Annotated in this window: 48 protein-coding genes and 1 pseudogene (1 of these 49 only partly in view); 33 read left to right on the forward strand and 16 right to left on the reverse strand. The window is 65.0% G+C overall.

Annotated features, from left to right (window positions below):
* Positions 1 to 11 precede the first annotated feature (11 nt).
* Positions 12 to 728 carry a YdcF family protein gene (locus AC3WLY_RS11350; protein ID WP_175961566.1) on the reverse strand — a complete coding sequence of 239 codons (717 nt, stop codon included), beginning with the start codon at positions 726 to 728 and terminating at the stop codon, positions 12 to 14.
* Positions 729 to 885: 157 nt separating this feature from the next.
* Between AC3WLY_RS11350 and AC3WLY_RS11355 the strand changes: the two genes are divergently transcribed.
* Entirely contained in the window at positions 886 to 1,203 is a 318-nt protein-coding gene (locus AC3WLY_RS11355; protein WP_006495354.1) for a hypothetical protein, read from the forward strand.
* Between the two features lie 195 nt (positions 1,204 to 1,398).
* Here AC3WLY_RS11355 and AC3WLY_RS11360 read toward each other — a convergent pair whose 3' ends face one another.
* On the reverse strand, positions 1,399 to 1,650 hold the full coding sequence (locus AC3WLY_RS11360) for a hypothetical protein (protein ID WP_244137326.1): 252 nt from the start codon (positions 1,648 to 1,650) through the stop codon (positions 1,399 to 1,401).
* A 201-nt stretch (positions 1,651 to 1,851) separates the two neighbouring features.
* Positions 1,852 to 2,247: pseudogene (locus tag AC3WLY_RS11365) on the reverse strand (transposase); the annotation flags it as partial.
* Positions 2,248 to 2,678: 431 nt separating this feature from the next.
* On the opposite strand from AC3WLY_RS11365, the gene AC3WLY_RS11370 reads away from it, so the two are divergent.
* From AC3WLY_RS11370 to truB, 9 genes are all read left to right on the forward strand, one after another.
* Complete coding sequence (locus AC3WLY_RS11370; protein ID WP_034184023.1) at positions 2,679 to 3,581, forward strand: LysR family transcriptional regulator; 903 nt, start codon at positions 2,679 to 2,681, stop codon at positions 3,579 to 3,581.
* Positions 3,582 to 3,656: 75 nt separating this feature from the next.
* A complete protein-coding gene (locus tag AC3WLY_RS11375) occupies positions 3,657 to 4,859 on the forward strand; it encodes a pyridoxal phosphate-dependent aminotransferase (RefSeq protein WP_492310290.1) in 1,203 nt (400 codons plus the stop codon).
* 272 nt (positions 4,860 to 5,131) lie between these two features.
* A complete protein-coding gene (gene scpB, locus AC3WLY_RS11380; protein WP_175961563.1) occupies positions 5,132 to 6,175 on the forward strand; it encodes an SMC-Scp complex subunit ScpB in 1,044 nt (347 codons plus the stop codon).
* A gap of 60 nt (positions 6,176 to 6,235) precedes the next feature.
* Complete coding sequence (rluB, locus tag AC3WLY_RS11385) at positions 6,236 to 7,987, forward strand: 23S rRNA pseudouridine(2605) synthase RluB (RefSeq protein WP_492310291.1); 1,752 nt, start codon at positions 6,236 to 6,238, stop codon at positions 7,985 to 7,987.
* A 435-nt stretch (positions 7,988 to 8,422) separates the two neighbouring features.
* Entirely contained in the window at positions 8,423 to 8,881 is a 459-nt protein-coding gene (gene rimP, locus AC3WLY_RS11390; RefSeq protein WP_011351796.1) for a ribosome maturation factor RimP, read from the forward strand.
* On the forward strand, positions 8,881 to 10,356 hold the full coding sequence (gene nusA / locus AC3WLY_RS11395; RefSeq protein ID WP_034184027.1) for a transcription termination factor NusA: 1,476 nt from the start codon (positions 8,881 to 8,883) through the stop codon (positions 10,354 to 10,356). Before rimP ends, nusA begins: the two co-directional genes overlap by 1 nt.
* Before the next feature lie 91 nt (positions 10,357 to 10,447).
* A complete protein-coding gene (gene infB / locus AC3WLY_RS11400) occupies positions 10,448 to 13,384 on the forward strand; it encodes a translation initiation factor IF-2 (RefSeq protein ID WP_310134459.1) in 2,937 nt (978 codons plus the stop codon).
* Positions 13,385 to 13,499: 115 nt separating this feature from the next.
* Positions 13,500 to 13,898: a 30S ribosome-binding factor RbfA gene (gene rbfA / locus AC3WLY_RS11405; protein ID WP_034184029.1), complete on the forward strand. Its 399-nt coding sequence runs from the start codon at positions 13,500 to 13,502 to the stop codon at positions 13,896 to 13,898.
* Between the two features lie 13 nt (positions 13,899 to 13,911).
* Entirely contained in the window at positions 13,912 to 14,844 is a 933-nt protein-coding gene (truB, locus tag AC3WLY_RS11410) for a tRNA pseudouridine(55) synthase TruB (RefSeq protein ID WP_105393026.1), read from the forward strand.
* Between the two features lie 97 nt (positions 14,845 to 14,941).
* Here truB and AC3WLY_RS11415 read toward each other — a convergent pair whose 3' ends face one another.
* The 4 genes from AC3WLY_RS11415 to AC3WLY_RS11430 form a co-directional block, all read right to left on the reverse strand.
* Positions 14,942 to 16,501 (reverse strand): DHA2 family efflux MFS transporter permease subunit, encoded by a 1,560-nt coding sequence (locus tag AC3WLY_RS11415; RefSeq protein WP_175961560.1) that lies wholly within the window; start codon positions 16,499 to 16,501, stop codon positions 14,942 to 14,944.
* Positions 16,502 to 16,529: 28 nt separating this feature from the next.
* Positions 16,530 to 17,750 (reverse strand): HlyD family secretion protein, encoded by a 1,221-nt coding sequence (locus tag AC3WLY_RS11420; RefSeq protein WP_175961559.1) that lies wholly within the window; start codon positions 17,748 to 17,750, stop codon positions 16,530 to 16,532.
* 52 nt (positions 17,751 to 17,802) lie between these two features.
* Positions 17,803 to 19,299, reverse strand: coding sequence for an efflux transporter outer membrane subunit (locus tag AC3WLY_RS11425; RefSeq protein ID WP_492310292.1), 1,497 nt, complete (start codon positions 19,297 to 19,299; stop codon positions 17,803 to 17,805).
* A gap of 87 nt (positions 19,300 to 19,386) precedes the next feature.
* The gene (locus tag AC3WLY_RS11430; protein ID WP_492310293.1) at positions 19,387 to 19,878 is read right to left on the reverse strand and encodes a MarR family winged helix-turn-helix transcriptional regulator; all 492 of its coding nucleotides are present in this window, start codon (positions 19,876 to 19,878) and stop codon (positions 19,387 to 19,389) included.
* A 327-nt stretch (positions 19,879 to 20,205) separates the two neighbouring features.
* On the opposite strand from AC3WLY_RS11430, the gene typA reads away from it, so the two are divergent.
* The 6 genes from typA (at position 20,206) to AC3WLY_RS11460 (ending at position 29,885) form a co-directional block, all read left to right on the forward strand.
* Complete coding sequence (typA, locus tag AC3WLY_RS11435) at positions 20,206 to 22,032, forward strand: translational GTPase TypA (RefSeq protein ID WP_034184035.1); 1,827 nt, start codon at positions 20,206 to 20,208, stop codon at positions 22,030 to 22,032.
* A 319-nt stretch (positions 22,033 to 22,351) separates the two neighbouring features.
* Positions 22,352 to 25,216, forward strand: a complete 2,865-nt coding sequence (locus AC3WLY_RS11440; RefSeq protein WP_072441703.1) for a 2-oxoglutarate dehydrogenase E1 component — start codon at positions 22,352 to 22,354, stop codon at positions 25,214 to 25,216.
* A 135-nt stretch (positions 25,217 to 25,351) separates the two neighbouring features.
* A complete protein-coding gene (gene odhB, locus AC3WLY_RS11445; protein ID WP_175961557.1) occupies positions 25,352 to 26,623 on the forward strand; it encodes a 2-oxoglutarate dehydrogenase complex dihydrolipoyllysine-residue succinyltransferase in 1,272 nt (423 codons plus the stop codon).
* Between the two features lie 81 nt (positions 26,624 to 26,704).
* Entirely contained in the window at positions 26,705 to 28,135 is a 1,431-nt protein-coding gene (gene lpdA, locus AC3WLY_RS11450; RefSeq protein WP_492310294.1) for a dihydrolipoyl dehydrogenase, read from the forward strand.
* A gap of 97 nt (positions 28,136 to 28,232) precedes the next feature.
* The gene (gene zapE / locus AC3WLY_RS11455; protein WP_034184039.1) at positions 28,233 to 29,330 is read left to right on the forward strand and encodes a cell division protein ZapE; all 1,098 of its coding nucleotides are present in this window, start codon (positions 28,233 to 28,235) and stop codon (positions 29,328 to 29,330) included.
* 144 nt (positions 29,331 to 29,474) lie between these two features.
* Positions 29,475 to 29,885, forward strand: coding sequence for a transposase (locus tag AC3WLY_RS11460; protein WP_175961555.1), 411 nt, complete (start codon positions 29,475 to 29,477; stop codon positions 29,883 to 29,885).
* 103 nt (positions 29,886 to 29,988) lie between these two features.
* Here the strand turns inward: AC3WLY_RS11460 and AC3WLY_RS11465 are convergent, their stop codons facing one another.
* The 4 genes from AC3WLY_RS11465 to AC3WLY_RS11480 form a co-directional block, all read right to left on the reverse strand.
* Positions 29,989 to 30,450 (reverse strand): DUF2147 domain-containing protein, encoded by a 462-nt coding sequence (locus AC3WLY_RS11465; protein ID WP_175961554.1) that lies wholly within the window; start codon positions 30,448 to 30,450, stop codon positions 29,989 to 29,991.
* A 166-nt stretch (positions 30,451 to 30,616) separates the two neighbouring features.
* Entirely contained in the window at positions 30,617 to 32,302 is a 1,686-nt protein-coding gene (locus AC3WLY_RS11470; RefSeq protein WP_175961553.1) for a ShlB/FhaC/HecB family hemolysin secretion/activation protein, read from the reverse strand.
* A 144-nt stretch (positions 32,303 to 32,446) separates the two neighbouring features.
* Complete coding sequence (locus tag AC3WLY_RS11475) at positions 32,447 to 33,799, reverse strand: collagen-like triple helix repeat-containing protein (RefSeq protein ID WP_175961552.1); 1,353 nt, start codon at positions 33,797 to 33,799, stop codon at positions 32,447 to 32,449.
* A gap of 40 nt (positions 33,800 to 33,839) precedes the next feature.
* The gene (locus AC3WLY_RS11480; RefSeq protein WP_310134430.1) at positions 33,840 to 35,435 is read right to left on the reverse strand and encodes a collagen-like triple helix repeat-containing protein; all 1,596 of its coding nucleotides are present in this window, start codon (positions 35,433 to 35,435) and stop codon (positions 33,840 to 33,842) included.
* A 676-nt stretch (positions 35,436 to 36,111) separates the two neighbouring features.
* Between AC3WLY_RS11480 and AC3WLY_RS11485 the strand changes: the two genes are divergently transcribed.
* The 14 genes from AC3WLY_RS11485 to AC3WLY_RS11550 all read left to right on the forward strand — a co-directional run bounded on the left by AC3WLY_RS11485 (position 36,112) and on the right by AC3WLY_RS11550 (position 50,009).
* The gene (locus tag AC3WLY_RS11485; protein WP_175944667.1) at positions 36,112 to 36,321 is read left to right on the forward strand and encodes a Flp family type IVb pilin; all 210 of its coding nucleotides are present in this window, start codon (positions 36,112 to 36,114) and stop codon (positions 36,319 to 36,321) included.
* A 114-nt stretch (positions 36,322 to 36,435) separates the two neighbouring features.
* Positions 36,436 to 36,936 (forward strand): A24 family peptidase, encoded by a 501-nt coding sequence (locus AC3WLY_RS11490; protein WP_175961550.1) that lies wholly within the window; start codon positions 36,436 to 36,438, stop codon positions 36,934 to 36,936.
* A complete protein-coding gene (locus AC3WLY_RS11495; protein ID WP_175961549.1) occupies positions 36,933 to 37,379 on the forward strand; it encodes a TadE family protein in 447 nt (148 codons plus the stop codon). The genes AC3WLY_RS11490 and AC3WLY_RS11495 overlap by 4 nt, the downstream gene beginning before the upstream one ends.
* Before the next feature lie 87 nt (positions 37,380 to 37,466).
* Complete coding sequence (gene cpaB / locus AC3WLY_RS11500) at positions 37,467 to 38,393, forward strand: Flp pilus assembly protein CpaB (RefSeq protein ID WP_492310295.1); 927 nt, start codon at positions 37,467 to 37,469, stop codon at positions 38,391 to 38,393.
* Between the two features lie 65 nt (positions 38,394 to 38,458).
* On the forward strand, positions 38,459 to 39,790 hold the full coding sequence (locus AC3WLY_RS11505; protein ID WP_175961547.1) for a type II and III secretion system protein family protein: 1,332 nt from the start codon (positions 38,459 to 38,461) through the stop codon (positions 39,788 to 39,790).
* 60 nt (positions 39,791 to 39,850) lie between these two features.
* A complete protein-coding gene (locus tag AC3WLY_RS11510; RefSeq protein WP_175961546.1) occupies positions 39,851 to 41,125 on the forward strand; it encodes a fimbrial protein in 1,275 nt (424 codons plus the stop codon).
* Between the two features lie 3 nt (positions 41,126 to 41,128).
* Entirely contained in the window at positions 41,129 to 42,499 is a 1,371-nt protein-coding gene (locus tag AC3WLY_RS11515; RefSeq protein WP_072441668.1) for a TadA family conjugal transfer-associated ATPase, read from the forward strand.
* Positions 42,492 to 43,490, forward strand: coding sequence for a type II secretion system F family protein (locus AC3WLY_RS11520; protein WP_175961545.1), 999 nt, complete (start codon positions 42,492 to 42,494; stop codon positions 43,488 to 43,490). Before AC3WLY_RS11515 ends, AC3WLY_RS11520 begins: the two co-directional genes overlap by 8 nt.
* 4 nt (positions 43,491 to 43,494) lie before the next feature.
* The gene (locus AC3WLY_RS11525) at positions 43,495 to 44,487 is read left to right on the forward strand and encodes a type II secretion system F family protein (protein ID WP_175961544.1); all 993 of its coding nucleotides are present in this window, start codon (positions 43,495 to 43,497) and stop codon (positions 44,485 to 44,487) included.
* A 17-nt stretch (positions 44,488 to 44,504) separates the two neighbouring features.
* Complete coding sequence (locus tag AC3WLY_RS11530; RefSeq protein ID WP_175961543.1) at positions 44,505 to 45,347, forward strand: tetratricopeptide repeat protein; 843 nt, start codon at positions 44,505 to 44,507, stop codon at positions 45,345 to 45,347.
* A 20-nt stretch (positions 45,348 to 45,367) separates the two neighbouring features.
* Entirely contained in the window at positions 45,368 to 45,697 is a 330-nt protein-coding gene (locus tag AC3WLY_RS11535; RefSeq protein WP_175961542.1) for a DUF3613 domain-containing protein, read from the forward strand.
* Positions 45,698 to 45,708: 11 nt separating this feature from the next.
* Positions 45,709 to 47,745, forward strand: coding sequence for a pilus assembly protein TadG-related protein (locus AC3WLY_RS11540; RefSeq protein ID WP_279610708.1), 2,037 nt, complete (start codon positions 45,709 to 45,711; stop codon positions 47,743 to 47,745).
* Positions 47,746 to 47,853: 108 nt separating this feature from the next.
* Entirely contained in the window at positions 47,854 to 49,245 is a 1,392-nt protein-coding gene (locus tag AC3WLY_RS11545) for a sigma 54-interacting transcriptional regulator (protein WP_175961540.1), read from the forward strand.
* A 56-nt stretch (positions 49,246 to 49,301) separates the two neighbouring features.
* Positions 49,302 to 50,009 (forward strand): DUF2968 domain-containing protein, encoded by a 708-nt coding sequence (locus tag AC3WLY_RS11550; RefSeq protein ID WP_175961539.1) that lies wholly within the window; start codon positions 49,302 to 49,304, stop codon positions 50,007 to 50,009.
* Positions 50,010 to 50,088: 79 nt separating this feature from the next.
* Here AC3WLY_RS11550 and hfq read toward each other — a convergent pair whose 3' ends face one another.
* Positions 50,089 to 50,670, reverse strand: a complete 582-nt coding sequence (gene hfq / locus AC3WLY_RS11555) for an RNA chaperone Hfq (RefSeq protein ID WP_425130580.1) — start codon at positions 50,668 to 50,670, stop codon at positions 50,089 to 50,091.
* A 294-nt stretch (positions 50,671 to 50,964) separates the two neighbouring features.
* On the opposite strand from hfq, the gene AC3WLY_RS11560 reads away from it, so the two are divergent.
* Positions 50,965 to 51,249: a PXPV repeat protein gene (locus AC3WLY_RS11560; protein WP_072441647.1), complete on the forward strand. Its 285-nt coding sequence runs from the start codon at positions 50,965 to 50,967 to the stop codon at positions 51,247 to 51,249.
* A 27-nt stretch (positions 51,250 to 51,276) separates the two neighbouring features.
* Here AC3WLY_RS11560 and AC3WLY_RS11565 read toward each other — a convergent pair whose 3' ends face one another.
* The 4 genes from AC3WLY_RS11565 to AC3WLY_RS11580 all read right to left on the reverse strand — a co-directional run bounded on the left by AC3WLY_RS11565 (position 51,277) and on the right by AC3WLY_RS11580 (position 56,388).
* Positions 51,277 to 52,194: a DUF1571 domain-containing protein gene (locus AC3WLY_RS11565; RefSeq protein WP_072441644.1), complete on the reverse strand. Its 918-nt coding sequence runs from the start codon at positions 52,192 to 52,194 to the stop codon at positions 51,277 to 51,279.
* Positions 52,195 to 52,223: 29 nt separating this feature from the next.
* The gene (locus AC3WLY_RS11570) at positions 52,224 to 53,978 is read right to left on the reverse strand and encodes an AMP-binding protein (protein ID WP_492310296.1); all 1,755 of its coding nucleotides are present in this window, start codon (positions 53,976 to 53,978) and stop codon (positions 52,224 to 52,226) included.
* A gap of 156 nt (positions 53,979 to 54,134) precedes the next feature.
* Positions 54,135 to 54,953 carry a TetR/AcrR family transcriptional regulator gene (locus tag AC3WLY_RS11575; RefSeq protein ID WP_175961535.1) on the reverse strand — a complete coding sequence of 273 codons (819 nt, stop codon included), beginning with the start codon at positions 54,951 to 54,953 and terminating at the stop codon, positions 54,135 to 54,137.
* Positions 54,954 to 55,167: 214 nt separating this feature from the next.
* Entirely contained in the window at positions 55,168 to 56,388 is a 1,221-nt protein-coding gene (locus tag AC3WLY_RS11580; protein ID WP_034184267.1) for an MFS transporter, read from the reverse strand.
* A gap of 281 nt (positions 56,389 to 56,669) precedes the next feature.
* On the opposite strand from AC3WLY_RS11580, the gene AC3WLY_RS11585 reads away from it, so the two are divergent.
* Both AC3WLY_RS11585 and AC3WLY_RS11590 read left to right on the forward strand, forming a co-directional pair.
* Positions 56,670 to 57,212 (forward strand): GNAT family N-acetyltransferase, encoded by a 543-nt coding sequence (locus AC3WLY_RS11585; protein WP_492310297.1) that lies wholly within the window; start codon positions 56,670 to 56,672, stop codon positions 57,210 to 57,212.
* 130 nt (positions 57,213 to 57,342) lie between these two features.
* On the forward strand, positions 57,343 to 57,671 hold the 5' portion of the coding sequence (locus AC3WLY_RS11590; RefSeq protein WP_310134324.1) for a ParB-like protein. It continues 298 nt past the right edge of the window; the window shows 329 of its 627 coding nt (coding positions 1-329); its start codon is at positions 57,343 to 57,345; the stop codon falls past the right edge of the window.

Below are 57,671 nucleotides of genomic sequence, written 5' to 3' on the forward strand. Positions count from 1 at the left end.
CCGCGCAGTTGTCAGAACCACCCGAGCCATCGGTAGACGTGGAATTGCGCGATGCCGACCAGCTCGTGCAGCGCCTGCTCGGCGTTGGCCACATTGCGCCAGCGTGGCAGCCAGCCCGTTTGCGCGCGCCGGCGATTCGCATAAACGGGCTGCGGATCGATGCCGAATCGACGGAAATCGAGCAGGGCGCGGCGCATCTGATACGACGAGGTGACGAGAATGCGTGCGTCGTCATACTGTGGGCGTAGTATAGACGCAGTGAATTTCGCGTTTTCGTAGGTTGTGCGGCTGTTCGGTTCGAGAACGAGGTCGCCGGGGGCGACGCCCTCCGCGACGAGCTGGCGTCCGTATACGGCCGCCTCGGTTTCGCCATGATGCTGCGGGTCGCCGCCCGACATCAACACGGTGCAGCGCTCGGCCTGCTGCCGGCACACGCGATAAAGCGCCGCCACCTTGTGGATGCGCGCCATGCCGTCGGGCGGCGGCTGCAGCCCGGAGTCGGTGCGGCGCGTGCCGGCGCCGATGAGAATCAGCGTGGTTCGCCCATGCATGTCCGGGTGCTCGACCGGCACGACGCCCGCCTCGCTCCACGCGATCAGCGGCGCGGTGAGCCAGCCTGTCGCGAGCAGCCAGAACAGCGCAACGGCGGCGATCGAGATGACTCGTCGCCGCTTGCGGCAGAGCATGAAACAGATGAAGAGAAGTACAAATGAATCGAACAGAATCAATTTGATTGGGGTATGGTGTCTTTTTATGGACGGCTGACGATCCGGCCCTGAAGCGACGCCGAACGTCGGCCTCCAGAATCGGTGGCGGTATCGGCGGGCGGAGACCCTGCCCGGCGCACCGCTTCGCATTGTCGCTGCACTTTAAGAAAGAATCGAGATGGCCACGTATTCCAACGAAGCGGTGCTCGACGCATTGAGACGAGTGCAGTACCGCCAGGTACCGTGGGCACGCCGCCCGGGCGTGTTCGAGTATCTCCGTTCGCTCGGGCTGATGGACACGGTCAGGCAGAAGACCGTTGCCCCCGCGCCGGGTTTTCACGCACCGGTGGACATCGCCGTGCTGACCGACAGTGGTCGAGCCGAATTTTCGCGCCTCGAGCGCGACGAGAAATTACTTTCCTGGACCGATCGCCGCATGGACGACTACGCATTGAGCGAAGCCAGCGCCGTGGCGATTCTCGAAAGCCGCCTGTAGTGGCAGGCCATCCCGCCTCGGGCGTCGCCGCGCAAGCAGGCGACGTCAAAAAAAAGCCCGTATCGCGAGGATACGGGCGTACCGGATACTTTTGCTGTTGCCACGCTGTGCTCATGGCAACGATGTGACTCGTCGCATGCGGCGCAGTTCCCGAAAGCGGGCATTTTCTTCGACGATATCCTGAAATTGGCAGGACTACGGATGGCGCGGCATGTCGGACGGCTGCGAGCCGATGCGCGCACGCGCATTGCTGGCGATGTCGCCGCGCAGGTCGCCGCGCGGCACGGTTTGCCGGCCGGACGGGGCGGCAGACGGCGGCTGGCGGAGAGTATTGCGGTGATCCTGCTGGCGATGAGGCGGTTTCGCGCGATCGTCGGCGTGAACTGGAGCGGTCAGCGCCAGGGAAATGACAATGCCGCATGCGACGAGCAGTGACATTGGTCTCATGGCGGGGCTCCCTTCAAGCCGTCGGCGCGGCCTGTTGATATTTCGCTAAGGTAAGCGTGGGAGTGCAGGCTTGCTGTAAATATTGGTAAATAGTTGTATCGCGGCACGACAACGGTATTCGACAGCAATGCAGGCGCCGCGAAAAGGTCGCGTCGCGGAAAGAAACCGGGCGGCCGAAGCCGCCCGGTCGAGCATTCGTTACGCCATCTTGACGGGCGCGCGCCAGGATTCCGGATTGGTCCAGAAGGCGCCGCGCAGCCGGTCGCGGCTCGGCGGTGCGGGCGGCTTTGCGGCGCTCGCGCCGATGCGCCCGCGCAGCGAGATCTGCCGGCCGCTCGTGCCGAGCCGCTTCACGATTTCGGCGAGCGTGCCGTCCGCCTGCCATTCGTCGAAGCGACGGCGGCAGGTCGGCGGCGACGGATAGCGGCCCGGCAGCTTCGACCAGCCTTCACCCGTCGACAGCACCCACAACACGGCGTTTACCACCGAGCGTGCTTCCACCCGGGGGCGGCCGCGCCGTTCACTCCGTGCGGGTTCCGAGCAAAACAGACCCTCGACCAGCGCCCACTCGTTATCTCTCAAATCGTCGAACAGCATCATGTCCTCACCTCAGCGAAGCTAACTCCGGTGCGCTGCCCTGCGCCGCGCACTCTTCAAGCACTCGATCGTCGAGTGCCGGGTGGGGGCGTCCGGTTGGCCGGCAGCGGCGTTTCTGCCTTTCCATCCGACGAAACCTACGCCCTGTGCGCCAGGTAATGCACGAAGCGTGCCACGTCGGAGGCGAATCCCTCGAGAGCCGCTTGGCAGCGAGCTAACGGCTAAGTCAGCTAGGGGCGTATAAGACGCCAAAATAACCCGCCAGCAAATCGGGACAATCACCAATCTTGTGCAGTTCGCCCGTGCTGCGTGCGTTTGCTTGTGTATTGCACCGCAGCGAAACATGTGCGGCTGGTGCCGGATTCGCGCATCGAAGCCGGATTCACGCATTAAAATCGTGCATCGATATCGACGATTGATGAGGTCAGGAGATGAACGTCACGCTGCGCCAGCTTCGCGTATTCATCGAGGTAGCGCGGCTCAAGAGCTTCAGTCGCGCGGGCGACGAGATCGGGCTCACGCAGTCCGCGGTCAGCCGCTGCGTGCGAGAGCTCGAGGCCGAGCTTGGGCTGAAGTTGATCGACCGCACGACGCGCGACGTGCAACTCACCGACGTCGGCGCGAACCTGATCGCGAGCGTGTCGCGTCTGATCGACGATCTCGACGACACGCTGCGCGAGATTCGCGAGATCGGCGAGCAGCGCCGCGGGCGCGTGATCGTCGCGGCGAGCCCGACGATCGCCTGCAGGCTGATGCCGCGCGTGGTTGCATCGTGCGAGCGCCAGTTTCCGTTCGTGACGCTTGGCCTGCGAGACGACGTGCAGAGCGACGTGCTGCGCAAGGTGAAGTCGAGCGAAGTCGATTTCGGCGTCGTGATCGGGCCGCTTACGGTCGCCGATCTCGTCTGCGAACCGCTGATGACCGATTCGTTCTGCCTCGTCGCGCGTGCCGATCATCCGCTCGCGGCGCGTTCCGAGGTGCCGTGGACGGCGCTGGACGGCGAGCGCCTCGTGCTCCTCGATCACGCGTCGGGAAGCCGGCCGCTGATCGATGCCGCGCTGGCCGCCCATCATGTCAATGCGACGGTGATGCAGGAGCTCGGGCATTCGGCGACCGTGTTCGGGCTCGTTGAGGCCGGCGTCGGCGTGAGCGTGCAGCCGTGGCTGTCGCTGCCGCTGCCGGCCGGCTCGACACTCGTCGCGCGGCCGCTCACGCCGCGCACCGAGCGCACGGTCGAACTGGTGCGTCGCCGCGACAGGTCGTTGTCGCCCGCGGCGCAGGCGATCTGGGAACTCGTGCGGCAGATGCCGGCGAGGGCGGAAGACCTCGACTGACGTGCGCGGAAGCGACGCGGCCCGGCTTGCGGGCCGGTACACTACGCGGATCGTGTTCCTGGGCGGTGGTTCTCGATGACGCATTCCGCAGGTTTTTCCCCGACGACCGATGAGCCGGCGGCGCGCGCCGCGGTGCATGCGCTGCGTCCGTCGCTGATTCGTGAGGTGGCGAACGCCGGCTTCGGCGTGCCTGACATGCTGCCGTTCTGGTTCGGCGAGTCCGATCGCGTGACGCCGGATTTCATCCGCGACGCCGCGGCAGCGGCGCTGCGCGACGGCGCGACCTTCTACACGTACAACCTCGGCACTGCGCCGCTGCGCGACGCGATTGCGGCCTACGTGAGCGCGCGTCATGGTGCGACGGCGGCCGACACGGTCGCCGTGACGAGTTCGGGCGTGAACGCGCTGATGCTGGCCGCGCAGATGCTGGTCGGCCCGGGCGAGCGTGTCGTCGCGGTTACGCCGCTGTGGCCGAATCTCGTCGAGATTCCGAAGATCCTCGGCGCGCGGGTCGAATGCGTGCCGCTCGGCTATGGCGACGCGGGCTGGCAGCTCGATGTCGAGCGGCTGCTCGCCGCGCTGACGCCCGATACGCGGATGCTGCTGGTCAACTCGCCGAACAATCCGACCGGCTGGACGATGTCGCGCGATGATCAGCGGGCCGTGCTTGCCCATTGTCGCCGTCACGGCATCTGGCTGGTCGCCGACGAGGTGTACGAACGGCTTGCGTTCGGCGACGGCGGCGCGCCGTCGTTCCTCGATATCGCATCGCGCGACGAGCGGGTCGTTGTCGTGAATTCGTTCTCGAAGGCGTGGGCGATGACGGGCTGGCGGCTGGGATGGCTCATTGCGCCTGCATCGGTGATGGGCGATCTGTCGAAGCTCGTCGAATACAACACGTCGTGCGCGCCGGGCTTCGTGCAGGCCGCGGGCGAGGTCGCGCTGCGGGACGGCGAGCCGTTCGTGCGGTCGTTCGTCGCGGCGCTGCGCGAAGCGCGCGATTACCTGGTCGCCGCGCTGCGGACGCTGCCGGGCGTCGAGGTGCCGCCTCCACCGGGCGCGATGTACCTGTTTCTGCGCCTGCCGGGCGCGGCCGACAGTCTCGCGTTCTGCAAGACGCTGGTGCGAGATGCGGGGCTCGGCCTTGCGCCCGGGCGGGCATTCGGCCCGGAGGGGGAAGGATTCGTGCGCTGGTGCTACGCATGCGATCCGGCACGACTCGACGCGGGCGTCGAGCGGCTGCGCCGGTTCCTCGCGCGCGGCGCGGCTGCCCGTTGAAGCAGGGCCGGAGCGGGCGCGGCGCACTGGCGGCGGGTCAATCTGCTCATCTTTACGCACCGGGCAATTTTGCGTAATATGGCGCTCAGTCACGCGGTTCCGTCGTTGAGCCGTGCTGTTCCGTCCGGTTTGGGCCTGGCCTGAAGTTGGTTCGCCGCCCCCGGTTCGTGCTCCCATCAATATGACCGATCAGAATCGGGCGAGCGCGTCTTCCGTTCCTTTCGTCTGTTTGTTGATCCGGTTCGTTTGACCACAGGGTCTGGCCTAGCTGCATGAATACCCAAGAGGCGAAGATCGTCCTCGAGACTGCTTTGATCTGCGCGCAGGAACCGCTGAAGCTCGGCGATTTGCGCAAGCTCTTTGCCGACGGCGTGTCGGCTGACACGGTCCGCACGTTGCTCGAAGATCTGAAACAGGATTGGTCCGGCCGCGGCGTCGAACTGGTGGCGCTGGCGACCGGATGGCGCTTCCAGAGCAAGCCGGCGATGCGTCACTATCTGGACCGCCTGCATCCCGAGAAGCCGCCGAAATATTCGCGCGCGGTGCTCGAAACGCTCGCGATCATCGCGTACCGGCAGCCCGTCACGCGCGGCGACATCGAAGAGATTCGCGGCGTCACGGTCAATACGCAGGTGGTCAAGCAACTCGAGGATCGCGGCTGGATCGAGGTGATCGGTCATCGTGACGTGCCGGGGCGTCCGGCGCTGTATGCGACGACCAAGCAGTTCCTCGACGATCTCGGCCTGAAGGCGCTGGACGAGTTGCCAGCGCTCGAGGAGCCGGCCGCGAACATCGAGGCCGCGCTGCTTGCGCAGCACGCAATGGACTTCGACGGCGGCGTACCGGTTGCCGACGACACGCCGCAAGCCGGTGACGCAGCAGACGATGTGCCGCAGGCGCAGGCGGATGAAGCGTCTACCGGCCAATTGGCCGAATTGCCGGGGGATGTCGCGTCGACGCAGGAAATGCCGAACCGCGATACGCTCGATGCTGATCGCCGGCAAACGGAACAAACCGAACAGGTTGGCGCCGAAGCAGTGCCGACCGATGTGCAGCCCGAGCCGTTGCGCGCGGATCGGAGCGAGGAAGATCGCAAGCCGGCCGCCGAAGCGGCTGCCGGAGACGGAGCGGAAGCGGCCGGCGACATGCCCGGCGAGGTTGGCCAGGCCGACGCCTCCCGTTCCCGTCCCGCGGACGGCGAGATGCTGGACGACACGTCCGACAGTCTCGCCGATGCCGTACGAAGCGCCAGTGCGCCCATCGGCGCCGACGCGCTGCCGGACGACGAAGCAGAACCCGAACAGCGTCGCGCCTGAACGCGGCCAACTTCTTGCCGCGCCCGCGCCGGGCGCGAGACCTGACATTTTGAGGTTGTTTTGACAGATATCCACGATATTGAATCGTCCGCGCCTGCCGAGCAGGCAGCGCGTGCCGACGATGCACCGGAGCAGGACGCTTCGGCCGCGGGTGGCGACGAGCGTCCCCGCCGCGGTTTGCGGCGAGGCCCGCGCAGCCTGATCGCGCGGCGTCGCGCGGCGGCCAAGTCGAAGGGCGCCGAAGGCGAGCCGCAGGGCGGCGAAGGCGCGGACGCGCAGCCGGCCGAGGCCGTCGAAGCGCAGCCCGCGCGCGCGCCGCGCAAGGAAGGCGCGGCCAAGGGCGGCCGCAAGCCGGCCGGCAAGCGCGAAGGTGCTGCCAAGGGCGGCCAGGGCGGCCGTGGCGGCGCGCCGAAGGCTGAAGGCGGCTCGGCCAAGGCGGAGGGTGATGCGTCCCAGGACGAACTGTTCGCATACGTGACGTCGCCCGCATTCGACGCGGACAACTCCGCGGGCGGCAGCGGCGTGCGTGCGCCGATGCTGCGTCGCGGCCGCAGCCAGCCGGCGAACAAGCGCGTGCTGTCGCCGGACGACGACGCGCCGAAGCTGCACAAGGTGCTGGCGGAAGCGGGCATGGGCTCGCGTCGCGAAATGGAAGAGCTGATCGTCGCCGGCCGCGTGTCGGTGAACGGCGAGCCCGCGCACATCGGTCAGCGCATCATGCCGACCGACCAGGTGCGGATCAACGGCAAGCCGGTCAAGCGCAAGCTGCCGAACAAGCCGCCGCGCGTGCTGCTGTACCACAAGCCGACGGGCGAAATCGTCAGCCATGCGGATCCGGAAGGCCGTCCGTCGGTGTTCGACCGCCTGCCGCCGATGAAGACGGCGAAATGGCTTGCGGTGGGCCGCCTCGACTTCAATACCGAAGGTCTGCTGATGCTGACGACGTCGGGCGACCTCGCGAACCGCTTCATGCATCCGCGCTACAGCGTCGAGCGCGAGTACGCGGTGCGGGTGGTCGGCGAGCTCACCGAAGGCAACCGGCAGAAGCTGCTGCACGGCGTCGAGCTGGACGACGGCCCCGCCAATTTCCTGCGCATCCGCGATGGCGGCGGCGAAGGCACGAACCACTGGTATCACGTCGCGCTGGCCGAAGGCCGCAACCGCGAAGTGCGCCGGATGTTCGAGGCGGCCGGCCTGATGGTGAGCCGCCTGATCCGTACGCGTCACGGCCCGATCCCGCTGCCGCGCGGTCTGAAGCGTGGCCGCTGGGAGGAGCTCGACGACGCGCAGGTGCGCAAGCTGATGGCGACCGTCGGCCTGAAGGCGCCGTCCGAGGAGAAAGGCAAGCGCGGCGGTGCCGGCCAGGCAGAGCGCCGCCAGCCCGATCCGATGCTGACGTCGATGGGCTTCATCAGTCGCGAGCCGGTGCTGACGACGCACGGGCAGCTCGACCAGCCGCGCCGTGGCGGTGGCCGTCGCGGCGGGCCGGGTCTGCCCGGCCTGAGCGGCTACGGCAGCCTGCCGGTTGCGCCGTCAGGCTACGGCAATCGTGCTGGCGGCGGCCGCGACGGCAACCGCTCGGGCGGCGGCGGCCGAGATGGCAACCGCTCTGGCGGCGGCCGTGATGTCGACGGCAATCGAGCGTCGTACGGCGCGGGCCCCAAGCGTGAGGGCCCGGCGGGCGGCAAGCGAGGCGGCAGCAAGGGCGGCAATCGCAATCCGAACGGCAATCGTGCCGAAGGCGCCGGCAACAGCGGCGGCCCGCGCGGCGGCGGCCCGCGTCCGCAGCGCAGCCGCACGCGCAGCCGCTAAGCGTGTCGCGGCGTGCGGCAGGATCGGCATCCGTCCGGTTTTGTCGGCGCGACGCGTTGCGTTTTTTGATTGCGACTGTATATATATGCCGCGTGCCGCTGGATGGCAGCCGGCATGCCCGATCTCCGGTGCGGCCGGATTGCGCCGGTTGATCGGGTAGCCAGATTTCGCATTTTCGGCCCGTAAAGGCAGTCGAAACGCTGCATTCACCGGCTGGCTTGGCGTTTGCGCCAAAAATCGCTATAATCGCGGAGTCGCTGGGCGTACGGATTCAATGTGCGGCTCAGGTGCGACCACCAGTAAGAAAGATGGGCGTTCCGCCCATTTTTTTTTGCTGAAACGGTTAGGCATCTCGGGTAGCGCTTCCTGCGCCGGCTAAGGCGCGCGCCCGCGGGTGAATCGCGAGCGGCGGGCGCGAACACCTGAGAGGACACTGTGCAACTGACGGAACTGATAGAAACCACGGTCACCGGGCTCGGCTACGAGCTGGTGGATCTCGAGCGCACCGGGCGCGGCATGCTTTGCATCTACATCGATCAGCCTGCCGGCATCTCGCTCGAAGATTGCGAAAAGGTCACGCGTCAGCTCCAGCACGTCTTGACGGTCGAAAACATCGATTACGAACGGCTCGAAGTCTCGTCCCCGGGGCTCGACCGCCCGTTGAAGAAGCTGGCCGACTTCGAGCGCTTCGCCGGCAGCGAAGTTTCCGTGACCTTGAAAAAGCCGCTGGACGGGCGCAAGACGTACCGGGGCATTCTGCACGCGCCGAATGGCGAAACGATCGGTTTGGAATTTGAAGGGAAGAAGGGCGAGGCGGCCATGCTGGATTTCACGCTGGCCGATATCGACAAAGCCCGCCTGATTCCGCAAGTTGACTTTAGGAGCCGCAAATAATGAGTCGCGAAGTGTTGATGCTGGTGGATGCGCTGGCGCGCGAGAAAAACGTCGACAAGGATGTGGTGCTGGGCGCCCTCGAGGCTGCGCTCGCCTCCGCTTCCAAGAAGCTGTTCGACGAAGGCGCCGAAATCCGCGTCCATATCGATCGCGAAAGCGGCGAGCACGAAACCTTCCGTCGCTGGCTCGTCGTGCCCGACGAGGCAGGCTTGCAGGAGCCGGATCGCGAGATCCTGCTGTTCGAAGCACGTGAGCAGAAGCCCGACGTCGAAGTCGGCGAATATGTCGAGGAACCCGTACCGTCGATCGAGTTCGGTCGCATCGGCGCGCAGGCCGCGAAGCAGGTGATCCTGCAGAAGGTGCGCGACGCGGAGCGCGAGCAGATCCTGAACGATTACCTCGAGCGCGGCGAAAAGATCATGACGGGCACGGTGAAGCGCCTCGACAAGGGCAACTTCATCGTCGAATCGGGCCGTGTCGAAGCGCTGCTGCGCCGCGACCAGCTGATCCCGAAGGAAAACCTGCGCGTGGGCGACCGCGTGCGCGCGTACATCGCGAAGGTCGACCGCACCGCGCGCGGCCCGCAGATCGAGCTGTCGCGCACGGCGCCCGAGTTCCTGATGAAGCTGTTCGAGATGGAAGTGCCGGAAATCGAGCAGGGCCTGCTCGAGATCAAGGCAGCGGCCCGCGACCCGGGCGTGCGCGCAAAGATCGGCGTCATCGCGTACGACAAGCGGATCGATCCGATCGGCACCTGCGTCGGCATTCGCGGCTCGCGCGTGCAGGCCGTGCGCAACGAGCTCGGTGGCGAAAACATCGACATCGTGCTATGGTCGGAGGATCCCGCCCAGTTCGTGATCGGCGCGCTCGCGCCGGCAGCTGTCCAGTCGATCGTCGTCGATGAAGAAAAGCACTCGATGGACGTCGTCGTCGACGAGAACGAGCTGGCTGTCGCGATCGGCCGCAGCGGTCAGAACGTTCGCCTTGCCGGCGAGTTGACCGGCTGGCAGATCAACATCATGACGCCGGACGAATCCGCCCTGAAGCAGGGTGAAGAGCGCGACCGGCTGCGTGCGCTGTTCATGGCGCGTCTCGACGTCGACGAAGAAGTTGCCGACATCCTGATCGACGAAGGCTTCACGAGCCTCGAAGAGATCGCGTACGTGCCGCTCAACGAAATGCTCGAAATCGAGGCGTTCGACGAGGACACCGTGCACGAACTGCGCAACCGCGCACGCGACGCGCTGTTGACGATGGCCATCGCGAACGAAGAAAAGGTCGAGAACGCAGCGCTGGATCTGAAGAGCCTCGACGGCGTCACGCCGGAGCTGCTCGCGAAGCTGGCCGAACATGGTGTGCAGACGCGAGACGATCTCGCCGAGCTTGCAGTGGATGAACTGGTCGACCTGACCGGGATGGAAGAGGATGCCGCTAAGGCGTTGATCATGAAAGCACGTGAACACTGGTTCCAGTGAGAAATGACCATGGCGCACTGATTTGATGGCGGCCGTATGGCCTGACCCGATGCTAACAGCAAGGAATCGGTCCTTGCACTAAGAGGAATGAATGGCGAGTAACAACGTAGCCCAATTTGCCGCGGAACTGAAAATGCCTGCTGGTGTGCTGCTCGAACAGCTGCAGGCAGCGGGCGTCCAGAAAGCGAGTGAAGACGATGCGCTGTCCGAAGCGGACAAGGCGCGTCTGCTCGATCATTTGCGCAAGTCGCACGGCGCAACCGACGGCGACAAGCGCAAGATCACGCTGACCCGCAAGCATACGTCGGAGATCAAGCAATCTGACGCGACGGGCAAGGCTCGCACCATTCAGGTCGAGGTCCGCAAGAAGCGCACGTTCGTCAAGCGCGACGACGTGAGCGATGGCGCGGAACAGGGTCAGGCGCAGGCCGCCGAAGCGGACGACGATGCAGAACTGAAGCGTCGCGAGGAAGAAGCTCGCCGCGAGGCCGAGCTGCTCGAGAAGCAGGCTCAGGAACTGCGCGAGCGCCAGGAGCGCCTCGAGCGCGAGGAAGCCGAGCGCCGCGCGCGCGAGGAAGCGGCTGAAGCCGAGCGCCGTCGCGCCGAGGAAGAAGCTGCGGCGAAGCGTGCCGCGGCCGAAGCCGCTGCGGCACAGCAGCAGGCGGCAGCGCAGCAGGCCGCCGCGGCCGAGCCGGAAGCACCGAGTGCGCAGTCCGCGCAGGACGAAGCGCGCGCGGCCGCCGAAGCCCGTGCGGCTGCCGAACGTGCGGCGCAGCGCGAAGCGGCGAAGAAGGCCGAGGATGCTGCCCGCGAGGCGGCGGACAAGACGCGCGCCGAGCAGGAAGAGATCAGCAAGCGCCGTGCGGCCGCCGAGGCCGAAGCGCGCGCGATCCGCGAAATGATGAACACGCCGCGCAAGGCCGTGGTCAAGGCAGTCGAGCCGCCGAAGCCGGTCGAGCCGCCGAAGCCGGCCGAAGCGAAGGGCACGCTGCACAAGCCGGCGAAGCCTGAAGGCGCGCAGGCGCGTCCGGCAGTGAAGAAGCCGGCCGGCGCAGCACCGGCCACGACGCAGGCACCGGCAGGCGCGGGCGACCGCAACAAGAAGCCGGGCGCAGGCAAGGGCGGCTGGCAGGACGACGCGGCGAAGCGCCGCGGCATCAAGACGCGCGGCGATTCGAGCGGCGGCGTCGACCGCGGCTGGCGCGGCGGCCCGAAGGGCCGTGGCCGTCACCAGGACAGCGCATCGTCGTTCCAGGCGCCGACCGAGCCGATCGTGCGTGAAGTGCACGTGCCGGAAACCGTGTCGGTTGCCGATCTCGCGCACAAGATGTCGATCAAGGCCTCGGAAGTCATCAAGGTGATGATGAAGATGGGCCAGATGGTCACGATCAACCAGGTGCTGGACCAGGAAACGGCGATGATCGTCGTCGAGGAACTGGGCCACCGCGCGGTTGCCGCGAAGCTGGACGATCCGGAAGCGCTGCTCGTCGAAGGCGAAACGACCACCGATGCGGAGCAACTGCCGCGTCCGCCGGTCGTTACGGTGATGGGTCACGTCGACCACGGCAAGACCTCGCTGCTCGACCACATCCGCCGCGCGAAGGTTGCCGCGGGCGAAGCGGGCGGCATTACGCAGCACATCGGCGCATATCACGTCGATACGCCGCGCGGCGTCATCACGTTCCTCGACACGCCGGGTCACGAGGCGTTCACGGCAATGCGTGCACGCGGCGCGAAGGCGACCGACATCGTGGTGCTGGTGGTGGCGGCCGATGACGGCGTGATGCCGCAGACGAAGGAAGCAATCGCCCACGCGAAGGCGGGTGGCGTGCCGATCGTCGTCGCGATCAACAAGATCGACAAGCCGGATGCGAACCCCGAGCGCGTCAAGCAGGAGCTGGTCGCGGAAGGTGTCGTGCCGGAAGAGTACGGTGGCGATTCGCCGTTCGTGCCGGTGTCGGCGAAGACGGGTGCCGGCATCGACGATCTGCTCGAGAACGTGCTGCTTCAGGCCGAAGTGCTGGAACTGAAGGCACCGATCGAAGCGCCGGCCAAGGGCATCGTGATCGAAGCGAAGCTCGACAAGGGCAAGGGCCCGGTCGCGACGATCCTCGTGCAGTCCGGTACGCTGAACCGTGGCGACATCGTGCTGGCGGGTACGGCCTACGGCCGCGTGCGCGCGATGCTCGACGAGAACGGCAAGCCGACGAAGGAAGCCGGCCCGTCGATCCCGGTCGAAATCCAGGGTCTGTCGGAAGTGCCGGGTGCGGGCGAGGAAGTGATCGTGCTGCCGGACGAACGCAAGGCACGTGAAATCGCGCTGTTCCGTCAGGGCAAGTTCCGCGACGTGAAGCTCGCGAAGCAGCAGGCCGCGAAGCTGGAAAGCATGCTCGAGCAGATGGGCGAAGGCGAAGTACAGAACCTGCCGCTCATCATCAAGGCAGACGTGCAGGGTTCGCAGGAAGCGCTCGTGCAGTCGCTGCTCAAGCTGTCGACCGACGAAGTGCGCGTGCAGATCGTGCACAGCGCGGTGGGCGGCATCAGCGAAAACGACGTCAACCTCGCGACGGCATCGAAGGCGGTCATCATCGGCTTCAACACGCGTGCCGATGCACAGGCGCGCAAGCTGGCCGAGTCGAACGGCATCGACATCCGCTACTACAACATCATCTACGACGCAGTGGATGAGGTGAAGGCGGCAATGTCGGGCATGCTGGCGCCGGAGAAGCGCGAAGTCATCACCGGCATGGTCGAGGTGCGTCAGGTCTTCAAGGTACCGAAGGTCGGCACGGTCGCCGGCTGTATGGTGACGGACGGTATCGTCAAGCGCTCGTCGTCGGTTCGCGTGCTGCGCAACAACGTCGTGATCTTCACGGGCGAACTCGAATCGCTGAAGCGCTTCAAGGACGACGTGAAGGAAGTGAAGCAAGGCTTCGAGTGCGGTATGTCGGTGAAGAACTTCAACGACGTCATCGAAGGCGACCAGTTCGAAGTCTTCGAAGTGACCGAAGTCGCGCGTACGCTGTAACCGTCGCGCATCGGCTCATGGGCGGGGCAGGCTTGGGCCTGTCCCGCCCATTTTCATAGTGGCGCGCCAACAATGGCCCGCCGCTTCATCCTGATAAACGGATCACGGATCGATCATGTCCAGGAAACGGACTTCTCCCAATCGCAACGTTCAGATCGCCGACCAGATTCAGCGCGATCTGTCCGAACTCATCATGCGCGAGGTCAAAGACCCGCGCATCGGCATCGTGACCATCCAGAGCGTGGAGCTCACGCCGGACTACGCGCACGCGAAGGTCTACTTCACGGCGCTCACCGGCGATCCGGAAAAGACGCAGGAGGCGCTGAACCATGCGTCGGGGCACCTGCACAACCTGCTGTTCAAGCGTCTGCACATTCATACCGTGCCGACGCTGCACTTCCATTACGACCAGACGATCGAGAAGGCCGTGGAAATGTCGCGCCTGATCAAGGAAGCGAATTCGACGCGTGCGAAGGACGACGACGAAGCCGACGCGCCGACCAAGGACGACTGAACTCGACCGGCCTATGACGAATGCAGCATCCCAACGCCCGCGCGTGCCCCGGCGCGCGCTGGACGGTGTCCTCCTGCTCGACAAGCCGGTCGGCCTGTCGAGCAACGATGCGCTGATTCGCGCGAAGCGGCTGCTTCTCGCGAAGAAAGCCGGCCACACCGGCACGCTCGATCCGCTGGCTTCGGGCCTGCTGCCGCTGTGTTTCGGCGAGGCGACGAAGTTCTCGCAGGATCTGCTCGAGGCCGACAAGACCTACGAAGCGACGATGCGCCTCGGCCTGCGCACGGCCACCGGCGATGCGGAAGGCGAAGTGATCGACACGCGGCCGGTCGAATGCGACCGCGCAGCGGTGGAGGCCGCGCTCGCGCGCTTCACCGGCGAGATCGTGCAGGTGCCACCAATGTATTCGGCACTCAAGCGTGATGGCAAGCCGCTGTACGAATATGCGCGCGCGGGTCAGACCGTCGAGCGTGAAGGCCGCAACGTGACGATCCATGCGCTCGACCTGCTTGCCTGCGAGATGCCCGACGTAACGTTTCGCGTGACCTGCAGCAAGGGCACTTATGTGCGCACGCTGGCGGAGGATATCGGCGAGGCGCTCGGTTGCGGTGCGCATCTGACGATGCTGCGTCGCACGGGCGTCGGCGCGCTGACGCTCGAGCATGCGGTGACGCTCGATGCGCTGTCGGACGCGGATGAATCGGCGCGCGATGCGTGGCTCCAGCCGGTCGATGCATTGTTGTCGACGTTTCCGTCCGTTCGTCTCGACGACGCGTGCGCGAAGCGGTTCCTGCATGGTCAGCGCCTGCCGCTGTCGGAGCTCGGGCCGATCGATGCGGCCGACGGCGAGCGCGTGCGCGTCTATGACGCAACGCGGCTGCTCGGCGTGGCGCGCAAGGCGAATGGCGTGCTCGCACCGGAACGGCTCGTCGTGACGGCAGCCTGACGCAGCGGCGCGAGCGCGCCGTCGGAGCAACAAAAAGCCCGGTCGATTTCGACCGGGCTTTTTGTTTGGCGCGCGGTGGCGCGGTGTCGGGCGGCGCTCAGTGTGCCGCCGACGCTGCCGCACCGGCATCGCCGCCGCCCGCGCGTTCGGGCTTCGTGATCCAGATCAGCGCAATCAGCAGCACGAAGATCACGGCCGATATGTAGAACAGGTCGTTCACGCCGAGCTGCGCGGCCTGTTGCGTGGCCTGGTTGTTGATGAGGCCATGCGCCTGGTTCTGCGTCAGCCCGAGATTGCCCATCTGCGTGACGGCCTGGTTGAACGTCGGGTTGTACACGTTTGCCTGCTCGACCAGTTGCGCATGATGGAAGTTGTTGCGGTGATCCCACGCGGTCTGGAAGATCGACGTGCCAATGCCGCCGCACATGATCCGCACGAAGTTCGACAGGCCGGAAGCCGCGGGAATGCGGTGGCCGGGCAGGCCGGACAACGTGATCGACACGAGTGGAATGAAGAAGCCGGCCATCGCGATGCCCTGCACGAGCGTCGGCAGCGTCAGCGACCATTCGTCGACGCCCGTCGTGTAGCGCGAGCGCATCCAGAAGCACAGTGCGAACGTGAGGAACGCGGCAGTCGCGATGTAGCGAGGATCGGTGCGCGGCAGGAACTTGCCGGTCAGCGGCGACAGCAGGATCGCGAACAGCCCGACCGGCGCCATCACGAGGCCGGCGTCGGTCGCCGTGTAGCCGATCTGGGTCTGCAGCCACAGCGGCAGCAGCACGAGGTTGCCGAAGTAGAGCCCGTAACCGACCGCAAGCGCGATCGTGCCGCCCGTGAAGTTGCGAATCCGGAACAGCGACAGGTCGACGACGGGGTGCTCGGCGGTCAGTTCCCAGATCACGAAGAACGCGAACGAGATGATCGCGATCAGCGCGAGCGCGACGATCGTCGTCGATGCGAACCAGTCGAGATCCTTGCCCTTGTCGAGCATGATCTGCAGCGAGCCGACCCACAGCACCAGCAGCGCGAGACCGACGCCGTCGATCGGGGCGCGGCGCACCGTCGATTCGCGCGAGCGGTAGATCGACCACGTGGCGAGCGCCGCGGCGATGCCGACCGGGATATTCACGTAGAAGATCCACGGCCACGAGTAGTTGTCCGAGATCCAGCCGCCGAGGATCGGGCCCGCGACCGGTGCAATCAGCGTCGTCATCGACCACAACGCGAGCGCCATTGGCGCCTTCGCGCGCGGATAGCTCGACAGCAGCAGCGATTGCGACAGCGGAATCATCGGGCCCGCGACCGCACCCTGCAGCACGCGCGACGCGAGCAGGAACGGCAGCGTCGGCGCGAGGCCGCACATCCAAGACGAGATGACGAACAGGATGATCGACGCGAGGAACAGGCGGACCTGCCCGAAACGGTCGGTCAGCCAGCCCGTCAGCGGCACCGAGATCGCGTTCGCGACCGCGAACGACGTGATGACCCACGTGCCCTGGTCGGATGACACGCCAAGGTCGCCCGAGATGGTCGGGATCGCGACGTTCGCGATGGACGTGTCGAGCACGTTCATGAACACCGCGAGCGACACCGCGATCGTCCCGAGTACGAGTTGCCCGCCCTGCAAGGGCGGGTAGGAGACAGGAGCCTGTGCCATTTCGGTTGTTTTTCCGGAGTCGGAACGGTTACATCATCTTCGCGGCGCTGCCTTGCTTCGCCGCGGCCGGCACCGCCGACGCGTTGCTGCCCGCGTTCTCGGCGATGACGCGCGCGATTTCGGCATCGGCTTCGTCGCCGTACTTCGCGAACACGTTGGTCTCGTAGACGGTGTTCGGCGCGTTGACGAGCTGGTTGCCGCGTTCGTCCTTGATGTCCACGTCGACCTGCATCGACAGGCCGATGCGCAGCGGATGCTTGTCGAGATCCTTCGGATCGAGCTCGATACGCACCGGCAGGCGCTGCACGACCTTGATCCAGTTGCCGGTCGCGTTCTGCGCCGGCAGCAGCGAGAACGCCGAGCCCGTGCCGGCCGAGAAGCCGACGACCTTGCCGTGGTAGACGGCCGACGAGCCGTAGATGTCGGCCGTCAGCTCGACCGGCTGGCCGATGCGCATGTGCTTGAGCTGGACTTCCTTGAAGTTCGCGTCGACCCACACCGCATTCAACGGCACCACCGACATCAGCGGCGTGCCGGGCGACACGCGCTGACCGACCTGCACCGAGCGCTTCGCGACGTAGCCCGTCACAGGCGCCGGCAGCACGTTGCGCGCGTTCGCGAGATACGCGTCGCGAACCTTCGCTGCGGCGGCCATCACGTTCGGGTGCGACGCGATCGTGGTGTTAGCTGTCAGCGCGCGGTTCGATGCGAGCTGCTGCTGCGCGCTATCGAGCGACGCTTGCGCGGCTTTCACGGCGTCACGTGCGTGCGAGATCTCTTCCTGCGACACGGCGCCCGTCTGCGCGACGGCCACACGGCGGCGCAGATCGTCCTCGGCCTTCGACAGGTCGGACTGGCGCAGCGCGACCTGCGCGCGGTACTGGTCGTCGTTGACGAACAGGCCGCGCACCTGGCGCACCGTCTGCGCGAGGTTGGCTTCCGCCTGCTGCAGCGCGACCTGCGAATCGGCCGGGTCGAGCACGACCAGCGGATCGCCGGCCTTGACCGTCTGCGTATCGTCGGCCTTCACGGCGATCACGGTGCCGGTGACCTGCGGCGTGATCTGCACGACGTTGCCGTTCACGTACGCATCGTCGGTTCCTTCATGGAAGCGGGCGACGAGGAAGTAGTACAGGCCGTACGCGATGGCCGCGATCACGATGACCGCGACGAGCAGCGTCATCATCCGCTTGCGCTTCCCGTTGTTTTGCGACTGTGCGCTGGCGGCGTTTTGTTGAGGGTCGCTCATGGCGATTTTCTCCGTCCGTTATTTCGAGTGTCTGCGTAGTGGTGGCGCCGGATCAGTTGGCGGCCTGTTTGGTCGGCTTGTCGGCGTCGGGCGCGGCGAGCGGCGTGCCGGTCGCATCGAACCCGCCGCCCAGTGCCTTGATCAGCGCGAGCTGCATGTCGCGCCGGCGCATCTTCAGGTTGGTCACCGTCTGCTCCGATGCGAGGCGGTTGCTGTCCGCGGTCAGCACCTGCAGTTGCGGCGACAGGCCGGCCTTGTAGCGAATCACGGCGAGATCGTAGGCGCGCGTCGACGCGTCGAGCGCGCGTTGCGCGTCGCCCATCTGGCGATCGATCGCGCGGATCGACGAGACTTGCGTCGCGACGTCGTTCAGCGCGCTGATCAGCGTCTGGTTGTAATTCGCCACTGACAGGTCGAAATCCGCATAGCGACCCTTGAGCTGTGCGCGCAGCGCGCCGGCGTCGAAGATCGGCAGGTGGATCGCCGGGCCGAACTGCGCCTGGCGGCTCGCGAAGTTCAGGAATTTGCCCCAGCCGAACGCATCGAAACCGAAGCCGGCCGCGAGGTTCACGTCGGGATAGAACTCGGCCTTCGCTTCCTTCACGTCGTGCATCGCAGCCTCGACCTGCCAGCGTGCGGCGACGATGTCGGGGCGGCGCGAGACGAGATCGGCCGGCAGGTTACCGGGCAGTGCGACTTCGCCGCTCGGGTTCATCACGGGCGCCGCGATCTGCAGCCCGCGATCAGGCCCCTTGCCGAGCAGCGCGGCGAGCTGGTAGCGCACCGTCGTGATCTGGCCGTCGAGATCCGACAGCGAAGCCTGGGTCGTCGCGATATTGCCGCGGGCGGTCTGGCGTTCGACGTTGGTGTCGAGGCCTGCCGATACGCGGCCGTCGGTGATCTTGCCGACCGTCTCGCGGTTGGTGATCTCGCGTTGCGCGATGTCGCGCAGCGCGTAGAGCTGTGCGAGCGAGTTATAGGTGCGCGCGACCGATGACGCGAGCGTGATGCGTGCCTGCTGCATGTCGGCTTCGGCCGCTTTTTCCTGCGACACGGCGGTGTGCAGGCGTTCGCGGTTCTTGCCCCACAGGTCGAGTTCCCACGATGCGCTCGCGAGCGCGTTGTTCTCGCTGTACCACTGGCCGCCGTACGGGGGCGGGAACAGTGCGTTCGACGAATACAGCTCGCGCGTCCACGAGTAGCTGGCTTCGGCTTTCGGCAGCAGGTCCGAGCGCGACGATTCGATGTACGACGATGCCTTCGCGATGCGCGCCTGCGCCTGCGCGATCGACGGATTGCCCTGAAGGGCCTCGTCGATCAGCTTCGGCAACTGCGGATCGCCGAACTGGCTGGCCCAGTCGAGCGCCGGCCACTGGCCGCCCTGGGCCGGCAGGCTCTGCGCGGATTCGAATTGCGACGCGGGGGCGATCTGCTTGTCGCTCTTGATGCCGATGTAATTCGCGCAGCCCGCCAGCGCCAGTGCGGCGACCGCGGCGGCGACGGCGGCGCGGCACGACCCGGCGCGCACGGACAACGGGGAGGATTTCATCGTGCTGACCCCTGACTCGGAATGAATGATGGACACTGCAAGGATTTCCTTACATTAATCTGTCAAAAGTAATTGTTATGGCAACTATTACGTGATGCTGCCGCCGGCCGTCTCGCAATAGTTGCTGAGAATGCGGCGCAGCATGCTCTTCAGGAACCCGACTTCTTCCGGCGTAAATCCGTCCAGCACCTGGTCGAGCACGCTGCGGAAAATGGGCGGCAGCCGTTCGGCAAGCGCGCGGCCTTCCTCGGTCAGTTCGAGGCGCACGACGCGCCGATCCTCGATGCTGCGCACGCGGGACAGCAGGCCGCGTTTCTCGACCCGGTCGAGCAGGCGCGTGACCGCGCTCGCGTCGATCCCGTATTCGCGAGCGAGCTCGGCGGCCGTCGAGCACTTGCCGACCGCGATCATGAACAGCATGCTCGCCTGCGTGCCCGTGATGCCGAGCTCTTCCTGCGTGCGTTGCGTGACGAGGTTGGTCATCACCGATTTCACGCGCGACATCAGATAACCGACGCTGTCGTTCATCTGATACGAAGACAGCGGCGAAACGGGCGGTTGGGTAGGAGAATCCGACATAAAACCCTGAAACTGCAATAGTTGACTAGGCAGTATTATAGGTACAATTGCTTGCCGCGGCAAATGTTAATCGAACTGCAACGGGCGTGCTCCGCGTTGCAAGAATCCCTCATCACGGCAAGGGTTTTCGGTCTGCTGGCGGCGGCGCCTTCGGCAGATCTGCGCGTTCGAGAGGGGGTAGGGCCGGCTCGGCTTGCTGCGTTGCAACGTGCCAGCCAGCTTTCGACACGCGCACGTGCTATAATTTGAGGCTTTCCAAGCTGCAATGCGCGCGCCCGTGAAAAACGAGCGGGCGCGTTTGCGCGTTCAAACGATTTCCAGGTTTCTATGACCCGCGCCCTTCGCAATATCGCCATCATCGCCCACGTCGACCACGGCAAGACTACGCTCGTCGACCAACTGCTCCGCCAGTCCGGCACCTTCCGCGAGAACCAGCAGATTGCGGAGCGGGTGATGGATTCGAACGACATCGAAAAGGAGCGCGGGATCACGATTCTCGCGAAGAACTGCGCGGTCGAGTACGAAGGCACGCACATCAACATCGTCGACACGCCGGGGCACGCGGACTTCGGTGGCGAGGTGGAGCGCGTGCTGTCGATGGTCGACTCGGTGCTGCTGCTCGTCGACGCGGTCGAGGGCCCGATGCCGCAGACGCGCTTCGTCACGAAGAAGGCGCTCGCGCTCGGCCTGAAGCCGATCGTCGTCGTCAACAAGATCGACCGCCCGGGCGCGCGGATCGATTGGGTCATCAACCAGACGTTCGACCTGTTCGACAAGCTCGGCGCGACGGAAGAGCAGCTCGACTTCCCGATCGTCTATGCATCGGGCCTGAACGGCTATGCGTCGCTCGACCCGGCCACGCGCGAAGGCGACATGCGCCCGCTGTTCGAGGCGATCCTCGCGCACGTGCCGGTCCGCCCGGCCGACCCGGAGGCGCCGCTGCAGCTTCAGATCACGTCGCTCGACTATTCGACGTACGTCGGCCGGATCGGCGTCGGCCGCATCACGCGCGGCCGCATCAAGCCGGGCCAGCCGGTCGTGATGCGTTTCGGCCCGGAAGGCGACGTGCTGAGCCGCAAGATCAACCAGGTGCTGTCGTTCAAGGGTCTCGAGCGCGTGCAGGTCGACTCGGCCGAAGCCGGCGACATCGTGCTGATCAACGGTATTGAAGATGTCGGTATCGGCGCGACGATCTGCGCGGTGGATACGCCGGAAGCGCTGCCGATGATCACCGTCGACGAGCCGACGCTGACGATGAACTTCCTCGTCAACTCGTCGCCGCTCGCGGGCCGCGAAGGCAAGTTCGTGACGAGCCGCCAGATCCGCGACCGCCTGATGAAGGAACTGAACCACAACGTCGCGCTGCGCGTGAAGGACACCGGCGACGAAACGGTGTTCGAAGTGTCGGGCCGCGGCGAACTGCACCTGACGATTCTCGTCGAGAACATGCGTCGCGAAGGCTACGAGCTGGCCGTGTCGCGTCCGCGCGTCGTGATGCAGGAAATCGACGGCGCAAAGCACGAGCCGTACGAACTGCTGACGGTCGACGTCGAGGACGAGCATCAGGGTGGCGTGATGGAAGAGCTCGGCCGCCGCAAGGGCGAGATGCTCGACATGGCGTCGGACGGTCGTGGCCGCACGCGTCTGGAATACAAGATCTCGGCGCGCGGCCTGATCGGCTTCCAGAGCGAATTCCTGACGCTCACGCGCGGCACGGGCCTGATGAGCCATATCTTCGACTCGTACGCACCGGTCAAGGACGGCTCGGTCGGCGAGCGCCGCAACGGCGTGCTGATCTCGCAGGACGACGGCGCGGCCGTGGCGTACGCACTGTGGAAGCTGCAGGATCGCGGCCGCATGTTCGTGAAGCCGGGCGACGCGCTGTATGAGGGCATGATCATCGGCATCCACAGCCGCGACAACGACCTCGTCGTGAACCCGATCAAGGGCAAGCAGCTGACCAACGTGCGCGCGTCGGGCACCGACGAAGCCGTGCGTCTCGTTCCGCCGGTCCAGATGTCGCTCGAATACGCGGTCGAGTTCATCGATGACGACGAACTCGTCGAGGTGACGCCGCAGTCGATCCGCCTGCGCAAGCGCTTCCTGAAGGAGCACGAGCGTCGCCGCGCGAGCCGCGAAGGCGCGGTCGACTGAGCGTTTCGACCGTTTCCGTGCATCACAAGAAAGGCTGCCTCCGGGCGGCCTTTTCTGCATCTGCGCGGCGCGCAACCGAATTGTCTGCAAAACACTGTTCCCGCGGGTCGTGGCAATCCGGCAAAACCCCGTCGCGCGGTGCTTTCGGGCACATTTCGCCGTGAACTCCGGTATCGGTTCTGTGATATGCTGCGCGCACGCAAGTTTTAGGTCCTTCCAAGCAAGACTTGATTCGCAATCCGCTAAACGGTCAGGCCGTGTCGCGGAAGGTTGAGTAACCCGCTATTTCTCGAGAAGCTCGAAGAAAGGTGAGCGTAAAATGTCAGATGTAATGAAGCAGTTTCAGCTGAACTCCTATCTGTTCGGCGGCAATGCTTCGTACGTTGAAGAACTGTACGATGCATACCTCAACAATCCGGCGTCGGTGCCGGAGAATTGGCGAGAGTATTTCGACGCGCTGCAGAATGTGCCTGCAACGGACGGTTCGAATGCCAATGACGTCGCGCATTTCCCGATCGTCGAATCGTTTGCCGAGCGTGCGAAGGCCAATGCCTTCATCCCGCGCGAAAGCGGCACCAATCTGGCTGCGGCGCGCAAGCAGGTTCACGTCCAGTCCCTCATCAGCGCCTATCGCTTCCTTGGCTCGCAATGGGCCAATCTGGATCCCCTGAAGCGTCGCGAACGTCCCGCCATTCCCGAACTCGAACCCGCGTTCTACGACTTCTCCGAAGGCGACCTCGACCAGACCTACAGCGCGAGCAACCTGTATTTCGGTTTCGACCAGGCTTCGCTGCGCGATATCGTCAAGGGCCTGCGCGACACGTACTGCGGCACGATCGGCGCCGAGTACATGTACATCAGCGACCCGGAACAGAAGCGCTGGTGGCAGGAGCGCCTGGAGTCGACCCGCGCGACGCCGAACTTCTCGGCAGACGAGAAGAAGCACATCCTGAATCGCCTGACGGCTGCTGAAGGCCTCGAGCGTTACCTGCACACCAAGTACGTCGGCCAGAAGCGCTTCTCGCTCGAAGGCGGCGAAAGTTTCATCGCGGCGATGGACGAAGTCGTCCAGCATGCGGGCAAGCGCGGCGTGCAGGAAATCATCATCGGCATGGCCCACCGTGGCCGCCTGAACGTGCTGGTCAATACGCTCGGCAAGATGCCGGCCGACCTGTTCGCCGAATTCGAAGGCAAGCACGTCGACGACCTGCCGGCCGGCGACGTGAAGTACCACAAGGGCTTCTCGTCGGACGTGTCGACGGAAGGCGGCCCGGTCCACCTGTCGCTTGCATTCAACCCGTCGCACCTCGAAATCGTGAACCCGGTGGTCGAAGGTTCCGCGAAGGCGCGGATGGACCGCCGCGGCGACGAAGACGGCCTGCAGGTGCTGCCGGTGCAGATCCACGGCGACGCGGCCTTCGCGGGCCAGGGCGTCGTGATGGAAACGCTGAACCTCGCGCAGACGCGCGGTTACGGCACGCACGGCACGCTGCACATCGTCATCAACAACCAGATCGGCTTCACGACGTCCGACCCGCGCGACGCGCGCTCGACGCTGTACTGTACCGACGTCGTCAAGATGATCGAGGCGCCGGTGCTGCACGTGAACGGCGACGATCCGGAAGCCGTGATCCTCGCGACGCAGATCGCGATCGACTACCGGATGCAGTTCCACAAGGATGTCGTGATCGACATCGTCTGCTTCCGCAAGCTGGGTCACAACGAGCAGGACACGCCGGCCGTCACGCAGCCGCTGATGTACAAGAAGATCGCGCAGCACCCGGGCACCCGTGCGCTGTACGCCGAGAAGCTCGTGCAGCAGGGCGTGATCACCGCGGAAGACGCCGACAACTACGTGAAGGCGTACCGCAAGGCGATGGACGACGGTCACCACACGGTCGACCCGGTCCTGTCGAACTACAAGAGCAAGTACGCGGTCGACTGGGTTCCGTTCCTGAACCGCAAGTGGACGGATGCGGCCGACACGGCCGTGCCGCTCGCGGAACTGAAGCGCCTCGGCGAACGCATCACGACGGTCCCGGAAAACTTCAAGGTCCACCCGCTCGTCGAGCGCGTGATCAACGACCGCCGCAACATGGCGCGCGGCGACCAGCCGCTCGACTGGGGCATGGGCGAGCACCTCGCGTTCGCGTCGCTCGTCGCATCGGGCTACTCGGTGCGCCTGACGGGCCAGGACTCGGGCCGCGGCACGTTCACGCACCGTCACGCGGTGCTGCACGACCAGAACCGCGAGCGCTGGAACGACGGCACGTACGTGCCGCTGCAGAACATCGCCGAAGGCCAGGCGAAGTTCACGGTGATCGACTCGGTGCTGTCGGAAGAAGCGGTGCTGGGCTTCGAATACGGTTACTCGACCGCCGAGCCGAACACGCTCGTGCTGTGGGAAGCGCAGTTCGGCGACTTCGTCAACGGCGCGCAGGTCGTGATCGACCAGTTCATCTCGTCGGGCGAAGTGAAGTGGGGCCGCGTGTCGGGTCTCACGATGCTGCTGCCGCACGGCTACGAAGGCCAGGGTCCGGAACACTCGTCGACCCGTATCGAGCGTTTCCTGCAACTGTGCGCGGATCACAACATGCAGGTCGTCCAGCCGACGACGCCGGCGCAGATCTTCCACCTGCTGCGTCGCCAGATGATCCGCCTGTTCCGCAAGCCGCTGATCGTCGCCACGCCGAAGTCGCTGCTGCGTCACAAGGAAGCGGTGTCGGACCTGTCGGAACTCGCGAAGGGTTCGTTCCAGCCGGTGCTGGGCGAAACCGACGGCGGCATCGACGCGAAGAAGGTCAAGCGCGTGCTGGCATGCTCGGGCCGCGTGTATTACGACCTCGTCGCACATCGCCGCGAAGCGAAGGCGAACGACGTCGCGATCATCCGTATCGAGCAGCTGTATCCGTTCGCGCACAAGCAGTTCGAAGCCGAAATGAAGAAGTACGAGAACGCGACTGAAGTGGTCTGGGTGCAGGACGAGCCGCAGAATCAGGGCCCCTGGTTCTACGTCGAGCACCATCTGAAGGAAGGCATGAAGGAAGGACAGAAGCTGGCATACAGCGGCCGTCCGGCTTCGGCCTCGCCGGCGGTTGGCTACTACGCGAAGCACTACGAGCAGCAGAAGGCCCTGATCGAAGGTGCTTTCGGCCGCCTGAAGAGCGCATCGATCGCGAAATAACCGACGGAAGCGAAACGGGAAGGCGCGCGGCGCTTTCCCGTCTCCTTTGGCCTGCCTGGCGCGTCGCGCGCCGCACCGGCCGAAGGAATCGCACGAACCTCGTCACACCCCAGATTAAGCATCCAGGAAAATCACATGGCTATCGTAGAAGTCAAAGTCCCCCAGCTTTCGGAGTCGGTTTCGGAAGCCACCATGCTGCAGTGGAAGAAGAAGCCGGGCGAAGCAGTCGCGCAAGACGAAATCCTGATCGAACTCGAGACCGACAAGGTCGTGCTCGAAGTGCCGGCGCCGGCCGCGGGCGTGCTCGCGCAAGTGCTGCAGAACGACGGTGACACGGTGGTTGCCGATCAGCTGATCGCGACGATCGACACAGAAGCGAAGGCAGGTGCAGCCGAAGCAGCGGCGGGCGCCGCCGAAGTCAAGCCTGCTGCAGCGCCTGCTGCGGCCGCACCGGCAGCACAGCCGGTCGCCGCAACGGCATCGTCGGCCACCGCATCGCCGGCCGCATCGAAGCTGCTGGCCGAGAAGGGCCTGTCGGCAGGCGACGTCGCAGGTTCGGGCCGCGACGGCCGCGTCACGAAGGGCGACGCGCTGGCAGCAGGCAGCGCACCGAAGGCCGCTCCGGCCGCCGCACCGGCCAAGGCCGCTGCGAAGCCGTCGCTGCCGGAAGTGAAGGTGCCGGCGTCGGCGACGACCTGGCTGAACGACCGTCCGGAACAGCGCGTGCCGATGTCGCGCCTGCGTGCGCGTATCGCCGAGCGTTTGCTCGAATCGCAGCAGACCAACGCGATCCTGACGACGTTCAACGAAGTCAACATGGCTCCGGTCATGGAACTGCGCAACAAGTACAAGGACAAGTTCGAGAAGGAACATGGCGTGAAGCTCGGCTTCATGTCGTTCTTCGTGAAGGCGGCCGTGCATGCGCTGAAGAAGTTCCCGCTCGTGAACGCGTCGATCGACGGTAACGACATCGTCTACCACGGCTACTTCGACATCGGTATCGCCGTCGGCTCGCCGCGCGGCCTCGTCGTGCCGATCCTGCGCAATGCAGATCAACTGAGCCTCGCCGACATCGAGAAGAAGATCGCCGAATTCGGCCAGAAGGCGAAGGACGGCAAGCTGTCGATCGAGGAAATGACGGGCGGTACGTTCTCGATCTCGAACGGCGGCGTGTTCGGCTCGATGCTGTCGACCCCGATCATCAACCCGCCGCAATCGGCAATCCTCGGCGTGCACGCGACGAAGGAGCGTCCGGTCGTCGAAAACGGCCAGATCGTGATCCGTCCGATCAACTATCTCGCGCTGTCGTACGACCACCGGATCATCGACGGCCGCGAAGCCGTGCTGTCGCTCGTCGCGATGAAGGATGCGCTCGAGGATCCGGCACGCCTGCTGCTCGACCTGTAAGCCGAGTTTCACCGCATTGACCCGCTCCGCACGGGCGCGCAGACGCGCGACCGTGCGGACGTACAAGTAGAAAGGATTTCCATGTCCAAGGAATTTGACGTCGTCGTGATCGGCGCCGGCCCCGGCGGCTACATCGCCGCGATCCGCGCCGCGCAGCTGGGCAAGACCGTTGCCTGTATCGAAAAGTGGAAGAACCCGGCCGGCGCGCTGAAGCTCGGCGGCACCTGCCTGAACGTGGGCTGCATCCCGTCGAAGGCGCTGCTCGCGTCGTCGGAAGAGTTCGAGAACACGTCGCATCACCTGGCCGATCACGGCATCGAAGTCGAAGGCGTGAAGCTCGACATCGCGAAGATGCTCGGCCGCAAGGACGCGATCGTCGAGAAGATGACGTCCGGTATCGAGTTCCTGTTCAAGAAGAACAAGATCACCTGGCTGAAGGGCCATGGCAAGTTCGCCGGCAAGACCGACGCCGGTGTGCAGATCGAAGTGAGCGGCGAGGGTGAAGCCGAAGTCGTCACCGCGAAGAACGTGATCATCGCGACGGGCTCGAAGGCGCGTCACCTGCCGGGCATCCCGGTCGACAACAAGATCGTGTCGGACAACGAAGGCGCGCTGACGTTCGACTCGGTGCCGAAGAAGCTCGCCGTGATCGGCGCAGGCGTGATCGGCCTCGAACTCGGCTCGGTGTGGCGTCGCCTGGGTGCCGAAGTGACGGTGCTCGAAGCGCTGCCGGCATTCCTCGGCGCAGCCGACGAAGCGCTCGCGAAGGAAGCGGCCAAGCTGTTCAAGAAGCAGGGCCTCGACATCCAGCTCGGCGTGAAGATCGGCGAAGTGAAGACGACCGCGGACGGCGTGTCGATCGCCTACACGGACAAGGACGGCAACCCGCAGACGCTCGACGCCGACCGCCTGATCGTGTCGGTCGGCCGCGTGCCGAACACCGACAACCTCGGCCTCGAGGCAATCGGCCTGAAGGCGAACGAGCGCGGCTTCATCGACGTCGACGACCACTGCCGCACGGCGGTGCCGAACGTGTACGCGATCGGCGACGTGGTGCGCGGCCCGATGCTTGCGCACAAGGCGGAAGATGAAGGCGTGCTGGTCGCGGAAGTGATCGACGGCCAGAAGCCGCACATCGACTACAACTGCATTCCGTGGGTGATCTACACGTACCCGGAAATCGCGTGGGTCGGCCAGACGGAGCAGCAACTGAAGGCGGAAGGTCGCGAGATCAAGACGGGCAAGTTCCCGTTCTCGATCAACGGCCGCGCGCTCGGCATGAACGCGCCGGACGGTTTCGTGAAGATGATCGCGGACGCGAAGACCGACGAACTGCTCGGCGTGCACGTGATCGCCGCGAACGCGTCGGACCTGATCGCGGAAGCCGTGGTGGCGATGGAGTTCAAGGCGGCGTCGGAAGACATCGCCCGCATCTGCCATCCGCACCCGTCGATGTCGGAAGTGATGCGCGAAGCGGCGCTCGCCGTCGACAAGCGCTCGCTGAATAGCTGAGCGCGGTAAGCGCCAGCCGGCCCTCGGCCGGCGCAGCCGTCTCATGACGAAGGCGGGCGGGGTTTCCCGCTCGCCTTCGTTCTTTCCGGTTTGCCCGATGAACGTCACCGAATACTACACGCGCGAACTGACCACGCGCGGATATCAGTCCGACCCCGCGCAGCGCGCCGCGGTCGATCGCCTGCAGCGCTGTTTCGACGAGTGGGTCGAATACAAGGCGCGCCGCTCGAACGCATTCAAGAAGCTCATCATTCATCCGGACCTGCCGCGCGGCGTCTACATGTGGGGCGGTGTCGGTCGCGGCAAGAGCTTCCTGATGGACAGCTTCTACGCAGTCGTACCCGTGCAGCGCAAGACGCGCCTGCACTTCCACGAATTCATGCGCGAAGTGCACCGCGAGCTCGAGGAACTGAAAGGGCAGGCCGATCCGCTCGACGAACTCGCGCGGCGCATTGCGAAGCGTTACCGGCTGATCTGTTTCGACGAGTTCCACGTGTCGGACATTGCCGACGCGATGATCCTGTACCGTCTGCTCGATCGCCTGTTCAACAACGGCGTGCAGTTCGTGATGACGTCCAACTACGATCCCGACGACCTGTATCCGGACGGGCTGCATCGCGACCGCATGCTGCCGGCGATCGCGCTGATCAAGGAAAAGCTCGACGTGCTCAACGTCGACGCGGGTGTCGACTATCGTCAGCGCACGCTCGCGCAGGTGCAGATGTATCACACGCCGCTTGGCGCCGACGCCGATCGCGAACTGCGCCATGCGTTCGCGAAGCTCGCCGCGGTACCCGACGAAAGCCCGATCCTGCATATCGAGAAGCGCGAGCTGAAGGCGCTGCGCAAGGCGGACGGCGTCGTATGGTTCGACTTCGCGACGTTGTGCGGCGGCCCGCGATCGCAGAACGACTATCTCGAACTCGCGAGCCGCTTCCACGCGATCGTGCTGTCCGAGGTGCCGCAGATGTCGCCGCGGATGGCGTCCGAGGCGCGCCGCTTTACCTGGCTGATCGACGTGCTGTACGACCACAAGGTCAAGCTGCTGATGTCCGCGGCGGTGCCGGCGGAGCAGTTGTACGTCGAAGGCCCGATGGCGAACGAATTCGCGCGCACGGTCTCGCGTATCGTCGAGATGCAGTCGAAGGAGTATCTTGAAACGCCGCGCCGTATCGTCGATACTTCGCTGACCTGATTGCGATTCTCGGTAATTGGCGCGATTCAAACGTCAATTCCGGTCAAATCCGTTCAATCTCGGGGTATTTTCGGATTTGTCTTATATTCATTGTTGAGGTGAGCCGATATCGTTGTGTCATGGTTACCAAGGCTGGAGATGTCCATGACACCGTATCGCGATCTGACCGACCACGAATGGCGCTGCGTCGCGCCGCTTCTGCCCGAAATGCAGCCGCGCACCGAGTTGCGCGGCCGACCGTTAGCCAATACGCGTGCCGTGCTGAATGGCGTGCTCTGGGTGATCTACAGCGGCGCAACGTGGTCCGCCATGCCGCGCCGTTACCCTTCGTATCAGACATGCCATCGCCGCTTCAAGGTATGGCACGAGACGGGCACGTTGTTAAGCGTGATGCGTGAGCTCTATGGCGATTCGGGCGTGAGTCTGTGTAACGAACTGTCCGCACGGATGCGCAAGCATACGCAATCGAAAGCAGCGGAGGCGCGTAGCAGCATCGCGCCCGCGTGTCGCGCGCCGGGCGGCTATACATCGGACACGTTGAAGCACGCGGCGTGATGTCCGTCATTTGCTTCTGCGCCCGTACCAAAAGAAAATCGGCCTGACGACTTTGTCGCAGGCCGATTTTTTTATCGAGCCGCGCGTTTCAGCGCGTGCTGCATTATTGCTGGCGTACCCAGGTCTGCGAACGGCCGAGCAGCGACACGCCGATATAACCGCGCACGACGAGCTTCTGGCCGCCATCTTCAAGCGTCATCTTGCACTTGTAGACCTTGCCGTTTTCCGGGTCGAGAATGTTGCCCCCGTCCCAGTGGTCGCCTTCCTTCTTCATCGCCTTGATGATCGTCATGCCCTTGATGAGCTGATCCTTGCGCTCGTCCGTGCAGGCGGTGCAGCGGCGATCGGGCGTATCGTTCGCGCCGAGGCCCTTGACGACCTTGCCCGACAGCGAACCGTCGCCGTCCTCGGCGATTTGCACGAGTGCCTTCGGCTGATGGGTGTTGTCGTCGATCGTCTGCCACATGCCGACGGGGTTGTCGGCTTGTGCGAACGCGGGTGCTGCGCAGGCGAGCAGTGCGCCGGCGACGGCGATTGCACGCAACGGGCGGGTCAGTTGAATCATTGTCATCCTCCTTGTTTTACATGTCGTGTTCGATTCGCCCGCACGACCGTCTGCATGGGACGGGCATGTTGCGAGCTTCGTCAGAATACGTGAAACCACGCGCCACGTTTTATAGAGGGGACTCTAATCGAAACAGCCCGCGTGACGCGAGCTGTTTGCCGACCAATCAGTTGAGCTGATACGAGAATGCGGCGTTGATGCGCGGGCTGCGCGACGCGCTTTCGACCGGCGCGTCGCCAATCGGTTTTGCGACGTTCAGGTCGAGACTGTAGTAACGGCTGTCCGTGAACCGCACGCCGATGCCGACCGACGACATGCGGTTCGGCGACGGCGTGCCCGCGTGCAGGTACACGCGCGCCATGTCATACGCGATGTACGGCGTGACGGATTTCATATACGTCCAGCCCGGCGAGAAGCCGCGGTTGACCTCGAGCGACATCCCCCAGCCCGAGTCGCCCGACGTTTCGCCTGGCTGGTAGCCGAGCGCGTAGCGGGTCGATCCGAACGAGATCTGTTCGGACGTCGGCAGCGAGTCGGGGCTGTATTGCCCGGTCAGCGAAACCGACGTGCCGATCCGGAACGGCCATTCGTTCGTTTGCGTGAAGGTCGCGCCGGTGCGGACGAAGGTCAGCGAAATCGGGCTGTCCACCGAGGTCGTCGTCGTGCCGATGGTCACGTCCTGCGCTTTCGACGCGCCGAGGATGTTGAACCCCTTCGCGACGTTGACGCTCAGCTTCCGTACCTGTTTCGGCGAAACGCTCGTGTAGTCGAGCTGCATCTGCAGCACGCGGACCTGCGAGCGCGTGTCGATGGAGTTGCCGGTGATCTTGTTCTGGTAACGGTCTTCATTGTGCGATGCATAACCCGATACGGTGCCGAGCAGGCTGCGCTGGTTGTTCAGCAGCAACGGGTAGGATGCCGAAAGACCGAGTTTTTCGTTCTTGACGGTCCGCTCGACGGTCGACGGCAAACCCGGGTTGTCAGTCGGCTTGCCGCGATAGGTGCTTGCGTCGAGGCGCGTGATCAGGCCGCTGCTGCCGACGGGTACCGCGCCGCTGAACGCGAAGTAGGTCTGCTTGTCACGCCCCGGCGGCGCCAGCGCGGAGATGCTCAGTTGCTCGCCGAACGACGTCAGGCCGTTTTCGGTCGCGGTGATGAGACCCTGGACGCCCGGGTGATTGAAGTCGATACCGGTGCTGACGTTGAACGGCTTGCGGTCGACCGCGAGTTCGAGTGTCGTGGCCCCGTCGGTGGTTTGCGGCGGCGGCACGTTCGCTTTCACCGTGAGGCCGGGCAGCAGGCCGAACGTATTCACGTAGCGCTCGAACGTCGCGCGGCGCAGCGGGCGATCTGCAGTGATATGCGCGGCGATCGCGCGAATCTTCGGTTCCATTGCGCCGGGCTTGCCGGTGACCTTGACGTCCGACACATAGCCTTCGACGACCGTGATTCGCACGACGCCGTTCTCGAACGTCTGCGCGGGAACGAACGCGAACGACAGCGCGTAGCCGCGATCCTGGTACAGCTTCGTCACGCCGTTGGCGGTTTCGATCAACTCGCCGATCGTGATGTCCTTGCCGACGAGGGGCGTGAAGCGACGCGAGATTTCCTCGAACGGTACCGACTTCACGCCTTCGACCTGGAACGTCGTCGGCGTCAGGTGTCGCGACAGCAGTTCCTGCAATTGCGGCGCCTGGGGCGCGACCTGCACGGTGACGTTCGGGCCCGTCTTCGGTGCGTTGATCTGGGGCAGGGAGTCGAGCGGGTTACCTCCGACGCGCGTTTGTGCTTGTGCCGTGCCTGCTGCCGCGATGGCGAGCAGCATCATCCATCTGTCGAGTCTGGATTTCATTGTTCTTCCTCGTTGGCCTTGCTTTTCATCTTCTTTCTAATGCTGTCGCGCGACACCAGGGTGTCGCGCGACGCGTGCCGCTATGCCGGGTGTATTTGTACGGCCGCGCCGTTCGCTCCGGCTGCGAAGGTGCGACCGTCGTCCTTATTTGCCAACGCTACCCAGTGTGCCCAGCAACCCCGTTACCGGTGCGAGCAGCCCCGTCGAACCGCCACCCGACGATGCCGTACCCGACACGCCGCCGACCAGCGACGTGACCGGTGCGAGCGGGCTCGAGCCCCCGGACCCTGCTGCACCGCCGACTGCTCCGGTGACAGTATTCAGCAAACCGGTGACAGGCGCGAGAGGGTTTGCACCGCTTGCGCCGCCCGTTGCGCCGCCGAGCGTGCCCGTGACCGTCGATACGAGATTCGTGATTGGAGCGAGCGGGCCGCTGCTCGTGCCGCCCGTTGCGCCGCCGACTGCACCCGTGAGCGAGCCGAGCGGCGTCGAGCCGAGACCCGACAGCAGTCCGCCGAGCGGGTTCGTCGAACCGGAGCTCGACGACGTGCCGTTCTGGACGCCGGCTGTCGAGCCGCCGACGAGGCTCGTGATCAGGCCGGGGATCGGTGCCGCACCGTTCGGTCCGTTCGGATTGACGAGACCACCCGCGTTGGTGACGGTGTTGCCGACCGCGGTCACGAGTTGACCGACATCGCCGACGAGCGGTTGGTTCGACGTGCTACCGACCTGCTTGCCGGCCGAGCTGATCGCGCCGCCGATCTGGCCGAGCAAGCCCGAGACGGGTTGGCCGAGGCCGGTCGTCGTGCCGACCTGTTGCGTGACCTGGCCGGCGGTGATCACGAGCGGCGTGATCGCCGAACTGAGCGGCTGCGTGACCTGCTGCACGGCACCCGACGACAGCGTCGAACCGATCGTCGTGCCGGCGGCCGTCAGGCCGTTGGCGACCGTGTCGAGCACGGTGCCGACCGGGGTCGTGACGGGAGCGAGCGGCGCGAGCGGGCCCGTGCCGAGCGCCTTGACCGTCGAACTCAGGCCGGACACCGTGTTGCTCGTCGCGCCGACGACATTGCCCAGACCGGCAACCGTCGTGCCGACCGGATCCTTCGTCGAGCCGATCTGTCCCAGCCCGTTGCTCACCGCATCGGCGGCTGCGCCGACGATCGTGCCGGTGCTGGCGACCGTGCTGCCAATACCCTTCGTTACGCCGTCGCCGAGGCCCGGCAGGCTGATGTTGCCGACCGTGCTGCCGAGGTCGCTGGCCGTCTGGCCGACCGTGCTGACGACACCCTTGGTGCCGGTGGTGGTCGTGCCGCTGGTGCCGCTCGTGCCGGACGTACCGCTCGTGCCGCTGGACGAGCCGCCATTGTTGCTGGTCGGCGGCGAGCTGACGCCGCCGCCGCCGCAGGCGGCCAGCAGGCAGGCTGCGGCGAAAGCGGTGAGGGGCATGCGCCACTGGCGCAGGGTGGCCGTCGTGAGAGAACGTTGCTGGGACATGGTGAACTCCTCGCTGTCTTGTCGATGAATGGATATCGGTTTATTTGCCGTGCGTGCCGCCGAGTAGGCCGCCGATCAGCGAAGTGACGGGCGCGAGCGGATTCGACGACGAGCCCGAGCTCGTGACGGCGCCCGTGCCGCCGGTCAATGCCGGTGCACCGACCGTGCTGGTGACCGTGGACACCGCGTTCGTCACCGGTGCGAGCGGGCTGCTGCCGCCTGCGCCGCCCGTCGCGCTGCCGAGTGCGCCCGTGACTGCGCCGAGGAGACCCGTGACCGGTGCGAGCGGGCCGCCGCTCGTGCCGCCCGTTGCACCGCCGAGCGCGCCGGTAACCGTTGAGACGAGGCCGGTGACCGGTGCGAGCGGGCCGCCGCTGCCGCCTGCTGCACCACCCAGTGCGCCAGTGACTGTGGAGACGAGGCCGGTGACCGGGGCGAGCGGGCCGCCGCTGCCGCCTGCTGCACCACCCAGTGCGCCAGTGACCGTGGAGACGAGGCCGGTGACCGGGGCGAGCGGGCCGCTGCCGCCGCCTGCTGCACCACCCAGTGCGCCGGTCACCGTGGAGACGAGGCCCGTGAGCGGTGCGAGCGGGTTGGTCACGCCACCGGTGCCGCCCGTGAGCAGGCCGCCGACGGCCTTCACGGTGTTGCCGGTCGACGAGACGGTGTTGCCGAGGCCCGTCGTGACAGGGTTGCCGCCCGTCGATGCGAGCAGTGCGCCGGCCTGGTTCAGGCCGTTGCCGACCGTGCCGAGCAGCGTGTTGACGGGTGCGCCGAGGCCGGTTGCCGTGCCGATCGTCTGGGTCGTCTGGCCGACCATCGTCGTGATCGGCGTGATGGCCGAGCTGACTGTCTGCGTGACCTGCTGGATCGGGCCGGTCGACAGCGCGTTGGTGAGGGTGGTGCCGCCGTTCGACACGGCGCCGCCGAGTGTCGACACGAGGCCGCCGACGGCGCCCGTGACCGGTGCGAGCGGCGACAGCGGGCCGCTGCCGAGACTCGTGACCAGGTTGCCGGTCTGCGTGACTGCGCCGCCGAGCTGGTTGACCACGCCGCCCGTGCTGGCGACCGTGGTGCCGATCGGATCCTTCGTCGCGCCGAGCTGGCCGAGACCATTGCCGAGGCCGTTGCCGAGCGCGGTGACTGCGCCGCCGACGCTCTGCACGATGCCGCCAGCGGCTTGCGTGGTGGCCGGGTTGACGCCCGGCAGCGATTGGTTGGCGATGACGGAGCCGAGACCCGAGACGGTTCCGCCGACACCCGTGACGAGATTGCTGCCGCTTGCGAGGACAGTCCCTACCGCGTTCGACGACACACCCGACGTGCCGCTCGTACCGCTGGTCGTTCCGCTCGTCGAGCCGCTGGTACTGCCGCTCGTCGAACCGCTCGTGCTGCCGCTGGTCGATCCGCTGGTGCTGCCCGACGTGCTGCCGCTCGTCGAACCCGACGTGCCGCCGGAGGTGCCGCCACCCGACGTTGAGATCGAATCGCCGCCGCCCGAGCTCGAACCGCCACTGCCAAGGCCATGGCTGACGGAGCCGGAGCCGCCGCACGCGGAGAGGGAAAGCATGGCTGCAACGGTGGCCGCGATCAGAGTCGTCCGGAACACGCCATGAGGGATAACCTTAATGTCCATGTTGTCCTCGCATTAAAAATGTGTTGTGAACTGCGTTGTGTTGAGTGCCGCAAGGACTACTCTGCAACTGTCGTGCCATTTCGATGGTCGACGGTTCGACAACAAGTTTTAAACGAGGCAATTCCTTGTCGGGAAAGGGACTTGCGGAAATTGAAAGATTGTTGAATCTGTTTAAGTGCAGGCGAACGAGAACGGTTTCGGCCGTTTCGTAACGTAACGTCACAACATTGGCGTTACGCGTGCGACGTAACGTGGGGCCCGCGCGGGCTTGGTGGACGAGGCAATTGTTTTACTGGTGGATTAGGTGTGTACATCTAACCTATCGTAAATCCTATGTGTAAGACGTACCGAAACACCGTACAAATACGTCGTGCTCACGGTCATTTTTTCGATCCGAGTGGTTAAAAGAGGTTGGAACTTAAATAGGATCGGATATAGAATCCGGAGCAGATGTAAGCAAATGTACGGTTCGGTACACAACGTTCGAGGAGGATTGCTATCGCGAATGTTAATTTGCATCAAATCGTGAGACATGCCCCTCGGGGCGACCTATAAAGAAAGCGCACCCGGTTGTCGTTGCAAAAGATGTGGCGAACAGCGCGGGGCAATGGCCAGATATGCAGAGATGTATACGTATAAAAGGCCAAAGAACGTAAATACAGGCACGAGGAATAAAATGAAAGCAATCATCAAGCGTTTCCTTAAGGAAAACAACGGGGTCACCGCGATCGAGTATGGTCTGATTGCGGGTCTTATCGCTGTCGCGATCCTGGCGGGGGCTTCGTCGATCGGCGCGAGTCTCGGTAACATGTTCACGAATCTCGGGTCATGTATTAGTTCCCCGTCGACGGCCACGAACTGCACGGCTGCCACCATCTTTAAGTAACCCACCTGACATTAGTCAGCACGACCTCGAAACATTGAGTCGTCTTGGTGTTGCGGCGGGCGGATTGTCTTTGGCAGTCCGCCCTCCGCGACATTTATCGCGGGTTGCGGTGCGATGGCACATTTCATTTTCAGCGGGGTGTTCCTGGTCTGGGCTGCGTTCGTCGCAACCAGCGACATCCGCTTTAGGCGCGTTTCGAATTCGCTCGTCCTGGCGGGGTTGGCCTCCGGCTTGGGCGGAGCGTATTTGAACGCCAGTCCGTTCGGCATTCTCCCGGCGCAGGCGATGATCGGTCTGCTGGTCGGGTTGGTCGCCTTTTTCCCGCTCTTTTTGCTTCGCGTCATGGGCGCGGCGGACGTAAAGATCTTTGCCGTGATCGGCGTGTGGTGCGGCGCGAATGCGCTGCTGTGGATCTGGGTTGCCGCGAGTCTTGCTGCCGGTGTTCATGCCCTTGTCCTGATGCTGCTGTCGCGCACGTCGATCGGCGCGTTGTGGCGGCGGGGCAAACCGGCAATGGCGCTCGGCGGATACCGGGCAACACCCTATGCGGCATGCCTCGCGGCACCGGCTGCCGCATGGGTTGTATTTCTTGTCGCAACGGGAGGCGTGCGATGACGCGACAGATGCAGCCGCGTGGACGCCGGCGGCAGCGTGGCGCGACGGCGGTCGAGTTTGCGATCGTGTTTCCGCTGCTGTTCGTGATTTTCTACGGCATCCTCAGTTTCGGGATGATTTTCACGATTCAGCAGAGCCTGACGTTTGCTGCCAGCGAGGGCGCGCGGGCCGGGCTGAGTTACGCCCCCAGTCTTGCTGCACGCATTACGAACGCAACGACGACTGCACAGAGCGTCGTGGCCTGGCTGAATGTCGGCACGCCACAGGTCGCGGCGCCCCAATGCAGTTACGACAAGTCGACTCCACCGTCGTTGTACTGCCTGACGGTCACGGTGAACTACACCCCCCAGAGCTGGATAACGAGCATGCCATTTCTGGGAAGCATACTGACTCAACCGTTGACGAGCACGGCGGTCGTGCAAATTCCGCAGTCGATCCTGTGAAGTACGCATCGTGACGCGACGGGCACGCCGACTCGCGAATCGGGCAAAAAACTTATCGGACTTTTATTCCGGCATCCACACAACGACATGGCCAACAATTTAACGAAGATCATCGCGGGGCTGCTGATTGCGATCGCCGTATTGCTCGGAATCTACGCGTGGATGCTCGGACGCAGTACACCGAACCCCGTACCGACCCAGCAAACCGTTGCGGCAAGTCCGGTTCCGGTCGTGGTCGCGACGCGTGTGTTGCCCGTCGGCCAGCCGATCACGGCCGACGCGCTGAAGATTCAGCCGACCACGCCGGCGCCGACGGGTGCATTCACCGATCCGTCCGCACTCGTTGGACGGGTGCCGGCGGCGGACATTCCGGCATCGTCGCCGGTCGTCGCGGGCGCGCTGGTATCGGGGCTTGCCGAGGATGTTCAACCGGGCGAGCGCGCGGTCGCGGTGCGTGTCGATGAAACCAATGCAGTCGGCAACCGGCTGCGCCCCGGCAATTTCGTCGATGTGTTCCTGAACCTGAAGCGCGAAGGCGGCACGATGCTTGACGGCGAAGTTTCGCAGACGCAGGCGCGGCTACTGTTGTCGAAGGTGCGGGTGCTGTCGTTCGGCGATGCGACACCCGATCGCGACAGCGGCAACAACAACACCGGCAACAACGGTCAAGCGTCCGGCGCCCGCATCGCGGTGCTCGCGGTGCCGACCGCGCAGGTCGATGCGTTGACGCTCGGCGAGGCGAGCGGCCGCCTGACGTTCGCGTTGCGAAACCCGCGCGACGACGAGCTTGCGATGCAGACGGTCGCGGTGCGTACGGACAACAAGCTGTCGCCGTCGGCAATTGCCGCCGCGGGCGTGTCGCTGCAACAGTTGTCCGGCACACCGAGAACTCCGGTGGCCAACGTGAACGTGCCGCCGTTGCCGTCGCGTCTGCCGCCGCCGGTACGGCCGAGCGGGAGCGGCGGCGGCATCGAGGTGATCCGTGGCGGCCGGTCGGAAACGGTTGCCTATTGAACGACATCGACTGCCATCGAAATCAGCGACGACAAGTAAAGGGCCGCGCGACGGTCTACCAAACAATGAAAAACACATTGATTGCATTCGCGATTGCTATCTGCACCATGACTTTCGCATCGTTCGCCAGTGCGAACGGCACGATCGAGCTCGCGGTCGGCGCGCAACGGCAGATTTCGGCCAGCCGCACGCTGCAGCGCGTCGCGGTCGGCGATCCGGCGATCGCCGACGTGCTGATCATGAAGGGCAGCCGCTCGGGTTCCGTGCTGCTGACCGCGAAGGCGCCCGGCGCGACGAACGTGATGCTGTGGGAGCGAGGTCACGACGAACCGACTGTCTGGAACGTCGCGGTCGTCGACGCGGCAGCGCAAGCGGTGCTCGATGGCTCCACGCCGCGCGTGAATGCATATGGCGGCACGGCGGTGCTGCAGGGATCGTCGGCGTCGCTCGATGGACATGCACGCGCTGCCGCGGTCGGTAAGAACATGAGCGGGAAAGGCGTCGTGATCGACCGTTCGACGGTCACGGGCAAGAACGTCGTACAGGTCGACGTGCGGGTTGTCGAATTCAGCCGCTCGGTGCTCAAGCAGGTCGGGTTCAATTTTTTCAAGCAGAGCAACGGCTTCTCGTTCGGATCGTTTTCACCGGGCGGCGTGCAGTCTTATAGCGGCGGGTCGGGCCCCGGTACCGCCGGTTACGTTCCGACGCTTGGGTCACCCGTCGCGTCCGCGTTCAACCTGGTCGTAAATGCTGCTGGACGCGGCATCTTTGCCGACCTGTCGCTGCTCGAGGCGAACAATCTCGCGCGCGTGCTGGCGGAGCCGACGCTTGTCGCGCTGTCGGGGCAGAGCGCGAGCTTCCTTGCGGGCGGCGAGATTCCGGTGCCGTCGCCACAAGGGCTCGGTTCGACCGCGATCCAGTGGAAGCAATACGGCGTCGGGCTTTCGCTGACGCCGACGGTCCTGAGCCCCAGCCGGATCGCGCTGAAGGTCGCACCCGAGTCGAGTCAGCTTGACTTCGTGAACAGCGTGACGATAAGCGGCGTCGCAGTGCCCGGCATCACGACTCGCCGCGCGGACACGACCGTCGAACTTGGCGACGGCGAGAGCTTCGTGATCGGCGGCCTGATTGATCGCCAGACGATGTCGAACGTGAGCAAGGTGCCGTTGCTTGGCGATCTGCCGATCATCGGCACTTTCTTCAAGAATCTGAGTTATCAGCAGAACGACAAGGAACTGCTGATCATCGTGACGCCGCATCTCGTTGCGCCTATCGCGAAGGGGGCGGTGCTGCCTGCAACGCCGGGTGAACTGTCCGAACAGCGGAACGGACCGGTCTGGCAGTCGTATCTGGGCGGCGCCGCGTCGCCGGACGCTGCACCGGGGTTTTCGAAATGAGTGCGAAGCATCGCGCGTCGCGGTGCATCGGCACGCCTTGCTTAATCGGGGGTGTTCAACATGAACGCGCGAATCCAATCATTGTGTGAACCCGCCGTGACCGACTATTTCATTTGCGCATCGCAACAGGAGGCACATGTCCGCTGGCTGGCCGATACGCTCGTGTCGGCCGGTGCTGTCGAAGCCGCATCGCTCGAGCCTGGCATGCTTGCGCAGCGCATCACGGGCCTCAATCCGGCGCTCGTCTTCATCGATTTCTCGGACGGCAGCACGGCAGCGAGCATTGCCGCCGCCGCAGTCCGCGCCACGCATCCGGGGTTGCCGATCGTCGCGCTCGGCTCGCTCGCACGGCCGGAGAGCACGCTCGCCGCATTGCGCGCCGGCGTTCGCGATTTCATCGACGTGTCGGCACCGGCCGAGGAGGCGTTGCGCACGACGCGCGGGCTGCTTGCGAACGTCGCCGAGCCGGCGAGCCGCCACGGCAAGCTCGTCGCGTTGCTCGGTGCGCGTGCCGGCATGGGCGTGAGCACGCTCGCGGCGAATCTCGCCGTATGGCTGCAGAAGCGCGCGGCGAGCCCGGGGGCGGGCGGCGCGCCGAATGGGGGCACCCCGGCCGGCCGTCAGACCGCGCTCGTCGACCTGGGGCTGCCGGCAGGCGATGGCGCGCTGTTCCTGAATACCCGCTGTGAATTCCATTTCATCGATGCGGTTCACAACCTGCGCCGCATCGACCGGACCTTCGTGAATACTGCGCTGACCCGGCATGAAAGCGGCGTCGCATTGACGACGCTGCCGGCCGACCTCGGCGGGCTGCGCGACGTCTCATACACGTCGTGTGCCGGTTTGCTGAACCGGTTTCGCGCATTCTTCGATCAGCAGATCGTCGATCTCGGTGGTTTTTCGAACCGCGAGTTCGTCGCCCAGATCACGAGCTCGGCCGACGAAGCGTGGCTCGTCTGCGATCAGGGCGTCGCGTCGATCGTGTCGGCAGCCGATCTGCTTACCGGGCTGCGCGACGCGGGCGTCGATACCGATCGCGTACGGCTCGTCGTCAACCAGTACGACCCTGCACTCGACCTGACGCCCGCGCAGATCGCGGAGCGCCTCGGCCTGTCGCTGGTCGGCACCTTGCCGTCGCGCCGCGTCGCGATCGGCCGTGCGGCGAACCAGGGCCGGCTCATCGTCGATATGGCCGAGCGCGATCCGTACGTGCGCGCGCTCGAGTCGCTCGCCGCGCGGCTGCCAGGCGTGTCGGTCAGATCGGCGGCACCGCGTTCTGCATCCGGACTGTCCGCGCTGAAGCGTTTCATTCAACCCTCGTCCAAGCGGTCGTAAGCGATGGCACACGACATTCAATTTGCCGACGGCGCAGCGCCGTTCTCCCAGACGCAGCAATTCCACGACATCAAGAATGCCGCGCACGAGCACTTGCTGACGCGCATCGAAGAACTGGGCGCCGAGTTCGGCCGATGGTCCCGCCAGGCGATCAACCAGTTCGTCGATCTCGAGATCGACAGCTTCGTGCGCCTGCGCCGCATTCCGCTCAACGAGAACGAGGTGCGTGCGATCGCGGAGGCGCTGACGAAGGAGCTCGCGGGCTTCGGGCCGATCGAGGACCTGCTCGCGGACCCGGCCGTCGAGGACATCCTGATCAACGGCTACAACGACGTGTATGTATCGCGTCACGGGATCCTCGCGAGGCTGCCGGTGCGTTTCACCGACAACGCGCACCTGCTGCGGATCGTGCGGCGCATCCTCGCGCCGATCGGCCGCCGCCTCGACGAGTCGAATCCGATGGTCGATGCGCGGCTGCCCGATGGCGGCCGCGTGAACGTCGTGATCGAGCCGTTGTCGATCGACGGCCCGGTCGTATCGATCCGGAAATTCCGCAAGGATCCGCTGAAGCCATCCGACCTGCTCGGCAACGGGACCTTCAACGAAGAGATCAACACGCTGCTCCAGGCGGCGGTCGAGGCGCGCTGCAACATTCTCGTGTCGGGCGGTACGAGTTCCGGCAAGACGTCGCTGCTCAACGCGCTGGCGTTCCACATTCCCGAGATCGAGCGTGTCGTGACGATCGAGGATACGGCGGAACTGTCGCTGAACCACCCGCACGTCGTGCGGCTCGAGAGCCGACCGGGCGGCTTCGACGGCACCGGCGTCGTGTCGATTCGCGACCTGCTGCGCAATACGCTGCGGATGCGGCCGGACCGGATCATCGTCGGTGAAGTGCGCGGCGGTGAAGTGCTGGAAATGCTGCAGGCGATGAACACCGGTCACGACGGTTCGATGGGCACCGTGCATGCGAGTTCGCCACGCGAGTGCCTGTACCGTCTCGAGATGCTTGCGGGTTTCGCGGGCTTCCAGGGCACCGAGTCGAGCCTGCGCCGGCAGATCGCGAACGCGATCGACTTCATCGTGCAGATCGGGCGCCTGTCGAACGGGCGGCGGCGGATCCTGTCGATCACCGAAGTGACCGGGCTGTCCGACAACATCATCGCGACGCAGGAGCTTTACCGCTACGAAGCGCGCGTGACGCCGGAAGGCGAGGAGGTCGACCACTGGGAAACGCTGGGCATTCATCCGCATTCGCCGAAGCTTGCGCGCTTCCGTCAGACGCTGACGAGCGGTGGGTTCGGCGATGGCGGGTTTGGAGGCGGCTTCGGCGGTGGCGGGTTCGGCCGCGGCGGCGGGGGCTTCAATGTATAGCGCGATGGTGTGGGTGCTGGCGTGCGCGATGCTGTGCGTCGCGGCGGCGATGATGCTGTGGCGTCACGCGGAGACCCGGCGCGTGCGAACCGACGCGAAGCGCTTCATCGACAGCCGGCTCGAACCCGGCGCGCGTGCCGGTGTCGCTGCGCAGGCGGCACGGCAGTCCGCGGCAGGTGCTGCGCGTGCCGTGGCGCAGCCGGGCGCGGCACGGAATGTATCGTCCGACGCATTTTGGGCGCACTGGTATGCGACGGCATCGGAGTATCTGGCGAACCTCGCGAGTCGCGCCGGGATCGAGGATGCACGCGGCAAGACGCTCGTCGCGCTTGCCGTGCTGGTTGTTGCCGCGGCGTTCGCGGGCAGTCGCGGCGGCGCGCTTGCGTGCTTCGCGGCGCTTGCGTGCGGCAGTTCGATGCTCGGCGTCTGGCTCGCGTCGCGAATTCAGCGGCGCAGACTGAAGATCGTCCGGCAGATCCCGTCGTTCCTCGACGGGATCGTGCGTCTCGTGACGCTCGGCAACAGCGTGCCTGCGGCCTTCCAGTCGGCGCTGCTGACGACCGAGGAGCCGCTGCGCGGTTGTCTCGACCACGTGTCGCGGATGCTGCGCGGCGGTGTCGAAATCGATCGCGCAATGGTACACATCGCGAAGATCTACCGAACCGAGGAGTTCGAACTTGTCGGCTCCGTGTTGCGTTTGTCGGTCAAGTATGGCGGCCGCGCGGACGTGATGCTCGAACGCATGGCCGTGTTCATGCGCGATCTCGAACAGGCGGAGCGCGAGCTGACCGCGATGTCGGCCGAGACACGGTTGTCGGCGTTCGTGCTCGTGATGTTGCCGATCGCGATCGGCAGCTTTATCGTCGTCAACAATCCGAAATATCTGCATGGCATGTGGAATGATCCGGGTGGACGGACGCTCCTCATGTTCGCGTTCCTGTTGCAATTGGCCGGCAGTGTCTGGCTGTATCGAATGGCTCGGCTCAGGTGATGCTATGACAGCGACTCAGATCGGAGCGATTGCCCTGGCGAGCGGCGCACTCGGCGTGCTGCTGTTCGGCATGATCGCGCTGTTGCGCGCGAGTGCCGCGACGCGTGCCGAGCGCGCGCTTGTCGAGGCGCTGAACCGGCGGATGGCTGCGCTCGAGGCAGCGAAAGCGCGGACCGCGCCGGACGGCGATGCGCCTGCGAAGCCTGACGTGCGTGGCCGGCAGCGTGTCGAACGTTTTCTCGACCGGCTGTCGGCGGCGGGCGTGCGCTGGCTCGATACCGGGCTCGGCAAATACGTTGTCGCGGAGGAGGATCGCCGCCTACTCGAGCAATGCGGTTATGTCGACGCACGCACGCGCGGGTTGTTCCTGAGCGCACGCGTCGCGTGCGGGATCGGGCTGCCGCTGCTGTTCGCGATCTTCGCGAGCGGGCGCATGAAGGGCGGTATCTGGACGATCGGCATGTTCGCCGCGTTCGGGCTCGGCTTCATGTTGCCGAAGCTCTACGTGCAGCGCCGTGCGGCGGCGCGGAGGCAGAGCGTGGTCGACGAATTGCCGTTGTTCGTCGACATGCTGCGCTTGCTGCAAGGCGTCGGCTTGTCGCTCGATCAGAGCCTGCAGGTCGTGACGAACGATTTTCGCGGGATGATGCCGGTACTGTCGTCGGAGATGGGGATTGCGCAGCGCCAGTTCGCGGCGGGCCGGACGCGCGAACAGTCGTTGCAGCGGCTATCCAGCGGATTCGACAATGAGGATTTGCGCGCGATCGTGCGATTGATGGTCCAGGTCGACAAGCATGGCGGCGCGGTGCAGGAGCCGCTCAAGCAGTTCGGCGACCGGTTGCGCGAGACACGTCGTGCGATGCTGCGCGAACGGATCGGCCGGTTGACCGTGAAGATGACCGGGGTGATGGTGCTGACGTTGCTGCCCGCATTGCTGATCGTGACGGCCGGGCCGGGCTTGTTGGCGGTGACACACGCGCTGTCGTCGCGTCATTGACGGTGGAAGGAAAGACGATGAAGCGGATCAGCGAAATGGCAGTGCAAGCGGGCGTGGCGGCAGCGGTGCTGCTGCTCGGCGCGTGCGCGACGAAGGAAAACGGGTACGGCGTCAGCGCGCAGACCGAGCGCGCGTCGCTGATGCAGGCGGCCGATCAGAAACAGTCCGTCCCGGATACACCGGGGATGTATCTGGGCCTGATCCAGCGGATGCAGGCGCAGGGCCTCTACTTTGCGTCGCTTGCACACATCGACTCATACGACAAGACATATGGAGTGATCCCGGAGTCGATCCTGTTGCGCGCGGACGCACTGCGAATGACTGACCAGCCGGCCGCAAGTGCGGCCGCCTACACGCAACTGCTGAAAACGCCGCTTGCTGCGCGAGGCTATCGCGGGCTCGGATTGATCGCAGGCGCGGCAGGCGATTTCGATCGTGCGGCGCAGGTGCTCGCGCAGGCGTCGGATCTCGCGCCGACCGATGCGTCGCTGCTGTCCGATCTCGCGTACGCGAAGCTGCGCAGCGGCGACGTCGTCGGTGCGCGGGTTCCGTTGATGAAGGCTGCCGAACTGGATCAGCGCAATCCCAAGATCGTCAGCAATCTCGCCCTTTATCTGATTGCCGCGGGGCGCGCGCAGGATGCGCAACGGTTGATGAACCAGCAGCATCTGCCGGCGGATATCCGCAAGGACATCAATGGCGACGCCGCGAAGATCGTCGCGGCGGTGCGTGCGCAGCAGCGCGCGGTTGCGACGCCGCCGGTGGTGTCGCGCCGTGCCGCCACGACCCAGATTACACCTATGGCGAACAATTTCGGCTACGACCAGACCGTGCCGCTGTTGCAGCGCTTTGCACAATGAACAGACATCCGGGGAACGACATGAACAACAAACATTATCGAAACATGCGCGTCGGCCGGATTGCGGTGCTGGGCGCGATCGTCTTGCTGGTAGCGGGCTCTCCGGCCGCATACGCGCAAGATGTTGACGCACCTCGCGCATCCGACGTCGAGCGCTCTGCGAAGGAATGGCTCGCAATGCAGCGCGACAATCGCGCGGCGGCGCCAACGCAGCCGATGCTCGGAGATGTTGCGTCGCTCGTCTATCAGCGCTATCTCGACTCGTTCAAGAACAAGATTCCGGACACGATGAATTCGCAGCTCGGTTCTGCCAGCGGCATGTCGGGTGGCGGGCAGGGTGCGCAGCAGTAGGCGAGGCGGCGATGCGCACAGATCAATCACATGTGGCTCGGCGGCACCGAGCCGGCCGCTCACGGGGACGTCACCAGCGTGGCGGCGCTGCGATCATGGTGACGATCTTTCTGGCGATAGCGGTCATCGTGCTGGGCGCGACAGATATCGGCCGCTATTATGCTGAGCGACGCCATATGCAGGCGGCCGCCGATTCGGCCGCGCTTTCCGCTGTTACGCAGGTTGCCGGCGACTCCACTTGCACCGCGGCAACGACTGCGGTCAATCAAGTCACAAACGCGCCGGCGAGCCTGCTGTCGGGAAAACCGTCCGCTACCGTGACGTGCGGCATCTGGACCGCACCGCAAGGCAGCGGCGGTAGTGCACAGTTCACCCGTACGTCGGGCGCACCGCTGCCCGCCAATAATCAATGTGCCGGCTTGTCGGGCGGAGTCGTCAGCAACGGTCAATCGGTCAACGCCGTGTGCGTTACCGTCTCCGAACCCGTGACCGGGCTTTTTATCAATGGCATCACGATCAGCGCGTCGGCGATTGCCAAGAGCGTGCCGACCGATAGCTTTACGCTGACCACGTCGCTGGCAGCGTTGAACGGCGGACTGGCCAATCAGTTGCTCCAGGCGCTGACGGGCTCGCCCAATGCGCTGAGTCTGCAGGCCGTCGACTATCAGGGGCTCGCCCAAGTTAGCCTGAAACTGGCCGGCATTCTCGCCAATCTGTCGGTCGGCTCAAGCACGTCAGTATTGAACGGCACGGTGACGCTCGGCCAATTGGCCAACGCAGCGTTGCAGGCGGCGACGCAACAGAACGTGGCTGCGGCGAATCTGAACGTTCTGAATGCGCTCGTCGTCGCGCTTTGTTCGAACAGCATCTGTGGCGGGCCGCAGATCGCGCTTGGCCAGTTGGTTTCCGTCGCAACCGCTACGGGAAGCTCCGCGATCGACGCCAGCGTCAATGCGCTCGGATTGTTGTCGACGGCGCTGCAGATCGCGAACGGCACGAATGCAGTGAGCATTCCCAGTGTCAAGGTCCAGACGCCAACTTTGCTCGCGCCGTTACTGAACGTGACCGTGTCAGGTTCCGTCAAGCTCGGGGCAAATCCACCGTCCACCGCGAGCGGTCCGCCCGGACCGGCCAATTGCGGGACGTCCGATTGCGCGACCAACACGTCGACCGCGCAGGGGAACGTGTACCTCAATACGTCGATCTCGCTGCTGTCGACGTGCTCCAACGGCTCGCTGGTCTTTCCTGGCGGCAGTTGTCCGTCCGGCAATGCGACGCCGCTTGCAGCGGTGCAATTGCCGATCACCGCCTATGTGGCGCCGGCGAAGGCGGGCCTGATGTCCGTCACCTGCACCGCGGACGGCACGAAAAGCGCGCAGGTAAACGTGCAGACCGGGGTAGTGGCCGTCTACATCGGCGGCGCGGCGAATACGCCGATCAATCTCAACGCGCCCAGCGGTTATGTTCCCGACGGCAGCGCTGCACCGATTACGTTGGTGTCTGTCAACCTGCAGAGCCTGCTCAACCTGTTGAACCTCGGCGGTCTGGTTTCCGGACTGACGACGTTGGTCAAAACCCTGACGTTAGGAATCGTCGACCTGACCGATATCTCGATCAACATCAACCTGTTGCCCGGACAGCTGACGGTTCCCGTCGCCAACCAAAGTCCGACGCCGTTGGTGTTCACGTATCCCGGGCCTGGGTCGTCCGCTTCGCCGAACCCGGCGTCGCCGTACATGCTGAGCACGGGAACGGATCAGTTCCTGTCGCCCGCCGTTCAAGGTATCTTGAACAGCGGCCTGTCGTTGAAACTATCGACGAGCAGCGGTTTGCTGTCGTGGCTGGGCGACATAGTGAATCCCATACTGGGCGTCGTGACCGGGCCGATCTTGTCCGCGCTGGCGACCACACTCGTTCCGCTACTCCTGCAACCGATCGATTCGCTGCTGACCTCGGTCACGGGCCTGCTCGGTTTGAGCCTGGGGAACGCCTATGTCACGAACACACCGGACTCGATCAAATGCGGCAATCCCATGCTGGTTCAATAAATGCCTGAACGTTCCGTTATCGAAGCGGGCGGCGTCGCTGCCGTCCGCAACCGGTCACGGACCTGCAACACCGAGCAACTCGTCAATAACTGAAGCCGCACCCGAATCATGAGAACCACGCCCGCAATCGCAGAACTCGACCTCTACGTCTGGGAAGGCAAGGCGGACATCGTCGACCGCGTCGCCCGGTGCATGGCGAGCTTCGACGTCGAAGTGATCCGTGCCGACAACGCGGAGATCTCGCCCGAACGCGCCGCGTTGCGGCCATCGCTGGCGATCATCAGCGTGTCGATGATCGAAACCGGCGCGGCGTTCCTGCGCGACTGGCAGGCCAACATCGGCATGCCGGTCGTCTGGGTCGGCGCGGCGCGCGACCACGACGCGTCGCAGTATCCGCCGGAGTATTCGCACATCCTGCCGCTCGACTTCACGTGCGCCGAACTGCGCGGCATGATCGGCAAGCTCGTCACGCAACTGCGTGCGCACGCGGCCGAAACGTTACAGCCGTCCGAACTCGTCGCGCACTCGGAATCGATGCAGGCGCTGCTGCACGAAGTCGATACGTTCGCCGACTGCGACACCAACGTGTTGCTGCACGGTGAAACCGGCGTCGGCAAGGAGCGCATCGCGCAACTGCTGCACGAAAAACATTCGCGCTACCGGCACGGCGAATTCGTACCGGTGAACTGCGGCGCGATTCCGGACGGCCTGTTCGAATCGCTGTTCTTCGGCCATGCGAAAGGCTCGTTCACAGGCGCGGTTGTTGCGCATAAAGGCTATTTCGAGCAGGCGGCGGGCGGCACGCTGTTCCTCGACGAAGTCGGCGATCTGCCGCTGTACCAGCAGGTCAAGCTGCTGCGCGTGCTCGAGGACGGCGCGGTGCTGCGCGTCGGCGCGGCGACGTCGGTCAAGGTCGATTTCCGCCTGGTCGCGGCGAGCAACAAGAAGCTGCCGCAGCTCGTGAAGGAAGGCCTGTTCCGCGCGGATCTCTACTACCGGCTCGCGGTGATCGAGCTGAGCATTCCGTCACTGGAAGAGCGCGGCGCGGTCGACAAGATCGCGCTGTTCAAGTCGTTCGTCGCGCAGGTCGTCGGCGAGGACCGGCTCGCCGAGTTGTCGGATCTGCCGTACTGGCTGACGGATTCGGTCGCGGACAGCTATTTTCCCGGCAACGTGCGCGAATTGCGCAATCTCGCCGAGCGTGTCGGCGTGACGGTGCGGCAGACGGGCGGGTGGGATGCCGCGCGGCTGCAGCGGCTGATTGCGCACGCGCGCAGCTCGGCACAGCCGGTGCCGGCGGAGAGTGCGGCCGAGGTCTTCGTCGATCGCAGCAAGTGGGACATGAACGAGCGCAATCGCGTCATCGCGGCGCTCGATGCAAACGGTTGGCGGCGTCAGGACACGGCGCAGCAGCTCGGCATCAGCCGCAAGGTGCTGTGGGAAAAAATGCGCAAATATCAGATCTTCGACGAAGAGCCCGAGACACGCGAAAGCGAGTAATTAATGAGATAAAATCGCGCTGGATTACAACGACTCGGGCGGGGAATAAAAACTTCATGAGCCATATGACGGGGTTGGGGCGGGCGTGTGTGTTGTTCGCCATGGTAGGAGGCATGCAGGGCGCTTACGCGCAGGGGCTGGCAGGCAGCGATTCGCCGGCGGTGCAGCAGGCGTCGGCGCCGGTGGCTGCGATTCCGGTGATCGATTCGCAGGTCCAGACGTCGGTGCAGCCGCAGGCGGGCGAGACGACGGGGCCGAGCACGGTCGACGACCTGCAGCGCCAGATCCAGGCGCACACGCTGACGGAAATGCGCACGAGCTACAACGGCAGCTACGGTGCGAGCCTGTTGTTCAACGTGAAGGACGGTGCGTACTTCGTCGCGCTGTTTCAGCAGAAGGCGTTCTGGCGCGTGATCAAGACTTACAACGAAACGCGCGCGGAAGCGATCTATCGCGATTTCTCGCATCAGGCGGAGCGGCTGGCCGTCAACGAACTGCGAGCGACGAAGCTGGAGTCGCAGAAGGCGCAAATGGACAAGCAGATCGAAGTCACGCAGGACCGTGCGCGGCGTCTGCAGGCCGATATCTCGATTGCACGCCAGCAGCAGGCAGCGGTCGCGGATCGCCAGAAGAGCGTACGCAGCGAGACGGTCGCGTTGCAGGCGCAGCAGGCCGAACTCCAGTCGCAACTGCGCGCGTTGCAGCAGCAGGTGCGTTCGCTGCAGCGCGAGGCCGACGCGGGCCTGCCGAGGACGGCACACTGAGCCGAGAGTGGCGGTGCGGCGACTTGCCGCGCCGGTCGTACAAGAGAAAAGGGCAAGCCCGTTGGCTTGCCCTTTTGTTTTACTGGCCGTCCGGCACGATTCGCCGGCGGCGGGTGACGATCACCGGCCCGTTGCCGCCGCGTGCATCCGACGGCGCTGTGTTGCCGGATGCGTCACCGGTGTCGCGCGGCGCGCCGTAGCTTTCGCGCGGCTCACGGGGTTCGCGCGGTGCGCCATAGCCTTCGCGTGGTTCACGCGAGCCGTAACCTTCGCGCGGCTCGCGGGAGCCATAGCCTTCACGCGGCTCGCGGGAACCGAAGCCGCCGCCGTCGCCACGCGATTCGCGTGGGCCGCCGTGCGAGCCGTACGGGCTGTGACCGCCGCCTTCACGGCCGCCGGGGCGCCCACCGGTGCGCGGGCCGCGGGGGCCGCCGCCGCCCGGGCGCGAGCCGCCCGTGTCGAGCTGGATCGTGGAAATCGCGCGCTTGTAGATGCCTTGCAGACCCACGGGGGTGCGCAGCATCACCAGGTACTGGTCGAACGACTCGATACATCCCGTCAGACGAATGCCGTTGACGAGGTAGATTTCAACGCGCTTACGTTCCTTGCGCGCCGAATTGATGAAGTCGTTTTGCGGATGGGATTCTGCGGGATTGGCCATTGAGGTGCGGCAGGAGCCTGCGTCAGAGAATATGTTGTGCGTGTGTGGCGTGTTCGTCCACAAGGCGTTTGGCGGAATTCTACCCTGTTCGATAGGGAAGCGCGCAGTCGTGATTGTGTCGAACCGTAACCCACTATAGACGTTCCAGCGCATTTTCGCGATTCGGCCGAACGGCCAAAGCCGTTTCGTTACGTCGCGTTACGACTCTCGCAGCGCCGTATCACCTCGGTGCGCGCGTGGCGCTTACATTGGGTCGCGCGAGCCGGGCGGGCCGGCTTATCAGGGATCCGGAGCATGAACAAGAGTCAAGTGGCAGGGTTGGTCGGGGGCATGGCGTTGCTGGCTTCCGGAAGTGCGATGGCGGGGCATGTCGACCTGTCGGTCGGCATCGGCGTACCGGTCGCGCCGGTCTATGTCGAGCCGGCACCGGTCTATGTGGCGCCGCAGCCGGCTGTGGTCGCCTATCCGGGCTACGGATACGGCTATTACGGCGATGACGACGACGATCGCTACCGGAAGTGGCGCAAGCACTATTACAAGCATTGGCGCAAGCACCACGGCGACGACGATGACGATTGAGCCCGAGGTCGGCCCCGCCGGTGCGCATCAGAACGCGTAGTCGGGGTTTTTCGGGTCGAATGCGGTGTCGTCTAGCGTCGCCGGCGCGATTTTCTCGATGACGATCCGCTCGAAGATCTTGCCGTCGTTGTCGTAGGACTCGACGGTCCGGAAATAGGGCGCGTGCAGGTCGAGCCCGAGGACTTCCTTCTTCGCGTAGAACTGCGGCCGGCCGGTCGGCGTTTCGTAGGTGAGCGCGACGACGCGCACGCCGCCGATCGTTTTTGCCTCTACCCGGGTCGGCCGCTGCACGCCGGCTTCCTGGTATTTCTTCCCTTCGGTCAGGTACAGGTTCGTGATGAACTCGGTGCCGAGATCCTTCACCTGGTGATTCGACTGGGCGCGCGCGAGCGCGCCGTCGAGCGCCGTCCACAACGGAATCTTGCCGAGCAGGCCGCCGAGATGGCCGTACATCTCGTCCTTGCGCTGCGTCGTGTCGTAGATCGTCTCCTGGCCGGCATGCGCGCCGCCCGGCAGCCATTTCGCATATACCCGCAGCGGCTCGCGGGTGGTTTTCACGAGCATGCGGTCGGGCGTGTCGGACCATTTCCCGCTGATGCGCTCCTGACGCACCATCGTGAACTGGTACGACGGATAGCCGTTAGGGCCATTCCGGATATAGAGCGGCACGGCGAGCGGGTCGAGCGCCTTGAAGAGCGTCGTGAGCGTCGCGTCGTCCAGCTGCGCGAGCGTGCCGCGCTGCGCGGCCGTGCGCAGCCAGCGCGCCTGTTGCGCGACCGGGTCGCGCGTGATTTTCGCCAGGTCCGCCGGCAGCGCGACCTCCTGTGCCGCGCTCGCGGCATCGGCCGCTTCCTGCGCATGCAGGCCCGGCGGAACGAGCGACAGCATGCACGCGACTGCCGCGGCGGCTGCATGCCGCGCGCTGCGCTTCTTTCCTGCGTTCATCGACAGCCTCTCCCGGAGCGATGGATCGTTCAGTCTTGCTTCGCGGTCTTGATCTTGGCGAGCTCCTCGTCGCGCAGCGCGCGGCGCAGGATCTTGCCGACGTTCGTCTGCGGCAGCGCGTCGCGGAACTCGACGAATTTCGGCATCTTGTAGCCGGTCAGGTTCTTGCGGCAGTGCGCGAGCACGTCGTCGACGGTGAGCGACGGGTCGCGGCGCACGACGAACACCTTGATTCGTTCGCCCTGCACCTCGTCGGGAATGCCGATCGCGGCGGCCTCGCTGATGCCCGGATGCATCACGAGCACTTCCTCGATCTCGTTCGGATACACGTTGAAGCCCGATACGAGGATCATGTCCTTCTTGCGGTCGATGAGGCGGATGAAGCCGCGTTCGTCCATCACGCCGATGTCGCCGGTGCCGAGCCAGCCGTCGGCGTCGATCGCCTTGGCCGTCTCGTCGGGGCGCTGCCAGTAGCCGCGCATCACCTGCGGACCGTGTACGCACAGCTCGCCCGGCTCGCCGATCGCGGCCCAGGTACCGTCCTCACGGCGAAAGCGCACGACGGTGGACGGGGCGGGCAGGCCGATCGAACCGCTGAACGAGGCCATGTCGTTCAGGTTCACGGGGTTCATCGTGACGATCGGCGAGCATTCGGTAAGCCCGTAGCCTTCGACCACCGGCCGGCCCGTCACCTGCTGGAAGCGCTCCGCGACCGCACGCTGCATCGCCATCCCGCCCGCCATCGCGAGCTTGAGCTTCGAGAAGTCGCGCTTGCGGAATTCCTCGTTGTCGAGGAACGCGTTGTACAGCGTGTTGATGCCGGTGATCCCCGTGAACGTTTCGTTGCGGATGATCTTCATCACCATCTTCATGTCGCGCGGGTTCGCGATCAGGATGTTGCGCCCGCCGAGCCCCATGAAGATGAACGCATTCACGGTCAGCGAATAGATGTGATAGAGCGGCAGCGGCGTGAGCACGGTTTCGACGTCGCCCGAGACCTGGTCGGCGATCCATGCCTTCGCCTGCAGCAGGTTCGCGATCAGGTTGCCGTGCGTGAGCATCGCGCCTTTCGCGACGCCGGTCGTGCCGCCCGTGTATTGCAGGAACGCGAGGTCGTCGCGCGTCGTCTGCACCGGCTGCGGTTTGCCGCGCGCGCCGAGCGCGAGAGCGGAGCGCAGCCGGATCGCCTGCGGCAGGTGGTAGGCCGGCACCAGCTTCTTCACGTGCTTCAGCACGAAATTGATCAGGCGTCCTTTCGCATTGAAGCCGTCGGCGAGCAGGTCGCCGAGCGCGGTGACGACGATGTTCTTCACCTGCGTTTCCGGCAGTGCCTCCTGCAGTGTGCTCGCGAAGTTCTCGAACACGACGATCGTCTGCGCGCCGCTGTCCTTCAGCTGGTGCGCGAGTTCGCGCGCGGTATAGAGCGGGTTCACGTTGACGACGATTGCGCCGGCCTTCAGCGTGCCGAACAGCGCGACCGGATACTGGAACGTATTCGGCAGCATGATCGCGACGCGGTCGCCGGGTTTCACGCCGAGGCTTTGCAGATACGACGCGAATGCGTCGACTTTCTGCGCGAGCGTGCGATAGGTCATCGATGCGCCTGCGCTCACGTAGGCGACGCGCTCGGCGAAGCGTGTCGTGCATTCGTCGAAGAACTGCACGAGCGATGCGTATTGAGTGACGTCGATTTCGTGCGGTACGCCGGGCGGGTATGACGCGTACCAGATACCGTCGGTGTTCGGCGGAACCTGGGCCGCTGCGGTTGCTGCGGAAGATGGCATGACGTGTCTCCGGTCTTTGCTTCGGCGCGGGCAGGCGCTTCGATGCCTGCCCGTGCCCCATGCTTCACGGGCGATCAACACGGACGCCTCGACGCGCCGCATGACCCCGCGTATCAATCAAATCGTGAACAGGAAGTCGCGTGTGGCCCCGCGCGCTCAGTTCGCGGAATGCAGCGTCGCCGACTCGGCGGCTGCCGCACTCGACGGCAGCCCGAACGCTTCGCTCGCTCCCGCGTCGTCGAGCACCGCCGCGAAAATCGACAGTTGGGCGCTGTCGGGCATCGGCGCCTTCAGCGCGGCGACGATCAGCGATGACAGCCTCGCGATCATCTGCACGTCGTTCATCGTGCGGCCTTGCGAGAACTCGTCGATCAGGCTTTCCGTCTCGGCGCCCGCGAGCGCGCCGGACAGCGCGCCGATCGCGAAGTGCAGCCGCCAGCCGAGCTCCGTGCGCGGCAGGTGCGGCAACGCGCGCTGGAACGCGTCGAAGAAGCGGCCCGCGACGCTCGCGTAGTGCGCGGTCAGGAAGTTGCGCACGAACGGCGACGGATCGGTGTACGCGCGGCCGATCAGCCGGAGGAACCCGGGCCCGCCGCGTTCCGGGTTGCGCGACGCCTTCAGCGCGGGAATGAACATCGCGCCGAGCACGTGCTCGCACGTGATGTGCGAGCCGAGCTGCGCATCGAAGCGGTCGAGGATGCCGAGGCGTTCCTGGTTGAGCTGATCGAGCCGGCGCGACAGCATCGCGTGGATCAACGCTTCCTTGCTGCCGAAGTGGTAGTTGACCGCCGCGAGGTTGACCGCCGCGCGCGACGTGATCTGCCGCATCGACATCGCCTCGAAGCCGTGCTCGATGAACAGGTCCTCGGCCGCATCGAGGATGCGCGCCTTCGTCCCGCCGGTCTGCCGAGGGCCGGATGATCGCGCCCCGGACGGCCGTCCCGCGGATGGCCGCCCCTCCTGACTTACTGCCATGTTCCGCCTCCCATGCCGGTCGCCCGGCCGCGAACAGGTGATTTGATTGTCTGATTCAAACAGTCGTTTTTATTAAGATAAAAAAACGCGGGCGGAGCGGGCAAGCGGGGAATCTGGACAAATTCCTCTAGTTCGATGTGCAACTGCGGCAAGCGTGGCGCGCGACCCCGAGGGGCGGGGCGCGCGCGATGGTGCGATGCGTCAATGTGCGGGTTCAGCCGACCGTGCTACGCGTATTGACCGATTGCGTCATGTCGATGCCGCGCCGCTCGCGGCTGAACAGGATCAGCACGGCGATCGCGACGGCGACGATGCCGGCCACGAGCGCGAGCGCGAAGCTGTAATTGTTGTCGTGCGAAACGGCGAGCGAGGCCTGCATCGTCGCGTTGCCGGACGCGAGCAGGTTGCCGAGCTGGTAGACGACGCCGGGGAAGGTCGCGCGGATTTCGTCGGGCGAAATCTCGTTCAGGTGGACCGGAATCACGCCCCACGCGCCCTGTACCGAGATCTGCATCAGGAACGCGCCCGCGGCGAGGGCAACCGGGCCGCTCGAGAACGCCCACAGCGGCAGCACGGGCAGTGCGATCAGCGCGGCGATGAAGATCGTGCGGCGCCGGCCGATCCGTTCCGAGATCGCACCGAACGACAGTCCGCCGACGATTGCGCCGATGTTCAGCACGATCGTGATCCACGACACGGTATGCGGATCGAAGTGATGCTGTTCGCGCAGGAACGTCGGATAGAGATCCTGCGTGCCGTGCGAGAAGAAGTTGAACGCGGTCATCAGCACGATCGCGTAGATCGTGAGCTTCCAGTTCTGCTTCAGCGTGGTTCCGAGGCTCGGGCGCGGGCGTTTCTCCATCAGTTTCCACGCCGGCGATTCGGGCACGTGCGTGCGCACGTACAGCACGAGCAGCGCGGGCAGCACGCCGACCATGAACATGCCGCGCCAGCCGATGTACTGGTAGAAGAGGCCGAACACGACGGACGCGAGCAGATAGCCGCTCGGATAGCCGGCCTGCAGCAGTCCCGACACGAAACCGCGCGCATGGGTCGGCACGGTTTCCATCGTCAGCGCGGAGCCGACGCCCCATTCGCCGCCCATCGCGATGCCGAACAGCGCGCGCAGCACCAGCAGCGCGGTCAGGCTCGGCGCGAAACCCGACGCGAGTTCGAGCAGCGAATAACACGCGATGTTGACCATCAGCGTCGGGCGGCGGCCGAAGCGGTCGGCGAGCCGGCCGAAGATCAGCGCGCCGAGCGGGCGCATCGCGAGCGTCAGCGTGAGCGCGAACGCAACGGCGGGGATCGTCGACGCGAATTCGGCGGCGATGTCCTTCAGCACGAAAACCATCAGGAAAAAATCGAACGCGTCGAGCGTCCAGCCCAGGTAGGCGGCGATCGTGACGTTGCGTTGCTCGCGGGTCCAGCTCATGTCCGAGGTCTCCTCGTTGGCTTGCGCGCTCACGATGTGCATGCGGATGCCGGCCCGCCTTGCGCGCGGTGCGCGGGCACGGATCGAGTGTAGGCCGCGGCGCCATGCGAGGTGGGGCGCGATAACGCCGAATCGGGAATAATCCCTACGAAATGAACTGTTTCGGAAACGGAAACGACGCCGCGCAAGACCGGCGACAGGCATCTGTATCATTCCGGAAGGCGTTTTGTATTTGTTCTGTAATGCGCTCGATGCGCATCGTCACCGAATCAGGAGTCCCGATGAACGAACGTTCCGATACCGCGCTGCCCGTGCTCGAAACCGCCAGGCTGTGGCTGCGTCCGCGCGTGCTGGCCGATCTCGACGCGTGCATCGCGATGGATCGCGATCCCGAGGTCACGCGGCATATCGCGGGCCCGTGGCACGATCCCGTCGAGCATCGCCGCTTCGTCACGCACCGGATCACGCGCGACTATCCGCCGGGACTCGGCTACTGGTCGATCTTCGAGAAGGCCGCACCCGATACGTTCATCGGCTGGGTCCTGCTGATTCCCGACTATGCGGACGGTGCGCGCGACGTCGAGATCGGCTGGCGGCTCGTGCGCACGACCTGGGGGCGCGGCATCGCGAGCGAGGCCGCGGCCGCCGTCGTGCGGCATGCATTCGATACCGTGCGCCTGCCGCGCGTGATCGCCGATATCGCCGAGGCCAACAGCGGTTCGCTGAACGTCGCGCGCAAGCTCGGGATGCGTCGCGTGAGCGTCGTGCAGGACGGCATTCCTTACATCCGCCATCGTCTCGAGCGAAACGATCTGCGCGCGTAGCGCGGTATCGTGTGCACGCGTGCGCGGTTGTCGGAGATCGTCAATCGCCGGCGTATCGAGGTCATGACGTATTAACGGCTCGCGCGATCAGGAGTATCGTTGCCGGAATTTCGCAACATGGGGTACGACCATGACACTCGGCCGCGACGTTCATCTCATTCCCGTCAGGCTCGACGCGTTGCGTCCGACGCAGATGACGGTTGGTTATCGCGAAGTCAAGGCGAAGCGCAAGCACTGGAAGGCGCTCGACAAGCGCGCGCGCAAGGCCGCGATCGAATCGCACTGGTTCCCGGCCGTCCTCGGCCCGGACGGGCTGCACTACATCACCGATCATCACCATCTCGGCCTCGCGCTGATCGAGGAGGGCGAGTCGCGCGTGAACGCGATGCTGCTGAAGGATCTGTCGTGGCTCGACGACACGATCTTCTGGCGGATGATGGAGCACAACCAGTGGGTGCA

It is taken from the genome of Burkholderia sp. FW306-1C-G01B (assembly GCF_058781685.1).

Excerpts from the sequence above, each read along its gene's own strand:
- AC3WLY_RS11535 (WP_175961542.1), top strand. The coding sequence starts at position 45,368 with ATGAACAACAAACATTATCGAAACATGCGCGTCGGCCGGATTGCGGTG.
- AC3WLY_RS11420 (WP_175961559.1), bottom strand. The coding sequence starts at position 17,750 with ATGAGCGACCCTCAACAAAACGCCGCCAGCGCACAGTCGCAAAACAAC.
- lpdA (WP_492310294.1), top strand. The coding sequence starts at position 26,705 with ATGTCCAAGGAATTTGACGTCGTCGTGATCGGCGCCGGCCCCGGCGGC.
- AC3WLY_RS11475 (WP_175961552.1), bottom strand. The coding sequence starts at position 33,799 with ATGTCCCAGCAACGTTCTCTCACGACGGCCACCCTGCGCCAGTGGCGC.
- cpaB (WP_492310295.1), top strand. The coding sequence starts at position 37,467 with ATGGCCAACAATTTAACGAAGATCATCGCGGGGCTGCTGATTGCGATC.
- hfq (WP_425130580.1), bottom strand. The coding sequence starts at position 50,670 with ATGGCCAATCCCGCAGAATCCCATCCGCAAAACGACTTCATCAATTCG.
- AC3WLY_RS11520 (WP_175961545.1), top strand. The coding sequence starts at position 42,492 with ATGTATAGCGCGATGGTGTGGGTGCTGGCGTGCGCGATGCTGTGCGTC.
- AC3WLY_RS11550 (WP_175961539.1), top strand. The coding sequence starts at position 49,302 with ATGAGCCATATGACGGGGTTGGGGCGGGCGTGTGTGTTGTTCGCCATG.
- AC3WLY_RS11425 (WP_492310292.1), bottom strand. The coding sequence starts at position 19,299 with ATGAAATCCTCCCCGTTGTCCGTGCGCGCCGGGTCGTGCCGCGCCGCC.
- rbfA (WP_034184029.1), top strand. The coding sequence starts at position 13,500 with ATGTCCAGGAAACGGACTTCTCCCAATCGCAACGTTCAGATCGCCGAC.
- AC3WLY_RS11430 (WP_492310293.1), bottom strand. The coding sequence starts at position 19,878 with ATGTCGGATTCTCCTACCCAACCGCCCGTTTCGCCGCTGTCTTCGTAT.
- scpB (WP_175961563.1), top strand. The coding sequence starts at position 5,132 with ATGAATACCCAAGAGGCGAAGATCGTCCTCGAGACTGCTTTGATCTGC.
- AC3WLY_RS11415 (WP_175961560.1), bottom strand. The coding sequence starts at position 16,501 with ATGGCACAGGCTCCTGTCTCCTACCCGCCCTTGCAGGGCGGGCAACTC.
- AC3WLY_RS11530 (WP_175961543.1), top strand. The coding sequence starts at position 44,505 with ATGAAGCGGATCAGCGAAATGGCAGTGCAAGCGGGCGTGGCGGCAGCG.
- AC3WLY_RS11480 (WP_310134430.1), bottom strand. The coding sequence starts at position 35,435 with ATGGACATTAAGGTTATCCCTCATGGCGTGTTCCGGACGACTCTGATC.
- AC3WLY_RS11540 (WP_279610708.1), top strand. The coding sequence starts at position 45,709 with ATGCGCACAGATCAATCACATGTGGCTCGGCGGCACCGAGCCGGCCGC.
- odhB (WP_175961557.1), top strand. The coding sequence starts at position 25,352 with ATGGCTATCGTAGAAGTCAAAGTCCCCCAGCTTTCGGAGTCGGTTTCG.
- AC3WLY_RS11575 (WP_175961535.1), bottom strand. The coding sequence starts at position 54,953 with ATGGCAGTAAGTCAGGAGGGGCGGCCATCCGCGGGACGGCCGTCCGGG.
- zapE (WP_034184039.1), top strand. The coding sequence starts at position 28,233 with ATGAACGTCACCGAATACTACACGCGCGAACTGACCACGCGCGGATAT.
- typA (WP_034184035.1), top strand. The coding sequence starts at position 20,206 with ATGACCCGCGCCCTTCGCAATATCGCCATCATCGCCCACGTCGACCAC.
- AC3WLY_RS11490 (WP_175961550.1), top strand. The coding sequence starts at position 36,436 with ATGGCACATTTCATTTTCAGCGGGGTGTTCCTGGTCTGGGCTGCGTTC.
- nusA (WP_034184027.1), top strand. The coding sequence starts at position 8,881 with ATGAGTCGCGAAGTGTTGATGCTGGTGGATGCGCTGGCGCGCGAGAAA.
- AC3WLY_RS11570 (WP_492310296.1), bottom strand. The coding sequence starts at position 53,978 with ATGCCATCTTCCGCAGCAACCGCAGCGGCCCAGGTTCCGCCGAACACC.
- AC3WLY_RS11460 (WP_175961555.1), top strand. The coding sequence starts at position 29,475 with ATGACACCGTATCGCGATCTGACCGACCACGAATGGCGCTGCGTCGCG.
- AC3WLY_RS11470 (WP_175961553.1), bottom strand. The coding sequence starts at position 32,302 with ATGAAATCCAGACTCGACAGATGGATGATGCTGCTCGCCATCGCGGCA.
- AC3WLY_RS11370 (WP_034184023.1), top strand. The coding sequence starts at position 2,679 with ATGAACGTCACGCTGCGCCAGCTTCGCGTATTCATCGAGGTAGCGCGG.
- AC3WLY_RS11495 (WP_175961549.1), top strand. The coding sequence starts at position 36,933 with ATGACGCGACAGATGCAGCCGCGTGGACGCCGGCGGCAGCGTGGCGCG.
- AC3WLY_RS11510 (WP_175961546.1), top strand. The coding sequence starts at position 39,851 with ATGAACGCGCGAATCCAATCATTGTGTGAACCCGCCGTGACCGACTAT.
- truB (WP_105393026.1), top strand. The coding sequence starts at position 13,912 with ATGACGAATGCAGCATCCCAACGCCCGCGCGTGCCCCGGCGCGCGCTG.
- AC3WLY_RS11580 (WP_034184267.1), bottom strand. The coding sequence starts at position 56,388 with ATGAGCTGGACCCGCGAGCAACGCAACGTCACGATCGCCGCCTACCTG.
- AC3WLY_RS11545 (WP_175961540.1), top strand. The coding sequence starts at position 47,854 with ATGAGAACCACGCCCGCAATCGCAGAACTCGACCTCTACGTCTGGGAA.
- AC3WLY_RS11585 (WP_492310297.1), top strand. The coding sequence starts at position 56,670 with ATGAACGAACGTTCCGATACCGCGCTGCCCGTGCTCGAAACCGCCAGG.
- AC3WLY_RS11440 (WP_072441703.1), top strand. The coding sequence starts at position 22,352 with ATGTCAGATGTAATGAAGCAGTTTCAGCTGAACTCCTATCTGTTCGGC.
- AC3WLY_RS11565 (WP_072441644.1), bottom strand. The coding sequence starts at position 52,194 with ATGAACGCAGGAAAGAAGCGCAGCGCGCGGCATGCAGCCGCCGCGGCA.
- infB (WP_310134459.1), top strand. The coding sequence starts at position 10,448 with ATGGCGAGTAACAACGTAGCCCAATTTGCCGCGGAACTGAAAATGCCT.
- AC3WLY_RS11560 (WP_072441647.1), top strand. The coding sequence starts at position 50,965 with ATGAACAAGAGTCAAGTGGCAGGGTTGGTCGGGGGCATGGCGTTGCTG.
- AC3WLY_RS11355 (WP_006495354.1), top strand. The coding sequence starts at position 886 with ATGGCCACGTATTCCAACGAAGCGGTGCTCGACGCATTGAGACGAGTG.
- AC3WLY_RS11515 (WP_072441668.1), top strand. The coding sequence starts at position 41,129 with ATGGCACACGACATTCAATTTGCCGACGGCGCAGCGCCGTTCTCCCAG.
- AC3WLY_RS11465 (WP_175961554.1), bottom strand. The coding sequence starts at position 30,450 with ATGATTCAACTGACCCGCCCGTTGCGTGCAATCGCCGTCGCCGGCGCA.
- AC3WLY_RS11525 (WP_175961544.1), top strand. The coding sequence starts at position 43,495 with ATGACAGCGACTCAGATCGGAGCGATTGCCCTGGCGAGCGGCGCACTC.
- AC3WLY_RS11375 (WP_492310290.1), top strand. The coding sequence starts at position 3,657 with ATGACGCATTCCGCAGGTTTTTCCCCGACGACCGATGAGCCGGCGGCG.
- AC3WLY_RS11505 (WP_175961547.1), top strand. The coding sequence starts at position 38,459 with ATGAAAAACACATTGATTGCATTCGCGATTGCTATCTGCACCATGACT.
- AC3WLY_RS11485 (WP_175944667.1), top strand. The coding sequence starts at position 36,112 with ATGAAAGCAATCATCAAGCGTTTCCTTAAGGAAAACAACGGGGTCACC.
- AC3WLY_RS11360 (WP_244137326.1), bottom strand. The coding sequence starts at position 1,650 with ATGAGACCAATGTCACTGCTCGTCGCATGCGGCATTGTCATTTCCCTG.